General features: G+C 51.3%; 38 protein-coding genes. 29 read left to right on the top strand and 9 right to left on the bottom strand.

Annotation, left to right across the window (positions count from 1 at the left end):
- Window positions 1-177: 177 nt before the first annotated feature.
- Window positions 178-762 (top strand): OmpH family outer membrane protein, encoded by a 585-nt coding sequence (locus MRY86_RS09295; RefSeq protein ID WP_293567974.1) that lies wholly within the window; start codon window positions 178-180, stop codon window positions 760-762.
- 2 nt (window positions 763-764) lie between these two features.
- Here the strand turns inward: MRY86_RS09295 and MRY86_RS09290 are convergent, their stop codons facing one another.
- The 3 genes from MRY86_RS09290 to MRY86_RS09280 form a co-directional block, all read right to left on the bottom strand.
- On the bottom strand, window positions 765-2,150 hold the full coding sequence (locus MRY86_RS09290; RefSeq protein WP_293567976.1) for a Na+/H+ antiporter NhaC family protein: 1,386 nt from the start codon (window positions 2,148-2,150) through the stop codon (window positions 765-767).
- Between the two features lie 18 nt (window positions 2,151-2,168).
- Window positions 2,169-3,476: a Type 1 glutamine amidotransferase-like domain-containing protein gene (locus tag MRY86_RS09285; protein ID WP_293567978.1), complete on the bottom strand. Its 1,308-nt coding sequence runs from the start codon at window positions 3,474-3,476 to the stop codon at window positions 2,169-2,171.
- A 64-nt stretch (window positions 3,477-3,540) separates the two neighbouring features.
- Window positions 3,541-4,407 carry a choice-of-anchor J domain-containing protein gene (locus MRY86_RS09280; protein WP_293567980.1) on the bottom strand — a complete coding sequence of 289 codons (867 nt, stop codon included), beginning with the start codon at window positions 4,405-4,407 and terminating at the stop codon, window positions 3,541-3,543.
- A 597-nt stretch (window positions 4,408-5,004) separates the two neighbouring features.
- Between MRY86_RS09280 and MRY86_RS09275 the strand changes: the two genes are divergently transcribed.
- The 7 genes from MRY86_RS09275 (at window position 5,005) to MRY86_RS09245 (ending at window position 16,747) form a co-directional block, all read left to right on the top strand.
- A complete protein-coding gene (locus MRY86_RS09275) occupies window positions 5,005-8,157 on the top strand; it encodes a SusC/RagA family TonB-linked outer membrane protein (RefSeq protein ID WP_293567982.1) in 3,153 nt (1,050 codons plus the stop codon).
- Between the two features lie 21 nt (window positions 8,158-8,178).
- Complete coding sequence (locus MRY86_RS09270; protein WP_293567984.1) at window positions 8,179-9,528, top strand: SusD/RagB family nutrient-binding outer membrane lipoprotein; 1,350 nt, start codon at window positions 8,179-8,181, stop codon at window positions 9,526-9,528.
- Window positions 9,529-9,537: 9 nt separating this feature from the next.
- A complete protein-coding gene (locus MRY86_RS09265; RefSeq protein ID WP_293567986.1) occupies window positions 9,538-10,458 on the top strand; it encodes an isoaspartyl peptidase/L-asparaginase family protein in 921 nt (306 codons plus the stop codon).
- 310 nt (window positions 10,459-10,768) lie between these two features.
- Complete coding sequence (locus MRY86_RS09260) at window positions 10,769-11,629, top strand: DUF1641 domain-containing protein (protein ID WP_293567987.1); 861 nt, start codon at window positions 10,769-10,771, stop codon at window positions 11,627-11,629.
- Between the two features lie 85 nt (window positions 11,630-11,714).
- On the top strand, window positions 11,715-12,914 hold the full coding sequence (locus MRY86_RS09255) for an FAD/NAD(P)-binding oxidoreductase (protein WP_363325441.1): 1,200 nt from the start codon (window positions 11,715-11,717) through the stop codon (window positions 12,912-12,914).
- Window positions 12,915-13,425: 511 nt separating this feature from the next.
- On the top strand, window positions 13,426-14,550 hold the full coding sequence (locus MRY86_RS09250; RefSeq protein ID WP_293567991.1) for an FIST C-terminal domain-containing protein: 1,125 nt from the start codon (window positions 13,426-13,428) through the stop codon (window positions 14,548-14,550).
- Window positions 14,551-14,677: 127 nt separating this feature from the next.
- Window positions 14,678-16,747 (top strand): response regulator, encoded by a 2,070-nt coding sequence (locus tag MRY86_RS09245; protein WP_293571290.1) that lies wholly within the window; start codon window positions 14,678-14,680, stop codon window positions 16,745-16,747.
- Here the strand turns inward: MRY86_RS09245 and cysM are convergent.
- Window positions 16,720-17,604 (bottom strand): cysteine synthase CysM, encoded by an 885-nt coding sequence (gene cysM, locus MRY86_RS09240; protein ID WP_293565713.1) that lies wholly within the window; start codon window positions 17,602-17,604, stop codon window positions 16,720-16,722. The two genes, MRY86_RS09245 and cysM, sit on opposite strands and share 28 nt — an antisense overlap.
- 156 nt (window positions 17,605-17,760) lie before the next feature.
- On the opposite strand from cysM, the gene MRY86_RS09235 reads away from it, so the two are divergent.
- The gene (locus MRY86_RS09235; RefSeq protein ID WP_293565715.1) at window positions 17,761-18,498 is read left to right on the top strand and encodes a DUF3667 domain-containing protein; all 738 of its coding nucleotides are present in this window, start codon (window positions 17,761-17,763) and stop codon (window positions 18,496-18,498) included.
- A 7-nt stretch (window positions 18,499-18,505) separates the two neighbouring features.
- Here the strand turns inward: MRY86_RS09235 and MRY86_RS09230 are convergent, their stop codons facing one another.
- Entirely contained in the window at window positions 18,506-20,335 is a 1,830-nt protein-coding gene (locus tag MRY86_RS09230; protein WP_293565717.1) for a UbiD family decarboxylase, read from the bottom strand.
- Between the two features lie 161 nt (window positions 20,336-20,496).
- Window positions 20,497-21,159, bottom strand: coding sequence for an START domain-containing protein (locus MRY86_RS09225; protein WP_293565718.1), 663 nt, complete (start codon window positions 21,157-21,159; stop codon window positions 20,497-20,499).
- A gap of 141 nt (window positions 21,160-21,300) precedes the next feature.
- Between MRY86_RS09225 and thyA the strand changes: the two genes are divergently transcribed.
- From thyA to MRY86_RS09145, 16 genes are all read left to right on the top strand, one after another.
- Window positions 21,301-22,206, top strand: a complete 906-nt coding sequence (gene thyA / locus MRY86_RS09220) for a thymidylate synthase (protein WP_293565720.1) — start codon at window positions 21,301-21,303, stop codon at window positions 22,204-22,206.
- Window positions 22,207-22,475: 269 nt separating this feature from the next.
- Window positions 22,476-23,906, top strand: coding sequence for a c-type cytochrome (locus tag MRY86_RS09215; RefSeq protein ID WP_293565722.1), 1,431 nt, complete (start codon window positions 22,476-22,478; stop codon window positions 23,904-23,906).
- Window positions 23,907-23,942: 36 nt separating this feature from the next.
- Window positions 23,943-27,287 carry a TAT-variant-translocated molybdopterin oxidoreductase gene (locus MRY86_RS09210; RefSeq protein ID WP_293571288.1) on the top strand — a complete coding sequence of 1,115 codons (3,345 nt, stop codon included), beginning with the start codon at window positions 23,943-23,945 and terminating at the stop codon, window positions 27,285-27,287.
- A 64-nt stretch (window positions 27,288-27,351) separates the two neighbouring features.
- Window positions 27,352-28,761: an NrfD/PsrC family molybdoenzyme membrane anchor subunit gene (nrfD, locus tag MRY86_RS09205; RefSeq protein ID WP_293563491.1), complete on the top strand. Its 1,410-nt coding sequence runs from the start codon at window positions 27,352-27,354 to the stop codon at window positions 28,759-28,761.
- Between the two features lie 31 nt (window positions 28,762-28,792).
- The gene (locus MRY86_RS09200) at window positions 28,793-29,323 is read left to right on the top strand and encodes a DUF3341 domain-containing protein (RefSeq protein WP_293563492.1); all 531 of its coding nucleotides are present in this window, start codon (window positions 28,793-28,795) and stop codon (window positions 29,321-29,323) included.
- A gap of 25 nt (window positions 29,324-29,348) precedes the next feature.
- Window positions 29,349-30,281 (top strand): c-type cytochrome, encoded by a 933-nt coding sequence (locus MRY86_RS09195; protein ID WP_293563493.1) that lies wholly within the window; start codon window positions 29,349-29,351, stop codon window positions 30,279-30,281.
- Window positions 30,282-30,338: 57 nt separating this feature from the next.
- Window positions 30,339-31,667: a hypothetical protein gene (locus MRY86_RS09190; protein WP_293563494.1), complete on the top strand. Its 1,329-nt coding sequence runs from the start codon at window positions 30,339-30,341 to the stop codon at window positions 31,665-31,667.
- Between the two features lie 154 nt (window positions 31,668-31,821).
- Window positions 31,822-32,997 carry a cytochrome c oxidase subunit II gene (locus tag MRY86_RS09185; RefSeq protein ID WP_293571286.1) on the top strand — a complete coding sequence of 392 codons (1,176 nt, stop codon included), beginning with the start codon at window positions 31,822-31,824 and terminating at the stop codon, window positions 32,995-32,997.
- 79 nt (window positions 32,998-33,076) lie between these two features.
- Window positions 33,077-34,933 carry a cbb3-type cytochrome c oxidase subunit I gene (locus tag MRY86_RS09180; RefSeq protein WP_293568392.1) on the top strand — a complete coding sequence of 619 codons (1,857 nt, stop codon included), beginning with the start codon at window positions 33,077-33,079 and terminating at the stop codon, window positions 34,931-34,933.
- A gap of 95 nt (window positions 34,934-35,028) precedes the next feature.
- Window positions 35,029-35,922 carry a heme o synthase gene (gene cyoE / locus MRY86_RS09175; protein ID WP_293568390.1) on the top strand — a complete coding sequence of 298 codons (894 nt, stop codon included), beginning with the start codon at window positions 35,029-35,031 and terminating at the stop codon, window positions 35,920-35,922.
- An 8-nt stretch (window positions 35,923-35,930) separates the two neighbouring features.
- Complete coding sequence (locus MRY86_RS09170) at window positions 35,931-36,512, top strand: cytochrome c oxidase subunit 3 (protein ID WP_293568388.1); 582 nt, start codon at window positions 35,931-35,933, stop codon at window positions 36,510-36,512.
- A 39-nt stretch (window positions 36,513-36,551) separates the two neighbouring features.
- Window positions 36,552-37,493: a cytochrome c oxidase subunit 3 gene (locus tag MRY86_RS09165; RefSeq protein WP_293568386.1), complete on the top strand. Its 942-nt coding sequence runs from the start codon at window positions 36,552-36,554 to the stop codon at window positions 37,491-37,493.
- A 43-nt stretch (window positions 37,494-37,536) separates the two neighbouring features.
- The gene (locus tag MRY86_RS09160; protein ID WP_293568384.1) at window positions 37,537-37,968 is read left to right on the top strand and encodes a cytochrome C oxidase subunit IV family protein; all 432 of its coding nucleotides are present in this window, start codon (window positions 37,537-37,539) and stop codon (window positions 37,966-37,968) included.
- Window positions 37,969-38,112: 144 nt separating this feature from the next.
- Entirely contained in the window at window positions 38,113-38,760 is a 648-nt protein-coding gene (locus tag MRY86_RS09155; RefSeq protein WP_293568382.1) for a hypothetical protein, read from the top strand.
- 8 nt (window positions 38,761-38,768) lie between these two features.
- Window positions 38,769-39,344: a DUF420 domain-containing protein gene (locus MRY86_RS09150; RefSeq protein WP_293568380.1), complete on the top strand. Its 576-nt coding sequence runs from the start codon at window positions 38,769-38,771 to the stop codon at window positions 39,342-39,344.
- A gap of 59 nt (window positions 39,345-39,403) precedes the next feature.
- Window positions 39,404-39,676 (top strand): hypothetical protein, encoded by a 273-nt coding sequence (locus tag MRY86_RS09145; protein ID WP_293568378.1) that lies wholly within the window; start codon window positions 39,404-39,406, stop codon window positions 39,674-39,676.
- Window positions 39,677-39,750: 74 nt separating this feature from the next.
- On the opposite strand, the gene MRY86_RS09140 is transcribed toward MRY86_RS09145, so the two are convergent.
- Entirely contained in the window at window positions 39,751-40,362 is a 612-nt protein-coding gene (locus tag MRY86_RS09140; RefSeq protein WP_293568376.1) for a porin family protein, read from the bottom strand.
- Between the two features lie 89 nt (window positions 40,363-40,451).
- The gene (locus MRY86_RS09135) at window positions 40,452-40,874 is read right to left on the bottom strand and encodes a DUF423 domain-containing protein (RefSeq protein WP_293568374.1); all 423 of its coding nucleotides are present in this window, start codon (window positions 40,872-40,874) and stop codon (window positions 40,452-40,454) included.
- Between the two features lie 136 nt (window positions 40,875-41,010).
- Here MRY86_RS09135 and MRY86_RS09130 point away from each other — a divergent pair, with 136 nt between their 5' ends.
- A complete protein-coding gene (locus tag MRY86_RS09130; RefSeq protein WP_293568372.1) occupies window positions 41,011-43,353 on the top strand; it encodes a hypothetical protein in 2,343 nt (780 codons plus the stop codon).
- Window positions 43,354-43,500: 147 nt separating this feature from the next.
- Here the strand turns inward: MRY86_RS09130 and MRY86_RS09125 are convergent, their stop codons facing one another.
- Window positions 43,501-43,878 (bottom strand): hypothetical protein, encoded by a 378-nt coding sequence (locus tag MRY86_RS09125; RefSeq protein WP_293568370.1) that lies wholly within the window; start codon window positions 43,876-43,878, stop codon window positions 43,501-43,503.
- Between the two features lie 121 nt (window positions 43,879-43,999).
- Between MRY86_RS09125 and MRY86_RS09120 the strand changes: the two genes are divergently transcribed.
- The 3 genes from MRY86_RS09120 to MRY86_RS09110 all read left to right on the top strand — a co-directional run bounded on the left by MRY86_RS09120 (window position 44,000) and on the right by MRY86_RS09110 (window position 47,677).
- Entirely contained in the window at window positions 44,000-44,746 is a 747-nt protein-coding gene (locus MRY86_RS09120; protein ID WP_293568368.1) for a hypothetical protein, read from the top strand.
- Window positions 44,747-44,807: 61 nt separating this feature from the next.
- Complete coding sequence (locus tag MRY86_RS09115) at window positions 44,808-45,506, top strand: hypothetical protein (protein WP_293568367.1); 699 nt, start codon at window positions 44,808-44,810, stop codon at window positions 45,504-45,506.
- A 719-nt stretch (window positions 45,507-46,225) separates the two neighbouring features.
- Entirely contained in the window at window positions 46,226-47,677 is a 1,452-nt protein-coding gene (locus MRY86_RS09110; RefSeq protein WP_293568365.1) for a site-specific integrase, read from the top strand.
- The last annotated feature ends 273 nt before the right edge of the window (window positions 47,678-47,950 follow it).

Here is a 47,950-nt window from a genome sequence, read left to right as displayed (position 1 = left end):
CACGTTGATGTAGCGGGTGGTGAAAGCCACGTAGAGCGCGTCATCCTGGGCACAGCACGTCCCTAAATGACATAGGATGAACCTTTTTCCTCTATGGTAAAGGTAAATCTTCACTGCGGGCTATTCTTCTTCGGAAGGGTAGCCCGTATTTTTTTACCTTTGCGCAAAATTATTCCAATGAAAGCCAATATTTCTCTGGCACTCAATGCCATCTTGCTTATCGCAGTCATCTATTTGTTCACGCAGCAATCGGGCAACGCCACCGCCGACAGCCCTGCCACAGCCGCTGCCAGTACGGATGAGACGCTGGATATCGTTTACATTGACGCGGACAGTTTGCTCAACAACTACCAGGATTTCCGCAAAAAACAGGAGGACCTCGCTGCCCGTCAGCAAACTGCTTCCCAAGGCCTCAATCAGCGGATGCAGGCGCTGGAAAAGGAATTCCGTCAGGTGCAGGCCAAAGTTCAACAAGGGCTGCTCGCTCCTAATCAGATTGCAGCAGAGGAGCAACGCCTCGGCCAAAAACAACAGGAGTTACTCGCAGAACAGGAGCAGCTATCTGCTACCCTCGGCGCAGAGCAGCAGCAACTGGCCGCTGACTTCCAGGACAAACTCCGCAATCTTATGGATAGCCTGCAGGAAGCCCGGGGCTACGACTTCATCCTGCAGTACGGACAAGGCTCAAGCCTCCTCGGCGCTCGTGACGGATTTGACATCACCAACGAGGTGCTGAATATTCTCAACGCAAACGACAAGTAACCTTAAGCCCACTCAAAGAAAAGGACCGGCGGCAGCAACATCAGCATGCAGGCGGCACAAAGGATAAGGAACAGGGGCAGGAACCACTTCACCCACACGTTGTAGGGGATTTTGGCAATCGCCAGTACCCCCATCGTGACCCCGCTCGTGGGGATGATCAGGTTGGACAGTCCGTCCCCAAACTGAAAAGCCAGCACCGCCGTCTGCCTGCTGATGCCCAAAAGGTCACTTAGCGGTGCCATGATCGGCATCGTCAGGGCGGCCTGCCCGGACCCGGAAGGCACAAAGAAGTTGAGCAAAGTCTGAAAGATAAACATGATTTCCACTGTGACCGCCTTGGGCAGGCCTTCCGATAACCCTGCTATCGTGTGCAGAAGGGTGTCAATAATTTTCCCATCCTCCGCAATGACGATCAGCCCCTTGGCCATGGCAATCACCAATGCCGCGGTCAGCATATCTTTAGCACCGTCTTTGAAGGCAGCAACGCTCTCTTCCAGCCCCAGGTGAGAAATCATCCCGGCTACAATTCCTAATCCAATGAACAGCCCGGCAATCTCATTGATGTACCAGCCCCATTGGCCCACACCATAGACGAGCAGCAGCAGTGCCGCCGTAAGCGCCAGCAAAACATAGCGGTGTCCCTGGGTAAACTCCTGGTTCTTAGTTTTGCCCAACTGCCCGAGGTCGCGCTGCTGATCGAGCTCATACACCGGGCTTAGTGTGGGGTCTTTTTCCAGCTTCAGCACATACCGCATGATGTAAACAATACCAATCGCCGTAGTGACCGCCCAGACCACCAGCCGGTAGCCCATCCCGCTCGCCGGGGGCAGCTCGGCAATGCCCTGCGCCACCCCAATCGTAAACGGATTGATAAACGCACCGGCAAACCCCAGCCCGGCCCCAACAAAGGAAACGGCTATTCCGGTTATGGAATCATAACCCAGCGCCAGGGCCAACGGAATCGTGATCAGGACAAAGACCAGCACCTCCTCGCTCATGCCAAAGGTCGCGCCCGCCAGCGAAAACAGCGTAATCACCACCGGCAGTATCCAGTGCCGGTACTTCGGGTGCCGCTCACTGAATTGAATAATGCTCTGCAGCCCGGCATCAATCGCTCCGGTCCGCGTAATAATGCCAAACGCACCACCCACTAAAAACACAAAGGCAATGATCTGCGCCGCCGAAATAAATCCCCGGACGGGCCCCTGTAACAATGCCCCCAGCCCCTGCGGATTGGGCTCCACCCGTTCGTACGAACCGGGCACGAGCACCTCCCGCCCATTGATTACCGTCCGCTCAAATTCACCAGCGGGCACCAGCCAGGTCAGGCCGATGAATACGATCATAATTCCAAAAATGATCAGCAGGGTATCCGGGAATTTTTTCATATTTGAAGAGGGGTATTGCTATTCAATGATAATCTTTTTGACCGCCAACTGCCCTTCAATAATGGCTTCCAGGGTATAAACGCCAGCGGGCAGCCCGGAAACATCAATTGGAGAAACCGCATTGGCCCAGTGGCGCACTTCCTGACCGGTTATTGTGCGCAAAGACAACTGCCCGTAGGCAGATGCGCCGTTCCATTCCCAAAACAACTGCTCTGCAGCCGGGGTAGGAAAGACACGGAAAGCGGTATTTTCACTCCGGTCAGCCGTCGAACTTAGCACATCCGCACAGTCGCCATTGGTTTCGGGAATTCGGACCAGCTCGCCCGCTTCCACATACCAGTTTTGCCACTCGCCACCCTGCACCGTCTGCCAGTCATTCAGGTCAATGCTGCCTGAGCCATCCGTCCGGGCCGGAATAGCATACACCTTCACAGCGCTTTGCCCCCTGTTCCAGGTTAGGGGCGTGCCCGCTTCCATCACTTCCGGCAGAAACTCCTCCTGACAATTAGACTGCAGGAAAAATACAATATCTTCCTCAAATTCCGGGTATTCACCAAATGCCCGGGCGGTCCCGTTTTCATCAATACAGGCGGCCGTGTACTCATTGGCGGCAATGCCGAAAGACCGGCTTTGGGTAGCTTCCGCGATACGTGCCAGAAAGCCCACATGCCGGCCGGGCCTTTCCCGCTGTTCATAATGGGTATCGGTAATAGTATTATCCAGAAAAGGAATTTCCAGAAAATCGTTCTGCCCCAGCACTTCATAGTCCGGGTGGAAAGGGTCGGAGAGGGCTTCTTCCGCATCGAGCGAAAGGTTGGAAGGCGCATAGTACCAGTTGCTGAGAATAGCCATGCCTGCACTCGTGCCACCAACCGGTACGCCTTTTTCGTTAATCAGGTAATTGATGGCCTCCTGTACCGGTGTACCCTGCCAGTAGGAAAGGTAGTCGTACTGATCGCCACCGGCAAAGAACAGGCATTCGGCATTGCGGATTTGGGCTTCCACATAGGGGGCATTAGCAGCCGACGCATCGTCAAAGCGGATGGTTTCCACTGAATTAACGTAAACGTCCAGTTCCTCAAAAAAGTAAGGATTGTACCCATCAGAACCACTGGCCCGCAGCACGACCACGTCACCGCTGTCGGCCCGTTCCAGCATCCACTGCATGGCTTGGTCATTATCGCCCCCGCCGCCTGCCAGCACGATGCCGGGTATAGGGTCGGTTTCCACATCTGTGGTGTCGCCGGTGAAAAAACGAGTGTACCCCTGTCCGTGTAAGAAAGAAGGCAGGACGGTCAAAATCAAAAAGAGCGTTCTGGTAAGCATGGTAGATCGGATAAAAGTAAGGAAAAATCGGGCCGGGGGGATCCCGGCCCTTATAGTCAAGAGGTTATCGAACAATAAGTTTCGTAGTGCCCACTTTGTCAGCCGTGCGTACGCTCACTGCGTAAACACCTGCTGGCAAGCTGCTCGTCTCCAACTGTAGGTTGTGGCGGCCCGCACCGAGGCGGCCCTGACGCAACTCCTGCACCTGACGGCCGCTCATATCCTGAATGCTAATCGCTACATCAGCTGCCTGTTCCAGCTTGTACTGCAGCACGGTACCCGCATCCACTGCCGGGTTAGGTGCGAGGTTGAATTCAAAAGCGGCATTATCGGCTTCTGCCACGCTGCTAATCTCACCCTCGGTGATAGTGATGTCGTCAATCAACAGGGCATCACCGCTGGGAGTGACGTTACGAAAAGCAATATGTACACTCTGCCCGGCATAGTCGGCAAGGCTCACCTCCCGCATTTGTGGTGTTTCCCACTCTTCCGGATCGAAACTTGCTAAAATAGCACCATTAGCTTCAAAGCTCTCAAAAGTCGGCTCTTCCGCATTGATCAGCACTTGATAGCTATCCGGGAAATCACCGGAAGAAGTGGTGGAAATGGCCGTCCAGCTCAGCATAGAGTTCTCCGTGACCGTAATTTTCGGGAGGATCATCCAGTCATCAGCCGGGCCTGCATCATTCACATACCAGGAAATGCTCAGCGCAGCAAAGCTTTCCAGCAGCCCGCTTTCAATCACCATCCAGGCGGTATCTGCAAAACCAGCATCATCTGGCTGATTAGGTACGAGCATGTCCCGGTTGATCAGCGTAAAACTTTCGGGCATAAGGCCGTCTTCAAAATCATAAACAATAGTTTCCTGTGCAGTAGCAGGCAGGGTAGCCAGCATTACGGCTACGCAGACAAGTTGTACTAGTCTTTTCATCGCAAAAGGTTTAAATAAACAAATAGGGAAAATATGAATGCCCTGCAAATGGCATCAACAGACCAAAAGGTGCTGTCAATCGCAGTACAGGGAAAAAACTTTAAAGGAAGCTTGGTTTAGCAGTCGAAAATAGGCTGCAAGCCCATCAAGCTGAGCTGCTTGTGGGTCGGTTGAGTGGCCTGTATTTTAGGACAAAATGAGGTACTCATAAATTGGAACTGCTTAAAGTCGAAATACAAAAGTAAGAAAAAAATAATTCTGTTCCATATTTCAGATGGCATTCGTGATTTTCAACGGGTAATTTTACCACTTTAGACAGGCCAAGCGGGGCTTGATTTTGCAGTTAAGGCGCAAATCCATATTTTTGCATCCGGATACAAAAGTTAATTATGCAGATCCAGCAAGCCATTTTACCGGTCAAAACGACCCGCTTCCTGCAGGAGACGCCCAGTCTCTCCGGCTTGCAGCCCATATTTGATTGCTAGTCATACTACTCGTTTTCCAGCTTTCCATCGGTCATCAGCAGCTACTGCAATGGCCTGTTCCTTTTTTCTATCCGGCTGATGTGATTCGCTCAGCCTTCAAAATATTGTAAACATGTTCAGACCCATCCTTCTGTTGGTCGGCTTGTGCCTGTTAGGAATGTTGCCGCTCGCTGCGCAGCAAACCATAACCGGCACCGTTACGGATGATGCCGATCCGCCGCAGCCGCTTATCGGCGTGAGTGTTTTTGTGAAAGGCAGCCCGAATGTGGGCACTATTACTGATTTCAACGGGGCGTTCACCCTTGATGTAGACGAGGACGCTTCCGCCCTGATCTTTTCCTACATCGGCTACAACCGCCTGGAAGTCCCGCTCAACGGGCGGACGAAAATTGACATCCGCATGAGCGAGTCTGCCGAAGTCCTCGATGAGGTAGTCGTAACTGCGGTAGGCATTGAGCGCAGCAAAAAAGCCCTGGGCTACTCTGCTGAAGAAGTGGGGGGCGAAGAGCTGGTCAGTTCCCGGGAGACCAATCTGGTCAATGCCCTAAGCTCGAAGGTAGCGGGCGTTCAGGTCATCAGCAGCTCGGGCAACCCGGGCGCTTCCGCCAATATCGTTATCCGCGGGCGCACTTCTCTCAATGAAAACTCTCCGTTGTTCATCATTGACGGTGTGCCCATCGACAACAGCTTCGCAGGCTCCAATTTCACCGATCAGTCCAACCGGGCTATCGACATCAACCCCGATGACATCGAAACCATCAACGTCCTCAAAGGCGGTGCGGCCACGGCCCTCTACGGCGTTCGCGCCGCCAACGGTGCCGTGCTCATCACCACCAAAAAGGGCCGAAAAGGCGGGGGCATCAGCTTCTCCCAGTCCGTGACCTTCGATCAGGTAAACAAACTCCCGGAACAACAACAACTCTTCGCTCAGGGTGCCCTCTCCGGCGGCGTGCCAGTCTACGCAGGCCCGGGCGAGTCGAACCGCTCCTGGGGCCCGCGCATCGATACCCTGCGCTACGATGGAGATGAATCCTACCGCTACAGTTCCCTGGGCCGTATCGTAGGCCAAAGCGACCCTTCCGCTACTGATCGCAGGGTCGTACCTTTCAATAACCTCGACAACTTCTTCAATACCGGAGTGACGTCCAACACCTACCTCAGCGCCAGCGGTGGCGACGGGGAAACCAACTACTTCGTCTCCAGCGGCTACCTTCGCCAAACGGGTATTGTGCCCAACAGTACCTTCGAGCGCTTTACCCTCAAGGTCTCCGGCGATACCCGCATCAACGACCGCCTCAAAGTTTCCGCTTCTGCCAATTACACTAACTCCGGCGGCGACCGCACCAACCGGGGCTCCAACCTGTCCGGCGTAATGCTGGGCCTGACCCGCGCCCCTGTAACCTTCGACCTGGCTAATGGTTTTGATAATGCGGAAGACGAGCCCTTCGCCTATTCCTTCCCTGATGGCACACAGCGTACCTACTGGAGCGCCTACGACAACCCCTACTGGTCTGTCAACCGGAACCTGAGCCGCGATCGTGTCAATCGCATCATCGGCAATGCCGGCTTTGAGTATACCTTTACAGACTGGCTCAGCACTTCCTACCGGGCCGGTACGGATTACTACTTTGAGGAGCGGACTTCCTACTGGGACAACAACAGCAACGAATTCGGTACAGGCGTGATTTTCAGCGACCTGTATTCCTACCGCAGCTTCAACTCCGACTTCCTGCTGACCGCACAGGGCGCCTTGTCTCAGGACTTTGATGCCCGGCTGACCCTGGGCCATAACTATTTCAGCGAGCGGGGTTTTTCTAATGTAACGGAAGGGGAGAACTTCATCATACCGGACTTCTACGACATTTCCAACGTCTCTCAGGTCACCTTCGCAGACGACAACGTCACCCGCCGCCGCATCCTGGGTACCTTCTATGATGGCCAGCTGAGCTTCCGGGATTACCTTTACTTCAGCTTCACCGGGCGCTGGGACTGGTCCTCGACCCTGCCCACTACCGAAGTCCCTTTCTTCTACGACAGCTACAGCCTGGGCTTTGTCTTCACCGAGCCGCTGGGGCTGGCGACCAATCCAACCTTTTCCTTTGGTAAGTTGCGCTTCTCCTATGCCCGCATCGGTAAAGACGCCTTCGCCTACGCACTGGACAACTTTTTCGTGCTCGGCAGCCCGGTCAAGGGGCAAACCGCTTTCGGCCCGGCGACTTCCATCGGCAACCCCAATCTGCGCCCCGAACAAACCCGGACGCTGGAGATAGGTGCGGACCTTCGCTTTTTCCAAAACCGCCTGGGTATTGACTTCACCTGGTATGACCTGGAGAGTGTAGATCAAATCCTGGCTGTGCCCATTACCTTTTCCACTGGTTTTGCTTCAGCCATTACCAACGCAGGCCGGGTACGGAACACCGGCGTGGAAATACAGCTGCGCAGTACTCCGGTCAAAGGCCGCCACTTCAGCTGGGATGTTGACCTCAACTTCACCGCCAACGAAAACACCGTGGAAGAACTGGGCGAAGGCGTGCCCGACCTCAGTTTCGGTTCCGCAGGCGTAGCGTCAACCAACAACCGGGCGATTGAGGGGCAGCCTTTTGGCGTACTCTACGGCACCCGCTGGTCGAGAGATGACAATGGCAACCGTCTTATTGATGCCGATGGCTACCCCATATTTAACCCTCAGGAGCCCGGCATAGTGGGCGACCCCAACCCGGACTGGATTATGGGGCTGCGCAACAGCTTCACCTTCAAAGGGCTGTATGTGTCCGCCTTGCTGGACATCCGTCAGGGCGGGGATATCTACAATGGCACCGTGGGCGTCATGCAAAACCTGGGCATCCACAAGAGTACCGAAAACCGGGAGGAAGAGGTGGTCGTCGAAGGCGTATACGCCGAAGGCACCGTCATTGACGGCGAGGATGTTTCCGGTCAGCCCAATACCACGCCCGTTCGCCTGGATTCCCGTTACTACGGTCGTTATCCTTTTGCCGGGGTTTCCGAAGCTTCGGTTGAAGACGGCTCCTGGGTGCGCCTGCGCGAGCTGACCATCAGCTACCGTTTTCCGGAAACGGTTGTCGGCAAGCTGCCGGTTCGCAGTTTAGAACTGGGGCTGAGCGGCCGCAACCTGTTCCTGCTCACCGATTACAGCGGCATCGACCCGGAGACCAACCTGGCGGGCGCGAGCAACAGTTTCGGGCGGGACTATTTCAATACCCCCAACACCCGAAGCCTGGGCTTCAACCTGAAAATCGGATTTTAATCAGACTAAAAGATCAGTATTATGACACTTCGAAATATAACCTTCCTTCTCCTGGCAGTTGCCTTTCTGGCAGGCTGCGAGCTGGAGGAAACCAATATCAACCCCAACGATCCCACCGACGTGCCGGTAACCGTCCTCCTGCCTACTGCAATGGAGGAAACAGCCGAAAACCTGTCTGAAGAAGCGGCTGTCATTGCCGGTATTTTCAGTCAGTACTTTACCGGAGTGGACAACCGGGCGCTCACCGTGGAAAGCTACCTGCTTGATGAGGCCTTTAATATGAACCCGCTGTGGCAGGATTTCTATAACGGCCCCCTCAATATCCTCAACATCATCATCGATAAATCGGAAGCCGATGGATCCGCCCATTACGCTGGCGTCGCCAAAGTGCTAATGGCGCTCAATCTGGGCACTGCGGCTTCCCTTTGGGGCGATATCCCCTACACGCAGGCCTTTCAGGGCGGCGCCAACTTCAGCCCTTCCTATGATCCGCAGGAAACCATTTACATGAAAGTGCAAGCCTTGCTGGACGAAGCCATTCAGGACCTGCAGGCCGAAAGCACGGTCTCGCCCGGTGATGATGATGTCATCTATCAGGGAGACCTGGACCGCTGGGCCAAAGCGGCTCATGCCCTCAAAGCCCGCTATTACATGCACACTATCAAGCGGGATGCAGCGGCTCCTGCCAAAGCGCTGGATGCCATCGCCAATGCTTTTCAATCACCATCCGAAAGCCTGGTATATACCTTTGGTTTTACCGAAGCCGAACAAAATCCATGGTTTATCTATTTCAAAAACACACCTTACGTAGAAATCGACCCGTTTTTCTCAGATTTGCTCAGTGAGCTGGAAGACCCCAGGGAAAGCAGGCTCATCCGCCGGTCCTTTGGGCTGGAGCGCGTAGGCGATTTCTATGCTGCGGAGGATGCTTCCGTGCCCATTATCACTTACGCTGAGCTGAAAATGCTGGAAGCAGAGGCTCGGCTGATAACAGGGGAGGGCGGTGCTGAAGCCGCCCTGCAGGAAGGCGTGCGCACCCACATCGAGGAAGTCACCGGCGGCATTCCGGGTGAGGAAATGGATGCCTATTTGGATGCCCACGCCACCTTGTCGGGCGATACGGAAGATAACCTGCGCACCGTACTGCAACAGCTCTACATCGCCCACTTCACGCAAGTGGAAGGCTGGACCGATTACCGCCGTACGGGCTTCCCGGAACTTTCCCCCAATCCAAATGGTGAAAACCCCCAAAATCCTGGTGGCGATATCCCCCGCCGGTTCATTTATCCTCAAAACGAACGCCTATTCAATAACAGCTTCCCCGCTGAGAACCCCAACCTTCAGGGCCGGTTCTGGTGGGATGCCGAGTAAAACCAATTTATGTCAACTTATTCTCTAGCGATACACGGTGGTGCCGGCACTATCCTCCGTTCTGAAATGACCGAAGAACAGGAAGCGTCCCACCGCCGCGCCTTACAGCAAGCCCTCGCAGCCGGCGAGCAGGTTCTTGCCGCCGGGGGCAGCGCCCTAACTGCGGTGGAGACTGCTGTCAAAAGCCTCGAAGACTGTGAGTATTTTAACGCTGGGCGTGGCTCTGTCTTTACACACGATGGCCGCAATGAAATGGATGCTTCCATCATGTGCGGGGCCACTCTAAATGCAGGTGCCGTAGCCATGGTGGAAGGCGTGAAAAACCCCATCTCCCTTTCCCGTCTCGTGATGGAGCGCAGCGACCATGTATTCCTATGCGGCTCCGGTGCTCAGGAATTTGCCCGCGACCTGGAAGTGCCTATTCTCGAAGCCGATTATTTCTTCTCAGATTTCCGCTATCAGCAACTGGAGGAAGCCCGCGCCAAAAACCGCGTGCAGCTCGACCACAGCGATAAATTTGGGACCGTTGGTGCCGTAGCCTTTGACTTACGGGGGAATTTGGCAGCAGCCACTTCCACCGGTGGCCTGACCAACAAACGCTACGGCAGGGTAGGGGACAGCTCTGTCATCGGGTCGGGCACCTATGCCAATAATGCCACCTGCGCTGTATCCTGTACCGGTTACGGTGAATACTTTCTGCGTGGCGTGGTCGCTTACGATGTTTCCTGTTTAATGGAGTATCAAGGGCTTTCCCTTGCCGAAGCCGCAGACCGCGTCATCAACCACAAGCAAGCTGCTATGGGCGGTGATGGCGGCCTTATAGCCGTAGATCACAAGGGAGAGGTTGCTCTGCCCTTCAACTCGGAGGGAATGTACCGGGGCTGGGTCCGGAAGGGTGAAAAGGCTGTTGTTGCGATTTACCGATCGTGAGCTTGCCTTTGAAAGAAGAGTTTTAAAAAGCGGCGCTGCCTGATGTAACAGGTAGCGCCGCTTTTTTAGGGGTTGTTGTTTCTGTCCAACTGATAGTCGCTATAGCCCTATCCCGGGGAGTTATGGTACTTTTTACTGATCTGGCTGACTGTTACTGGCATTTATGTTCATGCTTTCATATATTTGAAAGTGCAGTCAATATCTAATCAGGCAACCGGAGGTTTTTGGTCCGGGGCACGGTATGATTAGGTTTGAGCGTAAGGCTTCAAAGCATTGGCTGCGACCTTCTGAAAGCAAAACAAAGAACATTATGGGAGCTAATGGAACCGCAACCTGGACCGATACAGAAGCCGGGTACCAACTACAGGAGCGGCTGAATAGTGAAAAAACACTAAAGGCGCTGGACCACCTTCTTGCACGCATCGAAACCATGGAGACAGCCGTAGACCGGCTGGCCACTGCTTTGGAGCAGGGGCCGGGCCTGATCAGCATGGCTGCTGACATCACCGACGATGCCATACAGCAAGCCCGCAGCCGTGGCGTGGATCCCGCTGAGCGCTTGGAAAACGCCCTTCATATTGCAGAAAAGCTCACTGCTCCGGAAATGGTAGAGAAACTAGACAAGGTGATTGCCATGACGGATCAGATCCCCGGACTGATGAGCATGATGGGCGATATGGTAGACGATGGCTGCTGTCAGGCTGCCGATAATGGCATTGATATCCCAGCCCGCCTAAGTGCTGTAGCTGAACTGGTAGAGAAAGTGACCCGCCCGGAGACCATCAGCAAAATCAATCAACTCATTGAGTTGTCCGAAAAATTGCCTGGCTTTGCCTCCATGGGCATAGATATGTTCGACGAGGGGTATCAGAGGGCCGCTGCCCGTGGTGTAGACTGGACGACACTCAACGAGCATGGCCTGGAAATGCTCACTGCCCTGACCAAACTGCTGACTTCTGAAGAGTTCAAGGCGCTCATGCAGAGTGGTGTCCTTGACCCTTGTACGATCAAGGTGGTCGCCAAGGCAGGGGAAGCAATGGTGGACAGTAACCGCGAGCCGGTTAAGCCAGCTGGAATCTGGGCTATGCTTACCGGCATGGCGGACAAGGACCGTCAGCGGGCAATGGGCTTCCTGTTGTCCTTCTCCAAACATTTTGGCAAGCGGTTCTAATCCACTGCAACGTTGCCTGAGTAGGCGCTGTGGCACAGGCTTGTTAAAGCGCTTACCTGCCTTATCCTTTCCAAATTAAAAGTGAATGAACATGCCACATTATCAAGTCGTCGTTGTTGGGGCAGGCTCTGCTGGCCTTACCGTTGCCTCGCAGCTTATGAATACATCTAATCCGCCTCAGGTTGCTATTATCGACCCGGCTGAGAAACACTACTATCAACCTTTGTGGACGCTTGTCGGCGCCGGCATTTTCCCAAAAGAGGAGTCCGAACGAGATCAGGCTGACTTTATTCCCTACGGCGCCACCTGGATAAAGGAATACGTCGATAGCTTCCAGCCAAAAAAGAACGTACTGACCCTCAAGAACGGGGAAAGTATTTCCTACGATGTGCTGGTCGTCGCTGCCGGTATTCAGATCGACTGGGATAAAATCCCGGGCCTGAAGGAAAGCGTAGGCAAGCCGGGCACTGGCGTCGTGAGCAACTACGCTTACGAAACGGTGGACGCCACCTGGGAGGCAATCCGAAGCCTGAAAAGCGGCAACGCTATCTTTACACATCCTTCCACGCCTATCAAATGCGGGGGCGCTCCGCTAAAGATTTGCTTTCTGGCTGAAGAGCACTGGGCGAAAGCCGGCGTGCGCAAGAACGTCAACGTCAAGTTTGTCAAAGCCGGCCCTGGCATCTTCGCAGTGAAAAAGTATGCCGATGCCCTGACTAAAGTGGCCGATCGCAAGCACATAGAGCGCGTATGGCAAACCGAGCTGGTTGCCCTGCGCCCGGACCAGAAAAAAGCGGTGTTCAAAAACCTCGAAACCGATGAAGAAACGGTGATGCCTTACGAGATGATCCATGTGACCCCGCCGATGAGCGCACCGGCCTTTATTGCCAACAGCCCGCTTGCCGCCGAAACCGGCTGGGTGGAAGTCAATAAGGAAACCACACAGCATACTCGATTCGATAATGTCTTTGCTCTGGGCGATTGCAGCAACCTTCCAACCTCCAAGACAGGTGCAGCCATCCGCAAGCAGGGCCCGGTGACGGTTGCAAACGTTCGGGCTTATCTTGAAGGCAAAGAGATGAGCAAAAAATATGACGGTTATACCTCTTGCCCGTTAGTCACAGGCTATGGCAGCCTGATTCTGGCTGAGTTTGATTACGACAAGCAGCCCATGGAGTCCTTCCCCTTCGATCAGTCGAAGGAAAGGTACAGCATGTATGCCTTAAAAGCCTACGGCCTGCCGCGTATGTACTGGCATGGGATGCTTAAAGGGCGGGAGTTCTAGCCGATGTAGCACTTACCATTAGCTTTAGTGCCCGGGTGCTGTTTGTTTAGCGTCCGGGCATTTGTCTTCTTTCCTAAGTCCGGTGAAATAGAGTTATCAGCCATTAGGAAATCAGTGCTGGGCTACAAATTTTTAGCACGCATTAGCGAAAAAAAATTTTGAATGCGGTTAAGTTTTTATACCTTTACTGAACATACACTATTTACCATCTGTTAGTCCCCTTAAGAAACGCTAAAGAACAGCAACAGTCCCCCGTCTTAACCTCGTTTACCTTCCTTTATCACATTGAATTGCTTCAACGCTACTGACACTAAGTATAGTGCAGCTTTCTAAGGGCATTATATTCTGCGTTGAAAAGTCGGAATAGTACGTCTAAGTTTTCCAATCCATTGATTTAACTACGCTGCTATGCGCGTCAGCATTGCAGGTCTATGCACTTAGCTTATCCTTACGAAACCTTTGTTTCATTCGCACTGTGCCTATTGGTGCAATGCCAAAGCTAAATTGAATAATGTACATTCAGTCTGACGACTACAACGTAATAGCAGATACTATTCTGAGGCAGGAAATCCGGCCCCACGACTTGATGGTATTGCTGGTTGCAGAATCAGACGCGCTGGATGCGGAGGCCTTAATAGAGCGCCTGAATAAAGCGGAGGTGCCTTTTATCGGAGGCGTTTTCCCCGGTGTCATTCACAACAGCAAGTTGTACAAACAGGGCGTGGTAGCTAAAAAATTACAAGCGATAGCCCCTCCGGTTATCATGTCTGGGTTAAATACCCCCGGCTACAATTGGCCGGACCTGAAAACGGTTTTATCGGGCCCTGCAAAGCCTGTAACCGCCTGGATCATGATTGATGGCCTGATGTCGAATATTGCTCACTTCCTCTCCGGGCTGTATGACCGGCTCGGAGATCAAGTCAATTTCATCGGTGGTGGGGCGGGTTCCCTTTCGCTCAAACAGCAACCCTGTCTGCTTACCCCGGATGGATTGTTTCAGGATGCCGCTGTGATTGCCTTTTTGGATTACGACACCCACCTTGGTGTCAAGCATGGCTGGAAACGCCTGGCAGGCCCGATTGTTGCGACCCGGACTTCCCAAAATGTGATTTATGAACTCAACTGGGAAGAAGCATTCAGTGTGTACAAAAACTACATCGAAAAGGATTGTGGTTGCTCTATAACTAAGGACAATTTCTTCGAGGTGGCCAAAGGTTATCCTTTTGGGATCTACAAGTCGAATGCAGAAGAGGTGGTCCGCGACCCCATTGCCGTCAATAATGAGGGCGGTCTGGTCTGCGTAGGAGAAGTACCGGAAAATACGGTGTTGAATATCATGAAAGGCACCGCAGACAACCTTATTACATCAGCTGCCGAAGCGGTTGAAGAAACGCTGTCCCGTTCCCAAACTACCCAGGCTATGGTCAGGCACACTATGGTGGTGGATTGTGTGTCAAGAGCCCTTTTCCTGGAAGACCGGCACGAAGAAGAACTTGAACAAATTAACAAGCGCATCAAAGCGGTGCGCTCCGAAGTCAGCCCGCAGGGCATGCTTAGCTTAGGCGAAATATCCTCCTACGGAGAAGGCTATCTGGAATTTTTCAACAAAACGATCGTTATAGGGTCACTTTACTGAATTCGTTAGCCTTATTGAAAACACCCGAAAACCCAACAGACAAACACAAACACTAAACAGCACGCTGAACACAAACCAATACCTTTGGTCTGTGAACAGGTGCTTTGAACAACAACACTTCACTGACATGGATAAGATCGTTCGCGAAATATCCGATCTGTACGAATTGTCGCTGACCATTGGAGCGGGGCTTGATGCCTATTCCAATTGCGAGCAATTCCTCTCGGTCTTGTTAGCCCGCCGCAACCTGGCTTACGGTGCGGTATGGGTGGCGGAGCAGGGGCTTCAAAGACAGCCTAATGCTTATCAACTGCTGTGCGCCCGCCCGGCCTGCAAAGCGGCTCAGGTCAAGCTATCCGCTTTAGATCCAATTATAGCAGCCTTAGACCAGGATACCATACAGGTCTGGGCCGCTGAAGAAGCTCCATTCTCTGGCTTTCTAAAAGCCAATCAAATCAACAAGGGCTACGTTGCCCTGCTGCTATTAGGGCCCGGTGCATTCATGCTTCTTCAGGGCGCTTCGGAGGCTGCGCTGTCAGACCGGTCCCTTCGGCAACTGAGGCCTGTGCTCAAGAAGTTTGCCGTTGCCATTGAAGGTTGTATGGCACACGAGCGGTTGCGGGAGGAAACGCGTCAGCGCAAAGTCGCTCAGGAAGAGGCAGAAGTGGCCCGCCGTGCGCAGCAGCAATTCCTGGCCAACGTCAGCCACGAGATTCGCACGCCTATGAATGCCATGTTGGGTATGGTCCACCTGCTGCGCGACACCAACCTCGACAGCCACCAACAGGAGTACCTCAACGTCATGCGGTTTGCTTCCGACAACCTCATGGACCTCATCAACAACATCCTGGATGCTTCCAAAATCGAAGCTGGAGAAGTGGTGCTGGACCCGAAGCCATTCGATCTGCATGGCTTGTTCAGCGGGCTGCATCAGTCCTGGCAATTGCGTATAAAAGATAAACCGGTACAGGTGCGATATGAGCACGATTTGCCAGAGAGCACTTCCTTTATTGGCGACTCTATGCGTTTGCAACAGATCATGAACAACCTGCTCAACAACGCCAGCAAGTTCACCGAATCCGGCACCATCAGCTTGTCTGTTTGCATGCTCAGCCAGCGTGGAGACAAAGCCGACCTGCAAATAAAAGTAGGCGATACCGGGCAAGGGATCGAGGAAGAGCACCTCCCTCATATTTTTGATCAGTTTAAGCAAGGCCGGAAAGCAGTAGGGCAGGGGCATGCCGGCACAGGGCTGGGCTTGTCCATTGTACGTGAATTGCTGGCCCTAATGGATGGCGTAATATCCGTCGAAAGCGAGCCGGGTGCAGGATCGGTATTCACCATTGACCTGACCCTGCCGGTTCAAAAACAAGTAGCCAAAGCACCGGTTGCTCCCGTGCCAGCTGGTCAAAATCAACTGTCGGGCATCAATGTACTGGTGGCCGAGGACAACCGGATGAACCAGAAACTGGTGGAGCGGATTCTTGAAAAATTTGGCTGCGAAGCAGAAATCGTACCCGATGGGCTGGAGGCCATACGCCGCTGTTCGCATAAGAAGTACGACATCATTCTGATGGACATTCATATGCCAAAAATGGATGGACTGGAGGCATCGAAGCGCATCCGGGTATCAGGCCGGAATAAAAAGACACCAATTGTAGCCCTCACCGCAGCCGCCCTCCTGGAAGAACGCAACCACGGCCTGGCTTCCGGAATGAATGACTTTGTCACGAAGCCCTTTGCCCCGGATCTCCTGAAGCGGGTGATGATCAAATGGCTGGAAGATACTGCTCCGCAGGGCGAAGAAGATCATGCACCGAAGGCAGAAGAGTCTCCGGCGGAACAAATTGACCTTTCCTACCTGCACGCCATGAGTGGTGGAGATGAGGCCTTTATCCAGGATATGATTCAGACTTTCCTGAAAGAAATTCCGGAGATGATCCAACAGGTGGAAGCAAACCTGCAGGGCCGGCGGCCAGAAGCGCTCTATAGCGTGGTCCACAAATTCAAGCCCAGCTTGTCTATGCTCGGCTTAAAACAACAGGAAAAAGCCTGTGCCAAAATAGAGCGTATGACCAAAGAAAGCCCTCCGGATTGGAGCGCCCTGCAATCGGCCTGCCACAAGCTTTTAAGCGTTATTGGTAAAGCTCAGCACGACCTGCAGCACCATTATTCAAAAATACCGGAAGAAAGGTAACGGTCGCCCCGGTCGCAAATGATGCAGACGATAAGACCCTCATCGAGGGTTTCCGCGAGCCGTGAAGCCGCAGTAACTGCCCCTCCGCTGCTCATGCCGGAAAAGATGGCTTCTTCCTGCGCCAGGCGGCGCATCATAGCCTGCGCATCGTCCTGAGAGACATCAATGATCTGGTCTACCCGTTCCGGGTCGTAAATTTTGGGCAAAAATTCGGGCGACCAGCGCCGGATACCGGGTATGCTAGAGCCATCGGTTGGCTGGACGCCTACGATCTGAATTTCCGGGTTTTGCTCCTTCAAAAAGCGGGAGGTGCCCATGATGGTGCCAGTCGTGCCCATGCTGGAAACGAAGTGGGTGACCTGTTCTTTGGTATCTCTCCAGATTTCCGGCCCGGTGGTGTGGTAGTGGGCGCCCCAGTTGTCAGGATTAGCAAACTGATTGAGCATAAAATAGCCGCCCTCAGCCACCATCTCTTCCGCCACCTGCCTGGAATACTCAATCCCGCCTTTCTCGCCCGGCGTAAGAATGACCTCTGCCCCGTAAGCCCGCATGGCTTGTGCCCGCTCTGCCGTAGCCGTATCTGGCATGAGCAGCGTGATTTCAATGCCAAAGCTCCGGGCAATCATCGCCAGGGCAATACCTGTATTCCCACTTGTGGCTTCTACCAGCTTCATGCCGGGCTTCAGGTCTCCGCGGTCCATAGCCCCTTTAATCATGCCATAAGCCGCCCGGTCTTTCACACTGCCGCCCGGATTTTGCCCTTCGAGCTTCCCAAAGACGCGTACGCCTGGTTTGCTAATGATATTCTTGATTTCTACCAGAGGCGTATTGCCAACGAGCTGTAGGATAGAGGACATGGATTTAAGTTTTATCTTGGGTTTACTTATATTTTAAGATAACGATCCTTTTAAGATTTGGGTTGGATTTGCAGCAGCTAAACTTTTACCATCAAAATAGTCAAAAATGGATCCCACGCCCAAAAAAGCCCTAACTTCATAGCTCAAAGCTGGAATATGTCTACTTTAAACACCTGCACCATCTGCCAAACCGAACTACAGGGAGATTACTGTTCCTCCTGCGGTCAGCGCTACCTTGGCAGGCGCGTCAATACCTGGGATGTGATTGGTGGCTGGCTGTCAGGCCTGCTGCTGCCGGAGCGCTCCCTGTTGGGCACTTTCCGGCAATTATTGACGAATCCCCGCTACATCGTCAACAACTACTGGTCGGGATTCCGTGGGTACTACCTGTCGCCCAGCCAGCTGGTGGTGTACATGCTCTTCATTTTCGGCCTTCACCTGGCTTTGGTCAACCAGGAAATCCTGGGCATCACGGTGAATGTGAGTGGGGTTTCAGATTCCCTAAAGGCGTTCCTTTCGCCTCAGCTATTCCTGTTCCTTTTGATGATCCCGATGCTGGCCCTTTCTACAGCCGCTGTTTACTACCCGCATAAGCATAGTTTCCCGGAGCACTTCACTGCCGCTATCTATCTCTTTGCACTTTGGGCCATCCTGTTCACTCTGCTTTACGATACGCTCTACCTCCTCTTAGGCATCGAGCTGGGCTCATTGCCTTTTTGGTTCTTTGGTGTCGTATTCCTCTGGAGTGCACGTGTGTTTAGCCCCGAAGGCAGCGCCTGGTACCGGGTATTGTTAAATGCAGTCCTTTCTATCCTTATGCTTGCCCTTATTTTCGCTATCCTGCTCGGCATTGCCTACTTGCTGGACCCGGAAGGGGTAATAGAGCAGGGGTAGTTGCATATCACCCCCACTTTTCCAGTAATCCACCTTTTTTGAAGAAACGGTCGGCCTTCGCTTCCGCGTCCTTATCCGTAATCAAAGGCGGAGCATGGTGCGGCTTAATCCGCGCATCGATAATCACCGGGCCCCGGCAGCCCCAATGCTTGTGCTCCACAAAGGCATCCACGCCGTGAATGTCGTGAGAGGGATTGGCCCGGGTAAAAGCCGCCCAAAGGAAATTGTTGACCGGTCCGCTGAGGAAGTCGCTGTCATCGCAGAGGACAATCATCGGGATGCCCGACCAGTCAAAGGGGCGAAGGTGATGAGCCAGGGTTTCCGCTTCTTTATAGGAAGCTTCACCGGTAAATCCAGGCCCCTGTACCGCCAAGATACCCGGCTGGACAAACTTCGGATTGCCAAATCCGCCGGGCAGGCTGAGATCAACCGGGAGTTCGGCGCTCAACTCGCGGCGCTTATCCCCGCAGCAGGCCACAATGACCTTAGACCCGGCATTCCATCCAGTGCCGGAGTAGTCGAGGGTGTCAATGGTCGTTTTGGTCTGAAAGTGCAAATCCCGGGTCAGGTCAATGCGCTCCAGCACATGGCGGAAAAAGCCGGGGATATCATGCGTGCTCAAATTCGGCGCATCTCCATCGGCAGCGATAAACAGGAACTTGGCCAGGGAAGTCTGCCCGGAGCCAATGATGCGGTTCGCCTGCGTGAGGATTTCTTCCGGCTTGCGCTCCCGGAATGGCATATACCGTTCACTGCCAATCGCCAGTAAAAGCGGGTGCACACCTGCCGCATCCACTGCATTAATTTCTTTAATCCCCGGAAACTCCTGAGGTGTCAGCAGCTTGACCAGCTGATGGATGAGGTAGCCAAAGCTTGAGTCTTCCTGCGGTGGCCGGCCCACCACGGTAAAGTGCCAGACGGCATCCCTGCGGTGGTACACCTTCTCCACCTCCATCACCGGGAAGTCGTGCTCCAGGCTGTAGTAGCCCAGGTGGTCACCAAATGGCCCTTCCGGCTTTTTCTCTCCCTTGCGGATGATGCCCGTGATAACAAAGTCGGCATCGGCGGATAGGACATGCCCGTTCTGCCGCACATAGCGGAAACGCCGCCCGCCCAGCATCCCGGCGAAGGTCAGCTCCGAAAGCCCTTCCGGCAACGGCATGATAGCCGAAAACGCATGGGAAGGTGGCCCACCCACAAAAATAGACGCCCGGAAGGGTTCGTCGCTTTTGTTGTACTGCGTATGGTGTACCCCGATGCCCCGGTGAATCTGATAGTGCATGCCGACTTCCTTGTCCGGCACATATTCGTTCCCCGACAACTGAATGCGGTACATGCCCAGGTTGGACTGCATGATGCTCTTTTCACCGGGAGGCAGGGTGAACACCTGGGGCAGGGTGACAAAAGCCCCGCCATCCATCGGCCACGATTTTATTTGCGGCAGCTGGCTGACCGTAGTGGTACCATGCAAGATAGGCGCGCCCATCCGTTTCTGCATCGGCAAAGCCGAAACAGCCGTAAAGGGTGCCGACAGGTAACGCATAGGGTTTTTGAGCAGATTGGCTGGGTCCGCCTTGAGCTCAATGACTTTTTGCACCTTGTCTATAGTATGGCGGAACAGAAACTCTGTCCGCTCGAAAGTCCCGTAAATATTAGACAGGGCAGGGAAGGGGCTGCCTTTTACGTTTTCAAAAAAAAGCGCGGGCCCCTCCGCATCATAAATACGGCGGTGGATGCTGGCGATTTCCAGATTGGGGTCAACTTCTTCTTTGATGCGGACAAGTTTGCCGTGGCGTTCCAGGTCGCGCACTGCTTCCATCATACTGCGGTAAGCCATAATTCCAGTGGATTGAGTCGTGAATGCCTGACTATTTAAAGTGCAACATGAACAGCGGCTTCATGAGCGAAAAAACCAGTAAGTCATTAAAACCCGTTGCACTGGTATAGTCATTTTCCGGGAAAGTCAACACCGGCGGTGCAGGAAAGTTGGGCGAAGTCTTACTTCAAAAACGCGAACTTCGCATTCTGATATTTCTCTGACTTTAGCATCTCCCGCATGCCCTTTACCGTATTCACCGGCCCATTGTCCACCACCATATTGACGAGCCAGGTGGGAATGGCGCCTCCTGGGTCCGAATGCAGGCGGTAGCTCATTTTGGTTTTTTTGTCCGACACCGGCGTCAGCTCATAGTGGATGTCGAGGCTGCGGATGCGGACGACGTCCTCCATTTCCTCCTTTTGATCGGGCTTGCCTTTTACATCAATATAGACCTTTCGGGTTTCCGGGTCTTGCCGTAGCCGGCTTTGTGCGATAAAGTCCCGGTCACTCATGGGCCACGGGAAGTCTACCTTGCAGTAATAAAGGCTGGCTTTGTCCTCCGCAGGCTTTAACCGGTAGGCCTCCTGGCACTTGTAGATCCACTCCTCGTAAACGGGGACATCCTTAAGCACGGCGACTACTGCATGCAGGGAAGCATCAAGCATGGTTTCAATTTTAATCTCTTTGACATCCGAGTTGGCGGCGTCCCGGACGTATACAGTTAGTCCGTCAGATTGGCGCTTGAGTGCCCACCCATCGTTGTTTTGTGCAGTGGAATGGCCATAGAAAAGACATAAAAAGCTGAAAACAAGAAGCTTAAGCGCGGAAGTTCGGTTTGTCATCGAAAAATTATTTTTATTTTTAACGCCTGAGTACTGTGCTGGTTGTCGGACGTTTTTATTTTTGTCCAACATTTTTACCACCCGGCGCATAGTCCCATCAAGCCAAAGCCACAAAATTGGCACAAACAAAAAGCATTCAGCATGCAGGCGTACCACGAGCTATTGCAGCATATTTTGGACAATGGAGTCCGCAAAGAGGACCGTACCGGTGTAGGTACGATCAGTGTCTTTGGGTACCAAATGCATATTGACCTGGCTGAAGGCTTCCCGCTGCTTACCACCAAGAAAGTCCATTATAAGTCCATTCTCCATGAGCTGCTGTGGTTCCTTCAAGGGGATACCAATATCCGTTACCTCGTCCAAAACGGCGTTCGCATTTGGAACGAGTGGCCTTTTCAGTATTACCTCAAAGCGAATGGCTTGGAAGGCCGCTATCCCAAGTACAGCCCGGAGTGGAAAGAGGAACTGAAAGCGTTCGAGGAAAAAATTAAGGAAGGCGCCGCTTTTGCAGAAAAGTGGGGAGAACTGGGCCCGGTATACGGCCGGCAGTGGCGCAATTTCGGTGGTGTGGACCAAATTGCCGATGTCGTAGCGCAAATCAAACGCAACCCGGACTCCCGCCGCCATATCGTCACCGCCTGGAACCCGCAGGATATCCCGGCCATGGCTCAATCGGGCCTACCGCCCTGCCATGTGCTGTTCCAGTTTTATGTAGCGGAGGGCAGGCTGTCCTGTCAGCTGTATCAGCGTTCAGCCGATGTGTTCCTGGGCGTGCCCTTCAACATCGCCTCCTATGCACTTTTAACGATGATGGTGGCACAGGTATGCGAACTGAAACCCGGCACATTTGTCCATACATTCGGAGACGTACACTTGTACAGTAACCACATAGACCAAGCCCGGCTGCAACTTACGAGAACACCGCGCAAGTTGCCAATGATGAAGATCAACCCTGAGGTAAAAGACCTCTTCGGGTTCACCTTTTCAGACTTTGAACTGATGGGGTACGACCCTCATCCTGCTATACGTGCGCAAGTGGCAGTTTGAGCGTTAGCATTATCCCCGGACGGTATATATTAATTTAATTTTGTTCATATATTAGGTGAGCAAACAATATTGCGCAAAACGAGGGTTTTGAAGCCTTCCTCAAGTCAAGTTTTCCGGGCGGTTAACGCCTTGTTTAGATAAGATCTAAATAGTGGAAGGTTTCGGACTTTTATTGTTAAATGAGTGCAGTGCATTCTATATTTGCGCTGACAATAGAATGACAGAACAAGCAATTGTCGATTTACCATAAAACTACAAGCATCATAAAGATGACATATAAGCAGTTGATTAGCCGAGTCCTTTTCCTCTTGGCGATGGCAGTTTTTGCGCTGCCGACAATGGCTCAGGAAGAAGGTGATGGTGGAGGTGCCGTAAATATTGACGAGGGCAAAACGCTCTTCCGCAACTATTGCGCGACCTGCCACAACAAGAACATGAAGGATGACCTGACTGGCCCTGCACTGGGCGGCGTTGAAGAACGCTGGGCGGATTATCCGCAGGAAGATCTCTATAAGTGGATCCGTCAGTCTCAGGCCATGATTAACGAAGGGCACCCCCGTGCCGTCGAGCTTTGGGACGAGTGGAAGCCAACCGTGATGAACAACTTCCTGAACCTTAGCGATTCGGAAATTGATAACATCCTTGCCTACATAGATGCCGTTTACACTGGCGCGGACAAGAAGAAAGATATAGCCGGTGGTGAAGCGGTAGCCGTTGTGGAAGAAAAGCCGAACAACACACCTTTATTCATCGCACTTGCTGTCATCCTGGCTATCCTTGCAGTCGTACTGGCCCGCATCGTTTCCAACCTTAACTACATGCTTCAGGTGCGCGAGGGCAACTCCGACGCCCGCCGTACTTCCCTGGTTGAGCTTCTGACGAGCAAAGGGCTGATCGCATTTGTCATTTTCGCGCTGGTTGTACTGGGCGGTTACACTACGGTCAACAACGCTATCATGCTCGGCCGTCAGCAGGGCTATGCTCCGGAGCAGCCGATCAAATTCTCGCATCAGACACACGCTGGTCTTCAAAAGATCGATTGCCAGTATTGCCACGATGGCGCCCGCCGCTCCAAGCACTCCGTCATTCCTGCAGCGAACACCTGTATGAACTGCCACCGTGCCATCAAGGTAGGCTCGCAGTACGGTACTGCCGAGCTGACTAAAATATATGCTTCTATCGGTTACGATCCTTCTTCTGATACCTACCTCGACGACTACGAGGAGATGAATCAGGACGACATCGAGAAAGTCTATAAGAAATGGATCGCCGATACTTACGTCAAAGAGAATGGCTCTATTGACAGCAAAGGTGAAGAGCTCATCGAAGAGCAGTGGGAGGGCATCGTCTCCTCACTGACCAATCCACATAAAAAGAAGATTCAGGGACCTATTGAGTGGGTGCGCATCCACAACCTGCCGGACCACGTGTACTTCAACCACGCACAGCACGTGACGGTTGGTCAGCTGGAATGTCAGACCTGCCACGGGCCAATAGAGGAATGGGAAGTTGCCAAGCAGCATTCTCCGCTTTCTATGGGCTGGTGCATCAACTGCCACCGTCAGACGGAGGTACAGTTTGATGACAACGAGTACTACAAGTCTTATACCCGCTACCACGAGGAAATCGCCAGCGGCGAGCGTGAAAAGGTGACGGTTGAAGACATTGGCGGTCTTGAGTGCCAGAAGTGCCACTATTAAACCTCATTAGCTGAATTGAATCTGAAAAAAGTAGCAATGAAGAATAAAAACAATGGTGTTTGGATCGGTGTGGACCAACTGCAAAACGATCCCAGCTACCTGGAAACAAACAAAAACGAATTCACAGAACTGCCTGTCGTTGACACCCTGTCTAAGCAGGGCGCGATGGATACGGAAGCTTCCCGCCGGGACTTCCTGAAATACCTCGGATTTGGTCTTGGTGCTGCCACGTTGGCTGCCAGTTGCGAAATCCCTGTGAAGCGCGCGGTACCTTATGTGGTCAAGCCGGATGAAATTGTACCGGGCGTCGCTACTTACTATGCTTCTTCCTTTGTGCAGGGCGGAGATTACTGCCCCGTGCTGGTGAAGACTCGTGAGGGTCGTCCCATCAAGATTGAGGGCAACACCCTTTCCAATATTACAAAAGGCGGTACGAGCGCCCGTGCGCAGGCCAGCGTGCTCAGCCTTTACGATACCAACCGTCTCGATGGTCCTTACCGGGTGAAAGAGGGCAAGATTCAGCGTTCTGCTGACCGCAATGAGCGGGGCCCGTCCTGGGAAGAAATCGACGGTGAAATTATGGGCAAGCTGACTGCTGGTTCCAGCATTCGGATCGTGGCGAACACCATCATGAGCCCAACGACTAAGAAAGCCATTGAAGATTTCAAAGCGGCTTACCCCAATACAGAAGTGGTCATGTACGACCCGGTTTCAAGCTCCGCCATCCTGGAAGCAAACGAAGCTTCCTTCGGTCAGGCGGTGATCCCGGCTTACCACTTCGATAAAGCTGATGTGATTGTCAGCTTCGATGCTGATTTCCTCGGCACCTGGATTTCTCCAACTGAGTTTGCCAACCAATACGCGACCAACCGCCGTATTAATAAGGTGAAAGGCGCGAAGATGTCCCGCCACATTCAGGTGGAAAGCCACATGAGCCTCACCGGTTCCAACGCGGACAACCGCATCATGGTGAAGCCTTCTGAGCAGGGCGCAGCTATTGTTGCATTGTACAACGCCGTTGCTGCCAAGACAGGTGGTGCCCGTGTAAGCGGACCAAACCTGGAAGGTGCCACGGCTGGCAAGATTCAAAAAGTAGCAGACGAGCTGGTCAGCAACCGCGGCAAGTCCCTGGTGGTTTCCGGCTCCAACAATAAAGGCGAGCAGATCCTGATCAATGCGATCAACAATATGCTCGGCAACTATGGCAGTACCCTGGACTTCAACGCCGCTTCTATGCAGCGTCAGGGTATGGACAAGCCGGTGCAGGACTTGGTGAAGGCGATGGGCGCCGGCCGGGTGGATGCTCTGTTCGTAATGGACGGTGCCAACCCTGCATTTGACCTGCCTAATGCAGCACAGTTCCGCGAGGCGGCCTCAAAGGTAGGGCTGAAGGTTTCCTTCTCCATGGTGCCTAACGAGACCGTAACCCTGTGCGACTACATCACACCTACCCACCACTACCTGGAAAGCTGGGGCGATGTGGAGCCTAAGCGCGGCCACTACAGCCTGATTCAGCCCACCATCGCACCGATCTTCAATACGGTAGGCCGCCCCGGCAGCCGTCAAACCGAAGAGAGCCTGCTCCGCTGGGCGAAGTACGATATGATGAGCGTGATGGGCGGTAGCAGTGCGGATAGCCTCGCAATCACCGAGAAGTCCAACCCCTACTACGAAAAGTCTAAGGAAGACGTTGGTGCTTTCATCTTCAACTACATGAAGAAGCACTGGCAGGAAAACCTGTTCCCTAAGCAGAATGGTTTCGCGACCTTTAAGATGTTTTGGGACAGCGTACTGCACGATGGCGTCTTTGTAGCTGAAGATACTGCTGAGGCACCTGCTTTTGCCGGCGATGTAAACGCTGCAGCAGGCATGGTGCGAAAGCCTTCCAATGCCGAACTCGAAATTTCCCTTTACGAAACCGTCAATATGGGCGGTGGCGCCTACAGCAATAACCCATGGCTTCTTGAGATGCCGGACCCGGTTAACCGCTGTACCTGGGGCAACTATCTCGCCATTCCAGTTGGCTGGGACGGTGGCAACGAGTTCACTTCTTTTATGGGGCTGAACCCGGACGAAAGCAAGGGTAAAGCTGATATTGTAGATGTTACGGTAAACGGAGCAGCACAACGTTGTACTGTGGTGCGGCAGTTTGGGCAGATGCAGGGCACACTAGCCATTGCACTGGGCTACGGCCGTACCGAAACCGGCATGCTGGGCCGTGCCATCGGCAATAATGTAGGTGTAGACGTTTACCCGTGGACTTCCTACGACGAAAACGGCAACGTACAGTACTATGCCACCGTAGATAGCGTATCTGAGAAAGTAGCTGAAGAAGACCGCTTCGCCTGCGTACAGTACCACCATTCAATGGGGCTGACCGGTGAAGATCCTGAAACCGGAGAGGAAATCAACGTCGATGAAAAGACGGTCATGACTATCGGAGAAGGTTTCCAGGGTGGTTTGGTTAACCGTTCGATCATCTACCAGGGAAGCTTGTCTGAGCTGGAAGACCTTTCTCACCACATCGAAGAAAAGCGGGCTGAGGCACAAAAGCTGAACAGCCACACCCTATATCCTTACGATGAGTACAAGGAGCAGGTGTATGATCAGGGCCACCACTGGTCCATGCACATCGACCTGAATGCGTGCATCGGCTGCGGTGCCTGTCAGGTAGCTTGTATTGCAGAAAACAACGTACCGGTAGTTGGCAAAACCGAGGTGGCACGCCACCACGAGATGACCTGGCTGCGGATTGACCGCTACTTCTACGGCGACTATGAGAACCCGAATGTGGTTTACCAGCCGATGATGTGCCAGCACTGCGACAACGCGCCTTGTGAGAACGTTTGCCCGGTAGCTGCAACCAACCACAGCTCAGAAGGTCTGAACCAGATGACCTACAACCGCTGTATCGGTACGCGTTACTGTGCGAACAACTGCCCTTACAAAGTACGTCGTTTCAACTGGCTCGACTACACCACAGCTGACCTGTTCGGTGCCAATGAGTACGACCTGAACGGCGAAGAAGCCATCCCATTTGGTGCAGACAACCTGACCCGTATGGTCCTCAACCCTGACGTGACGGTTCGTTCACGCGGTGTGATTGAGAAGTGCAGCTTCTGCGTACAGCGCATTCAGGAAGGCAAGCTGACTGCTAAGCGCGAGCAGCGTAAACTTCGCGATCAGGACGTGAAGACCGCTTGTCAGACGGCATGTCCAACCGGCGCTATCGTCTTTGGTGACGACAACGATAAGGAAGGCATCCTGGCAGAGCGTCTGGAAAACCCACTGAACTATCTGGTGCTGGAAGAAATCAACACCCAGTCAGCAGTGCGTTACCAGGCACGTGTCAACAACAAGAACGAAGAACTCGATGCATAAAGCTAGTGGGGAGCTTGCTCCCCACCGCTTCAATAATTAAATAACATTTAACGACTCGATTATAATGAGTGCAGTAGTATCTCCAATTCGTGAACCCTTAGTAACCGGTGGTAAGACCTACCATCAGATTACTGAAGATATTTGCTCGCCAACGGAGCGTACGCCGAGCGCTGCCTGGGTGCTGGCTTTCATTGTAGCGGTGACCGGCCTGGCGCTGTTCGTCTTTGGTGTAGCCTGGACGATCTGGCAGGGCATTGGTACCTGGGATCTCAACCGGACCATCGGTTGGAGTTGGGACATTACCAACTTCGTATGGTGGGTAGGTATTGGTCATGCCGGTACACTTATCTCAGCCATCCTTCTGCTATTCCGTCAACGCTGGCGGACTGGTGTAAACCGGGCTGCGGAGGCGATGACCATTTTTGCCGTTATCTGCGCAGGTCAGTTCCCCCTCATCCACATGGGGCGTATCTGGCTGGCGTTTTTCATTTTCCCTTACCCGAATACACGCGGTCCGCTGTGGGTGAACTTCAACTCACCGCTGCTTTGGGACGTATTTGCGATCTCGACTTACTTTACGGTATCGCTGCTGTTCTGGTATACTGGTCTGGTACCTGACTTTGCAACGGTACGTGACCGTGCGAAAGGTATCCGCCGCAAGCTTTACAACTTCCTGTCCTTCGGCTGGACGGGCAGCGCCAAGCACTGGCAGCGTTGGGAAGCACTCTCCCTGGTACTGGCAGGCCTGGCGACACCACTGGTACTTTCGGTGCACACTATCGTATCCTTTGACTTCGCCACTTCCGTGATCCCCGGCTGGCATACCACGATTTTCCCGCCCTACTTTGTTGCGGGTGCGATCTTCTCCGGTTTTGCTATGGTGCAGACCCTGATGATCATGACGCGGAAAATCCTCAAACTGGAAGACTACATTACACTCGAGCATATAGAGAGCATGAATAAGGTAATCCTGGCCACCGGCACTATTGTTGGAGTGGCTTACCTGACGGAGCTCTTCATCGCCTGGTACTCCGGGTATATTTACGAGCAATTTGCTTTCTATAACCGTGTACTTGGGCCGTATTACTGGTCCTACATCGGTATGATGTCCTGCAATGTACTTTCACCGCAGATTTTCTGGTGGAAGAGCCTGCGCCGGAACGTCTTCGTTACCTTTGTGATGTCCATCTTCGTGAATATCGGTATGTGGTTTGAGCGCTTTGTGATTATTGCGACCACACTGGCACGGGATTACCTCCCATCAAGCTGGAGCTACTACGTGCCAACCTGGGTGGAAATCATTATTTTCATTGGTTCTCTGGGGCTGTTCTTTACGCTTTACCTCATCTTCGTGCGCGTCGCTCCAGTGGTTGCGGTAGCGGAGATTAAGAGTATCTTAAAGGCGGGAGGTGATCAGTACATTGGCCCGAATGCCAATAAAACGCACCAAGGCAGCAAGGAAGCCGCCCATTAATCCAATTTGAAGAATCTGTAACGCTAGAATAATGAGCAATCAAAATAAAGATATTCTGTACGGATTGTACAACGACGAGGAGTACCTGCTCAAGGCGGTAGACCATGCCAATGCCGAAGGGCTGGAAATAACGGAGGTGTTTACGCCCTTCCCGGTCCATGGGCTTGATCCTAAGCTGGGCTTTGCGGAAAGCCGCCTGCACATTACTGGTTTTGTATACGGTATGCTCGGCACACTGACGGCTTTTCTCTTTATGACATGGGTTTTTACCCGCGACTGGCCGATCATTTTTGGAGGTAAGCCATATTTCTCTGCGCCGGCCTTCATCCCGATTACCTTCGAGCTCACAGTATTGTTTGCAGCAGTAGGTATGGTGGTTACCTTTTACATCATCTGTGGCCTCGGCCCGGGCGTCACTATCCCGACATTAGACGACCGCATTACGGATGATAAGTTCTGCATCGCATTTGATGTGACGAATGCGGAAGCATCCTTCACAGATAAGCTGAAAGGTTTCTTTTCTCAGACAGGTGCGGAAGAGGTGAATACCAAGAACATTTAAGAAAGAACTATAAACAAGAGATGTGATGAAAAACATCAAGCATATACTTTGGGCATTCGTTGCAGTAGTGGTTTTGCACTCCTGTGCGCCTGCCGATGGCAACCATCCGGGCAGTGAATACATGCCTGACATGGGGCACTCCATTGCTCAGGAAGCGAATGTCTTTACCGATTATTACTACAATACCTGGGACAGTGCCAGTGTGGTGAAGCTCAAAGAGCTGCCCATTGCCGGCCTTCCTGCCAAAGGTGCTGTGCCTCGTGGTTACGCTGGTACTTACCTGGCTGCGAATCAGGAAGGCGGTGCTTCTGCAGATGCCGTAATGGCCTATATGAATGGCAAAGATCAGATTCAAGGTATCGCGGTGCCCGTCAATGGATCTGTACCTTATTATTATGAGGACACTGAACCTGAGCGTGAGCGCGCTATAGCAGAGATTATAGATAACCCTTTCCCAATTACCGCCGAAGGGCTGGCAAAAGGAGAAGACCTTTACAATAAGTTCTGCGGCATTTGCCACGGTGAGAAAGGTGATGGTGTTGGTTACCTGGTTTCCGATGAAAACCCCAATGCAGTCTACCCGGCTGCACCTGCCAACTTCCTGCTTGATCAGTTTCTCGAAGCTTCCAATGGCCGTTATTACCATGCTATCATGTATGGTAAGAACGTGATGGGCGGTTACGCTGACAAAATTTCCTACGAAGAGCGCTGGCAGGTGATCCACTGGATTCGTGCCCTGCAAGCCAAGGAAAAGAAACTCGAGTACAACGCTGAAACCAATACCCTTAATCCGGAATTCGGTATGCCTGCAAGCCAGGCACCTTCACTGGCACAGAAAATGACTGATGAAGCAGAAATGCCGGCTGAAGCTGGAGACCACAGCGAAAGCGATCACAGTGAAGAAGGTGATCACGGCGATGATCATAGCCACGGTGACGGCGGTCACGGTAAGAAGTAATCCTGTGAAAAGGGTATAAAGAAAGCAATCGAAAAAACTATTCAAACAAAATAACTAATGGACCAATTCACGATTACTGGCAATCAGCGGAACGTCCTTTTTGGGTTCATGGGGCTGGGATTGTTGTGCATGATCATTACTTTTTTCGGTGATGATATGTTCCACACCCGTTTCTGGACGAACTACCTGCACAATTCCGTCTTCTTTACGGGAATTGCATTGATGTCGCTTTTTATCCTCTCTGCCTTTACAACCGCATTGGCTGGCTGGCATACACTGATTAAGCGTATTTGGGAAGCCTATTCCATGTTCTTGATACCTGGCTTAATTTTGATGGCCGTTGTAGTCATTGCCACAGTAGGCCACATGCACCACCTGTATCACTGGACTGATGCATCTGAAGTCGCCAATGACCCTATCCTGAATGGTAAGTCTGGCTTTTTGAACCTCACTTGGTTCTCTGCCGGTACGATCATTATCATGGGTATCTGGATCTTTTTTGCCTGGAAAATGCGGCAGCTGTCTCTTGATGAAGACAAGAATGGTGACGCCTCCTTTGAGCACCACCGTAAAATCCGGATTTATTCAGCGGCATTCCTTCCTATTGCAGGATTCTCCAGTGCAGCGGTAATCTGGCTTTGGATCATGTCTATTGATGCTCACTGGTACTCTACGCTGTTTGCGTGGTACACCGGGGCAAGCTGGTTCGTTGCAGCCATGGCTTCTACTATCATACTGATTGCCTACCTGAAGGGCAAAGGCTATCTGCAGAACGTTACGCAGGAGCACCTGCATGACCTCGGCAAGTACCTGTTTGCGTTCAGTATCTTTTGGACCTACCTGTGGTTCTCTCAGTACATGCTGATTTGGTACGGCAACGTCGGTGAGGAAACTGTATACTTTCAAGAGCGTCAGGAGAACTACCCTGTGCTTTTCTACGGTAACCTGCTACTGAACTTCATTGCGCCTTTCTTCGTACTGATGCGCAATGACACCAAACGTAAGTACGGTACTATGGTTTTTGCATCTGTTGTGGTTTTCTTTGGCCATTGGTGGGATTTCTTCCAGATGATTAAGCCAGGTGCACGGCTAACTGCCATGCACGCAATGGAGCATCACGGAGGTGAAGGTGCGCACCATGGTGCGGAGCATGCTGCCACGGAGTTGCCAGGACATACCGAAGCAGCTATGCACGCTATGCCATTCGAGATGGGCTTCACGATCCCTGGCCTGCTTGAACTGGGAACGATGCTGGGCTTTTTGGCACTGTTTATATACGTAATTCTAAATCAGCTGTCTAAAGCGCCGCTGACACCGAAAAACGATCCTTATCTTGAGGAGTCTATGCACCACCACGTAGAGTTGCATGGGGAAGAAGCGCACTAAATTAGCAGTTCAAAGGGGGCTGCAAAACCCAGCTTATTTAGACTGATTCTAAACAAAATTAGTCTGAAATCAAGAACGGGTGTAAAGCTGTTGAATGAGTGTATTTTAGCAACAGTAAAGAGAATTGATTACACATAAAATCAGATAAAGAATAATGACTGCTTTATTCGTACTACTTTGCGTTATCCTCATTGGCATTATTGTCGTTCAGATCGGCAAGGTGACAGAGCTGGCGGGTAAAATCCGCGGTGAAGAGGAAGCACAGGAGCGGACCAACCGTACACAGGCGGGCTACTCCATGATTTTCATGATTGTGTTCCTTCTGGCTTGTACCGTGTCTGCTATCTATTACAAGGATAGCATGCTTTGGTACGGCCCTAACGAATCTGCTTCTGCTCATGGTGGCAGTATCGACTACATATTCAACATTACGTTGTTCTTTACGGGCATCGTATTTTTCATCACTCAGATTCTGCTGTTCTACTTCGCGTACAAATACCGTGCGCGCCGTGGTTCCAAGGCAGAGTACATTTCGCACAACAACCGCCTTGAGGTCATCTGGACCGCTATCCCTGCGGTAGTAATGACCTTCCTCGTAGTGGGCGGCCTTGATGCCTGGAATGATGTGATGGCGGACGTGGAAGAAGGTGAAGACTTCATTGAAATTGAAGCTACGGGCTATCAGTTTGCCTGGCACCTGCGCTATCCTGGTCCTGACGGAAAACTCGGTGCCCGGGATTACAAGATGATTTCCGCAACCAACCCGCTTGGTCAGGTATGGTCAGACGAGAAAAACCTCGACGACTTCCACCCAAGTGAAATTGTTTTGCCAGTAGGTAAAAAGGTGCGTGTGCGGATTACATCCCGCGACGTTTTACATAACTTTTACCTGCCTCATTTTCGGGTAAAAATGGACGCTGTACCTGGTATGCCTACCTACTTCGTTTTCACTCCTACGACTACAACAGAAGAGTACCGTGCGAAACTTGGTGCCCTGGACGATCGTGGAGAACCGAAGTACCCGGAATGGCACGCACCATTAGATCCCGAGGATCCCGAAGGTCCAACGAAGTTTGAAGACTTCAACTTTGAGCTGGCTTGTGCGGAGCTTTGTGGCAAAGGTCACTACGCGATGCGCCGTGCAGTTCGTATTGTTTCAGAAGCTGAGTACAATAACTGGCTTTCTGAGCAGCAGTCTTATTATGAGTCTACCATTAAAGGTACAGAGGACGATCCTTTCGCTTCAGAAGCAGTGGAAGAAGAGCCCGAACTTACAGATGCCAGTCCAATTGGAGAGGAAACTCCTGAGGAAGAAGGTTCTGCCGAATAATCTCGGAACAAGAATCATGCATTTGTGTTAAAGCAGTACAACAACGATTAGAACGGATAACAATAAAATTTTTCAGCAGATGGCTAATGTTGCAGATAAGCCGCTAGTACACGAAGACGATCTTTTGATCGAAGAGTACGGTTATGATGATCACTTTCATGATCATCACCACGGCGATAAATTTCAATCAAATTTTGTAACGACTTACTTTTTCAGTCAGGATCATAAGATGATCGCAAAACAGTTCCTGATTACAGGTATGTTTTGGGCGATTGTTGGTGGTCTGATGTCCCTTGTTTTCCGCCTTCAGCTGGGTTTCCCAGAGGAAAACATGGCATGGCTGAAGCCGGTACTGGGCAAATGGATTACCGTAAATGACGCGGGCATTGGCTCACTGGCACCTGAATTCTACTACGCACTGGTGACGATGCACGGTACCATACTGGTATTCTTTGTACTGACAGCCGGTCTGAGTGGTACTTTCTCCAACCTGCTTATTCCATTGCAGATAGGTGCACGGGATATGGCTTCCCCATTCATGAACATGCTTTCCTACTGGTTCTTTTTCCTGGCAGGTGTGGTTATGTTCTTCTCCCTTTTCCTGAATACGGGGCCGTTTGCGGGCGGTTGGACGGCTTATCCGCCGTTGAGTGCCCTGCCTCAAGCTTCCAGTGGTTCAGGAGCTGGTATGACCCTATGGATTGTAAGCCTTGTCTTCTTTGTAGTTTCTGTACTGCTTGGTGGTATCAACTACATCACCACCGTTCTTAATATGCGTACCAAGGGTATGAGCATGTGGCGTATGCCACTGACCATCTGGGCGTTTTTCATCACCGCCATCATTGGTCTGCTTTCGTTCCCCGTTCTGGTATCTGCATTCCTGCTGGTTACTTTTGACCGCAGCCTTGGAACGAGCTTCTTCCTTAGCGAAATATTTATTGGTGGTCAGGCCCTCGATCATGTAGGTGGTAGCCCGATTTTGTACCAGCACTTGTTCTGGTTCCTGGGTCACCCTGAGGTATACATCATCATCCTGCCGGCAATGGGTATCGTATCGGAAGTACTTTCTGTACACTCCCGTAAGCCGATTTTCGGTTACAAGGCGATGGTTTACTCTATTCTGGCGATTGCCTTCCTGTCCTTCATCGTATGGGCACACCACATGTTTATGTCAGGTGTAAATCCATTCATCTCGAATTTCTTCGTGATTTTCACCCTGATTATTGCAGTGCCATCAGCAGTAAAGGTGTTCAACTGGATTGCAACCCTCTATGGCGGTAATGTCCGCTTTAACTCTGCCAGCTTATTTGCTATTGGTTTCGTATCCATGTTTATTTCTGGTGGCTTGACGGGTATCTTTCTGGGTAACTCTGCCATTGATATTCAGCTGCACGATACCTACTTCGTCGTAGCCCACTTCCACATTGTGATGGGTGTGGCGGCATTCTTTGGTATGTTCGCGGGTATCTACAACTGGTTCCCGAAAATGTACGGCCGTTTCATGAATGAGACCCTTGGCAAGTTGCACTTCTGGGGCACGATAGTGGGTGCTTACGCTGTATTCTGGCCCATGCACTACCTGGGTATGGCAGGTGTGCCACGTCGTTACTACCGTTTCGACAGCTTTGCAGCCTTTGGTTCCTTCGACTTGATGAACCAGTTCATCACTGTAGCAGCGATCATTACCTTCGGCTTCCAGCTGTTGTTTGTAGTGAACTTCTTCTACAGCATCTGGAAAGGTAAGAAGATGACCGACCGCAACCCATGGAAAGCTTCCACACTGGAGTGGACGACTCCGATCGAAGGCATCCACGGTAACTGGCCTGGTAAGATTCCGACAGTTCAGCGTTGGGCATACGACTACGGTAAGGATGGTAAGGATTTCATTCCCCAAATCCAGCCAGTCGGTGCTGATGAATCAAGGGATGAGCATTAAACTCAGCCAGCGATTAAGCTGAAATTATAAATTCACTTTGCAGGAGGTAACCTTCAAGTATGGGGTCTACCTCCTGTAATACAATAGGTGCAGACGTGTCTACAAAAGCAGAACAGTTAAGTTGGGGCAGCTTAGTGCTGCGTAGGGTAAAGGACTACCACATGCTGGTAAAGTTCCGCCTGACCCTTACTGTTGTATTTTCATCCGTAGTGGCTTTCGCTATTGCAGCGGATGTTTTGCACTGGGGGGCTGTTGCCATTCTTGCGGCAGGAGGCTTTTTGGTGACAGGTGCTGCCAATACGCTGAATCAGGTTTTAGAAAAGGATTACGACCGTTTGATGAAGCGGACTGCTGACCGTCCTCTGGCGGCAGGACGAATGACGGTTTCCGAGGCGGTTATGTTTGCCGGTTTGCAAAGTCTTTTTGGCATTACATTCCTGGCGATGTTCAATCCCTGGGCAGCATTTTTCGGTACCTTTTCGCTGGTGCTGTACGCTTTTTTGTACACGCCCCTCAAGCGCATTTCGCCGGTAGCGGTATTTGTGGGCGCGATCCCCGGAGCTTTGCCAACGCTGATAGGATGCGTTGCCGCGCAGGGCACACTTACACCTTTAGCCCTCATCCTCTTTACGCTGCAATTTCTGTGGCAGTTTCCGCACTTTTGGTCAATTGGCTGGCTGGGCTTTGAGGATTATCGTAAAGCAGGCTATCAGCTGGTACCTGCAAAAGAGGGAAAACCGGACCGTTCCATTGCTCTGCAGTCTTTTGTATTTGCGCTGTGCCTGGTACCGGTGGGGCTGTTCCCCTATTGGATGGGGGTGACAGGTGCGATATCTGCTGGGATTGTCGTTGTTTTATCTCTGGCTTATGCAGGGTTTAGCTGGAATTTTTACCGGAAGACTGACCGGAAGTCAGCATTGATGCTGATGTTCTTTTCCTTCCTGTACATTCCTGTATCTCTGTTGGCCTTTTTTGCAGATAAAATTTAGTTATAATTATGAATGCAACTGTGGCAACTGAATATACAAGAAGTAAAATCCATCCGAAGAAGTTTGCATTAGGTGTCGCCTGTGCAAGTATCTTAATGATGTTCGCGGCCTTCACGAGCGCCTATATTGTGCGTCAGGCAGCGGGCAACTGGCTGGAGTTCCGTTTACCGGATATCTTCTACATCAATACGTTGGTTATTCTGCTGAGCAGTGCAACGGTACATGGCTCTTACCTGGCATTTAAGCGGGGCAAGACCCAAGCTTACCGAGTATTGCTCGTGTTTACTTTAATTTTGGGGCTGGCTTTCTTAGCTTTGCAGTATCAGGGCTGGCAGGCGCTCACATCAATCGGTGTAGAGTTGACTACCAATCCTTCTGGGTCCTTTGTGTATGTGATTTCCGGCGTTCATGCCGCGCACATACTAGGAGGCATAGCAGCTTTAATTGTGGCAATCATTCATGCTTTTGCTTTAACGCATAAGGTGACGCCGGCCCGGAAGCTGCGTTTTGAAATGACATTAATCTATTGGCACTTTGTAGATTTTCTGTGGGTATACCTGTTGGTATTTTTTACCCTGCAGCAGTCTTAAACTCAACTACAACTGAAACAAACAAAATAGATAAGACCGATGGCGACAACAGATTCCGTAATGGAAAAACAGGACTTGGACAATCAGGGCGGTTCCTCCTGGGATGGAGGTGAAGCGCCATTCAAAGCGAGCTATGGCAAGCTGATGATGTGGTATTTCCTGCTTTCTGATGCTTTTACGTTTGCAGGTTTTCTTATTGCTTACGGTGCGCTGCGTTTCAGCAGCCCGACCTGGCCCGTTCCTGACTTCGTTTTTTCAACAGCGCCATTCGGCGTGCACGATGCTCCGCTGATTTTCGTAACAATTATGTCATTCCTACTGATCATTAGCTCCGTGACGATGGTTCGTGGCGTACAGGAAGGGCACCGTGAAAATAAAAACGGGGTTGTTTTCTGGATGCTCCTGACGATTATCGGGGGTATTGGCTTCCTTAGCTGTCAGGCATGGGAATGGACTAACCTTATTGCTACAGAGCACATGACGGTCAATGTCAACCCATTCGGCACACATGTGGAGTCTGGTGTATATCTGGATGCAGATGGCAAAGAAACCGATGAGGTATTTGAAGCCGGAGATAGCTATCTAATTCATAAGGCGGGTGCTGGTCATGGCGAGGATCATGGCGAAGGCGACCACGCCGATCATGACTACTCGCAGGGTGACCACGCAGGCTATTTTGTCAATTCTGACAATTTCCTGCAGCGTAAGTACCTGGTAACGGACGGTCCGGATGCAGGCGAAGTAAAGATGCAGCAATTCGGTCCTAAAGCATTCGGCGCGTTGTTCTTCTTCATTACCGGCTTTCACGGCTTCCACGTATTTTCGGGTGTGGTTTTCCTGATCATCATAATGGTCAATGCAGGCAGCGGCTTGTACATGGCTCGTAAGAATGGTCACGAAATGGTAGAGAAGATCGGTCTGTACTGGCACTTTGTAGACTTGGTGTGGGTATTCGTATTCCTGGTATTCTACCTGCTTTAATTCTACCCACTTTGTTGTTCACCCAAAAAAATAGCTATCAATAATGGGACACTTATCCTACGAAGATTCAAAGAAATTGGTTTATAAAGGCCTCGTACTTTTGGCTGTAGTAACTTTGGTAGAGGTATTCTTTTCGCTCCTTGGCAAAGGTCATGTCATTGGCGGGCTGGAAGATATTAGCTGGCTGGGTTACCTGGTTGGGCTTATCCTCATCGGACTGTCGCTCTACAAAGCCTACTACATTATTTACGAATTCATGCACATGCGGTACGAAGTGAAGGGCCTGGCGCTGAGTGTGCTTTTGCCTACAGTGCTGCTGGTTTGGGCACTGATCGCTTTCTTTCAGGAAGGAACAGCTTGGAAGCAGCGCCGTCAGCAAATTGAGGAGAAAGACAAAGAGAAGGTAGAAGAAGTGAAGAAAGATGAACTTCAAGGCTTCCGGTACGATTCCGCTATCATCGAATTCAAAGGTTAAGCTTTTACGTTCTAATACGCCTGCACAACAGGCATCTGCTGAAGGGTGAGAAAATTAGTTTTCTCACCCTTTTGTTATAGGAAGAAACCTTCAACAATCCCCCGGTTACGGTGTTTTTCCAGAAAACTATAGCACAACAAGCATATGGCGAAGAATAAGATGAATTTGATACAAATCGGCGGTTTATTGTTACTGTTGGTGGTCCTGCCCCTGGGCTCTTGGTACTATCTGCAAACAGGCTTGAACTACCGAATTCAGGCGATCAATGAGCTGGAAGATATTGCGCCTCTCGCTGATTTTGAGCTCGTCAACTACAACGACTCACTGGTTAAGGCAGCACGTTTTGCCGATCAGTTGGTTATTGGCCATTTCTATACGGGTGCGCATCAGGAAGCCTATTTTGAACTGCTTCAGCGCATGAAGGAGCAGTTTGATGAGCGCAAAGATGTATACTTCCTGACCTTCCGTGCAGGTACCGATATTGCTACTATGGCGGAATCAGCGCAGCTGCTCCTCGACAGTGGGGTAGAGGACCCCGAGCAGTTCTTCTTTTTACATGGGGAAGCCGCTCAGGTAGCTAACCTTGCGGAAGCGATGAAGCTGGAAGGCACGGTACAATCGGGCAGCCTGGTGGACAATGCCCGGTTATTTTTTGCAGACAGCGCGATGGTCCGCAGCACCTATGACATGAACAACGCAGAAGACTTAAAATTACTCATTAAACACATTACGCTGAACTTGCACCCTGTCGAAGAGCCGGATATTATCTTTGAGCGGGAGACCGAAAAATAAGCACAGAAATGGCAGATTTACAACTCGAGAAAAAACTAAACATTGGCGCCTGGATAGTCACAGGAGCCGTGTTGATTCTGGTAGGCGTTATGCGCCGTGTGAAAATTCCTTTGCCAGAAGGAGTCGACCTGGGCTTTCTGGCCCCTTTTCACGCAGGCGTGAATGCTTTAACAGCGGTCACCCTGGTCATTGCACTCTATTTTATCAAGCAGAAGCAAGTAGAAGCACACCGGAAGACCATGATGGTGGCACTAGGCCTGTCAGTTTTGTTTTTGCTTTCCTATGTTGCATACCACTTTACCACCCCAGAGACCATATTCGGGGACCTGGACCGAAATGGCACGCTGAGCGCTGAGGAGCTGGCTGCTGTGGGGAGCACGCGGACCCTTTACCTGGTCATTTTGCTTAGCCACATTGTGTTGGCTGCGGTTAGCCTGCCCTTTATTCTATTTACCTTTATCCGGGCGTACACCGGGCAATTTGACCGCCACCGGAAAATGGCTCGTTGGGTATGGCCAATTTGGTTTTATGTAGCGGTGACAGGGCCGGTGGCTTATCTCATGCTAATGCCATATTATCCGTAAAGCGGAAACGTAAATGGCACGGGAAACGTTATCTTTGTGTGACTTAACCGGAAGTAATTATGAAAAACAAGATCATCAAGCTATTTAGTATCCTCGCGCTAGCCATGACCTTAAGTGTGGCTACTGCACCTGATGCATCGGCACAGTGCCCGATGTGCCGGATGTCTGCCGAAAGCAACCTCAAGAATGGCGGCACGGATGGAAAGGGTCTGAATAACGGCATTTTGTATATGCTGGCAACGCCCTATATGCTTATTGGCGTTATTGGCTTCATTTGGTGGCGTAACCGCCGCAAAGAAGATGAAGAAGAGCCGGAACTGGCAGGCGAATAGCTTTAAAAAATAAAAAAGCGGCTTGTTGCACGGATGCAGCAAGCCGCTTTATAGTTCCAGTCCGGTTGGTTAGCTTACAAAGGAAGCATTAGTCCGGCAGAAATAGCATAAGACCGGTTTCTGACTTCTATGTCTTCATTCTCATTGACATCAGTCAAACCTAGCAGGTATCGCACATCAACAAAAAGATAGCTTTCACCAAGCGGCAGCTGAACCCCCGCAGCAAAGTTAGCCGTCCAGTCTCCGCGTTCAAAGGTATCCTCCTCGTCAAAATCGATTTCTAGATCTCCGACTTCTCCACTCAGCAAATAGCTGTAGGAAGGTCCTGCACCAAGGTAGGCACTAAGTTGGTCACTGCTACCCGTTTTCAATTTGAAGATTCCGCCAATATCCAGATAGTTTAAGGTGAGGGATGGGGCGAGGTCAAGAATACCATCATCGCCGCCGTCGAATCCCCGCTGAATATAGCTCACCTCAGGTTGTATAGCGAAGTAGTCGCCCAGCCCCAGCTCCAGCGAACCACCAAAGAGGACAGAAGTACGGTTGTCAAAATCCGGTTCATTGTCGCCATCTACTTTAGCGTTGGCAAAAGTCGCACCAATACGTGGACCGAGATAAACGCCCTGCGCATTCAGGAATTGAATACAAAGCCCTAAGACGGCTACCGTTGCAAATAACTTTTTCATTAGAGATTGTTTTTTGGTTCGGTAATGCAACGGGAGGCATCCTTCGTTTGTGCGAAAGGAGATGTTAAGGTTCGGATTTGCATTGGGGATCACCCTTCTTCACTGCCTTTGCGCCGGTAAGACTTTTCATTTTTCTGGAAAGTAGCCAGTATGAAGCACGCCCATCCGGCTATGAAAGCCACGCCGCCGATAGGGGTGATGGGGCCAAGGGCAGAAGTATTCAAGTTGAACAGCTCACTCATAGCCAGTAGGTATAGGGAGCCTGAAAATAAAAGGATGCCAGTGAAAAAAAGCCATCCGGCAGCTGTGAGGAGTTTATTTTTGCGCCAGTACAGCAGCAACCCTACCGCGAGCAGGGCAAAAGCGTGATAAAACTGGTATCGTACACCGATTTCAAAAGTATTTATACCAGCGGCATCTACAGCGCTCTTCAGGCCATGGGAACCGAAGGCACCGAGAGCGACTGCCAGCAATGCCATCAAACCACCGAGTCTTAGAAATGGTTTTCTCATAGGGATTACAATTAATTCAATAAAAAGCATGCAATAAGTGACCGGTCAATCAGAACGATCTCATTTAAAATGGGTCGGTGTTGTAGGAGTATGTTGTGGAATTGCCCTGGCAATTTATCGCTTAGCGATTTACCCAATGGAAGTTGAGGATGCGGTGCCGCCTGCAACTGCCGTGGTCATCTATTCGATGCAAGACGAAGATAAGGATTTTTCGATAATTGGCAGGTCGGCGGGTGAAATCGCGGTGTTAACGCAGTTGGATCGGGATCAGTCTGCGATTCTAAGCATTGATTCCACCTGGAAAGACGGGTTGTGGATGCTGCAACAGGTAGGTACTGCCTCCTACGGCTGGTCAGTGGTTAGGAAGGGCAAAATGTCGGCGCTCGCCCAGCGCGTTTCTGCGCAAGTCCCTGCTTCAACCTACCGGGGTATACCCATCTTTGCTCTTCCGGAAGGCGTTTGGGTGGCCCGCTACCGAAATTTATGGCTTGCCGGTACACAGTCACGCTTGACAGAAGCCATGATTGCAGCGCTAAAGGACCGGCAACGCAGGTGGCAGGCACCTGCAACTACAGGAGCAACGGTAGAGTTGGACAACCTGTCTGCCTTCTTCAGTGGAATGGCAGCGGGCGGGTTTGCAGCCTGGCTTCAGGAGCTCGAAACATCTGAGCTTCAGCTGCACCTGACCGCTTTGGGCCGGGACCGGTTGCAGGTTCGGGGCCGGCTGTACCCATGGGATTGGCGGGATACTGTGCCTGGCATATCATACATCGCTCCGTACCTGCCCGCACAATTAGCCTGGTGTACGACTACCCCGAACGAGCCTTTACCAGAAGAAGACCCTTTGGCTCCTTATTTAAGTCCGTGGCTGGGCACCCACAAAGTGATTATGCAATTGGCCCTGCCTGGTACTTCTACAAACAACCGAGTGGTCCTTTTGCCTGTCCGTGCCGGCACCGATCCTTCTGGCAACATCTCGAAACTGGGCTCAGAGCTGGGTCTGCTGTCGGAATTCCCCTACCAAATGTTTGTAGTCCGGCAACTGCTGGGTGATGGCTTGTTCAGTTCCTTTGTTAGTGAAGGGTTTCAAAACCCCTATGTTGTAATACTTGGAGATTACGTAGCCCTTAGTGCCTCACGGTCGGGAATAGAACAGGTGATGAATACGAGGGCATTGGGGCTTTCCCTATTACAGGATGCTACTTTCAATGACCGGATCGTGCTGGATTCCACCAAAGTGCCCGCCGCCTGGTGGTACAGCAATCATGGGCGGTCGGCCAGGCTGGCCGGGCAACTACTGGGCGCAACAGGAGCAAGGATTGATACTTTATGGTCTGCCTGGGCTTCCTCCACAGCCGCCATTTACCAGGACGGCTCCATTAGTGTGGCCGGCCGGCCTCGTAGCAACCGTTCCCAACGGTCCTCTGCACTGGTCTGGCAATTGCCGCTTGAGGAAGATCTCATTACTGGCCCTTTCATTTACCGGCATAGGATTCTAACGCAGGAAGCTGGCCGAGGACTGGTCTGTCGGAGCCTGGAAGGGAAGATTTACTGGTCGTATCCGCTTCAGGACAGCATTTCAGGAACTCCCCAGCCCTTGTCTCTAGATGGTGGGCAGCGCGGTGCGTTTGCCTTTTCAGCAGGAGACCAGGTGTATGTCCTGGATTGGCAGGGAAAGGCACATCCGCCGTTTCCGCTGGTCATTCCCGGAGGCATAGCGGCACCACTCCGGGTAAGCCTTTTAGAGGACCCGGTTGTTTATGCCTTTTGGGTGAGTAGCCGGGATCAGCGCATATACGGTTATAATCAGGAGAGCCGTTTCCTGACTGGCTGGGGCCCAAATACTGTTGTTGACACCCTGGTCCGCTTTCCGGTTGCGCATGTACAGTATGAGGGAAAGGATTACATAGCCGCTCTTTCAGAATCAGGCCATCTATACCTCTTTGACCGTTTGGGGCGTTTGAGGCTGGATACGTTGCCGCTGCGGGCACAAGCCATTTCACCATCGTATCTTATGGCGGATCAGGTGCAGCAACGCATTGCTATCGGGCAGTCAGATGGATATGTGCAAGTTTTTAATCTGGAAGGGCAGACCTTCCGCCTGTCGCTCATGCCTAATCACAAGGGAAACGTGCAGTTTCAGTTTGAGGATATAGCCGGGGATACCCGGGGCGACTATTTAATGTGGGATACCACCGTTCTGCGCCTATTTGGTTATGAGGGTAATGATTTCCTGGAAATACAAAGTTGGTCGGTTGGAGCGCCTCTGCACAGCGTACATACCGGGAAGCTGGAGGATGAAACTGTACTCTTTGGCTTTAGTAAAGTGTCCCGTCGGATTTGGGCATTCTCCATGAATGGGGAAGTGCTAACGGGCTATCCTGTTGCTGCTGACACCCCGCCGGCACTATGGTTAGAGGACGACCGGCTACTTATGTTGTGTTATTATGAAGGGAGCCTGTATCAGTACGAGCTTTGATAAATTAGAAATTTTGTCGTCCCGTGTTGCAAAAGATTACAAAAAGGCTTAGATTAACAATGTAAGCGAAGACGCGCTGTCTGGTGATCGCAAAAATACTCTTGGAAGGAGAAAAGGCTTTGCGACTTATGGTCGGCGAAGCCATTATTAAGTTCCTCGTTTTACGATAAGAATTTCCTGGTTTGAGAATTCCATCCAGCTGAAGTCATAAACATGATGATAAGTTTTGCCCCGGGAATTGACAGAATAGCCAGTGATATATTTGTAGTTGAATTTCTTCTTATCCAGTTCTGAGCGGTTGACTTTTCGCTGAGTGACATTTCCATCCATAACTTCAATTAGAATAGACCGGTTACGGTGGAGAATTTTATCGGTCTGCTGCACCGCTTCGGATGTAGCTTTGCGTAAGCCCACGTGGTAGGCATTCTTGCAGGTAGAAGAGCAAAAGACCTTATCGGCTCGGCCTTTGATAGGCAGTCTGCAAATTTTGCAGGTACGCTTTTCGGTGGAGGGCGGCGTTTTCATAGGTATTGGTTAAATTATTGCCTTGTTAAGGTAAGTGGTTTTGGAGAGAAAACCGCAATAAAATCAGGTAAAGCAGGTTTTAAATTTGATGTCAATCCTTCAAATTTAACAACCATCTGCCATGAAAAACCTCAGTTTTTCCCTCTTTGGGATCGTTATTTTCCTTGTTTCATGCGTTGCAAGCGAATTGCGCGCGCAGTTCGGCCGTTCGGGATGGCGGCAGCAGGATGCTTTCGACGTTGTGGTAGGTGGCGACTTCGGTTTCCACCTGATCAGCGGCAATACCGCCGATGAAGCTGCCGCAGCGCTGATCAGCAACCGGCGGGGATATGAGAACAACAAATTGAATTACCGTCTCGGGTTTAACTATTATTTGGGGCTCAGCCCCACTTTATCCATCAAGGCAGGCGCACGCTATGCGAATCCCGGCTTTACCACAAGTCCGGTCGAATCCTTTGACCCGGCGCAAGATATTAATACGGTCATAAAGGACTTCGAGCCCTTTGGATCGGAATACCGGTATGAATATCAGATGTTTGAGTTTCCTTTGGGCGTGAAGTATACGCTGATCAATTCCATCTGCGAGCCCTACTTCGAAGCAGGTGTTTCCCCTGCCATTTACTGGCGTACTTTGGTACAGCAGCGCTCCTACGAAGGCGGCACTTCGGTTACTGAGGTTCAGGAGTCCATGAACCGGCTCAATTTTATTGGTTTTTTATCGGTAGGCGGCAATCTCAACCTGACGCAGTCGCTTTCCGGCTTCACTCAACTCATTGGCCGGTATCAGTTGAACAGCCTACGTAAGGGACCTGTACAGGAAAGGGTGCTCGGGTTGGGGCTGGAGATGGGGCTACGGTATTATTTGTAAGAGGATGCCGGATGAATTACAGACTTTCGGTAGTCAAAATCAAATATTTCAGCTTTAAATTATGTTCGGTAAATCACGGTTTTTTCTTCTAGCCCTGCTCCTGTTTGTGGTTGACCTATCCGCTCAAAGCTGGACTTACGGACTCGAGAGTGGAGTAGGCATGGATGAGTACAAGGACGAAGTGTTTCACTCTCGTGCTACTACCAAGTTTGAATCTTCACGAATACCTGTATTTTCCGCAGGAGGCTTTCTCCGGTACAAAAAAAGCCAGCATTGGTTCTTTGAATCAGGGTTGTCGTTAAGCCGGGTACACCGGAAGTACCGGTATGCTTTCGACAGTGATTTCACCTACGGATTAGCCCGGGTAGTGGAGAACAGAAATAGCAAAGCTTACACGCTGACCATGCCCCTTTCCATAGGGTTTGAGTATAGCTTTTTGAGGGTAAACTTCGGTTGGCGCTTTTCCAGGATATTATGGCGCAATGAAAGCAAGTCAGAGCTATCTCTGAGTTATTACGGTGAAGATAAAGTGGAGAAAGGCAAATTGTATGTTCCGGGCCAGCGTACGACCTTTTCAGAGCCCTTTCTGAAATGCAGTGCAGCAATAAAGCCGGGTCTTGAAGTATACGGCATGTTCTTTCGTTATCGCTGGAATTATAGTTATGAAGCTATTTTCGGACGTTGGCGGTTTGCAGTGGGCGCATTATACACGCTTGGTGCATTTGATTTAGGGGGGACCGCTACGGAAGTGCAGGACTAAGACTGAGTTGGTATTTCACCCTTTGGGCTGCATTTGCCAAATTTTATCCTGCAATTCGTTGCTCTCCCGCCTGCACATTCTCCGGAAGCCAAAGCCTACAGGCGACGAGACACGGGCAGGTCAGTCGCTTAGCTTTATCCTGGATAAGCTGGAGCAGAGCGAGAAGCTCTACCCCAGCAGCCATAACGCTTAAATGCAGAGGGTTGCCCCCGGTATTGATGGCTAGTGGTCACTTCGTATGGGGTATATAATCTACGGCATCACTTTCTGTTTTGTGCAGTTTGTTATGAACACGTCGTACAGGGAGGGCTCAGTCGGAAACGCTTCCGCTTCGTGAAATCGATTATATGCCTTTTCACACCGAGCCATTTGTAAAGGCAAGCTATGCGTTCACTAATGCCTGGGAAGCCTACGGTGCTATATTTCGGCACAACAGTAATCCCGATTTTGAAAGTATACATGCCCGGTGGCGGTATGTTGTGGGTGCGGTGTACTATTTGGACAGAAAGAAAAGCTGAGTATTTATGCTGGTAAGGTTACGGTAAGCTTTACTTAACTACGACAAGCTGAACCTTATATCCGTTTTTAACGGTTAATAACAGCTGTTAACGGTTAAAGACGGATAGTGTCTGTTCAAAAATGTAAATTGCTTGCTATCAGTGAATTATAAGGTTATGTTTGAAGGTGTAATTTGATTGTCAACCTTCAAATCTGGTAAAATGAGTAATCTTTCAGCAAGCAAGGAAGCAAATATTCAGGTCCGTTTTTTCCATCACCGGGGCGGGAAGTATCTGCGCATTGATTTTAAGCAGTATGACAGTAATGCAAAGTACCGTTGCAAGCAGATAGAAGGGTACCGTTACAGTGCGACGCATGGTTGCTGGTATTTTCCCTGCACAACCGGTACCGTCACGGCCCTGCGGTCGGCTTTCCCGGGGTTGTCCATTGACCAGGCTGTTCTGGAGGATATGAAACTGGAGGTCGAAGAAAGCCCTTCGGCCCCTGTTGTCAGGGAAGAAAAGATGGCAGTGTGGGTTTCCCGGGCTGCATCGGGAAAGTTCAAGATAGAAATGCCCGAGGTAAGGAGTGACTGGGCATCCAAATTAGAAATCATTCCCGGTTGGCACTTTGACACAGCCGGTCAGTTCTGGCTGTTACCCGATAACAAAGAGAGCATTCGGTTATTATTTTCGCTATTCGGTCAGCATTTGGAACTCACGCCCGAAGTTCAGGCCGATTTTGCGCCCCGTCCACGTGGGCGAGAATCCGATAGCATTAGTTTACCAAGGCCGCAGCAGGTTCGTTGGCGCCCCAGCACCACTCTGCCCCCCATGCATGAAAAAGCCCTACTAGCCTTCGAAGAACAGTTGCTGATAGAGCGGATGAGTTATGCGACGATCAAGAGTTACCTCAATCATTTTGCCCGGTTCCTGTCGCATTTCCCACAACGCGAGGCCAAAGAAATCAGTCCGGATCAGATACGGGACTACGTTGTACACATTGTAAAAGCAAAGGATTACTCTGCATCTACGCAGAATCAAATCATCAATGCCATCAAGGCTTACTACGAAAAAGTCCTCAAATATCAGCGTCAGCTTTACAAAGTCAGCCGTCCCAAGAAGCCCCTGAGATTACCCTCCATTTTAACCCGTGAGGAAGTGCGTCAGCTCTTTGACGCCACGCCTAATCTCAAGCACCGCTGCATATTAATGTTGATCTATTCTGCCGGTCTCCGCATTAGTGAAGCTGTCAATTTGCGAGTTCGGGACATCAAGAAAAGCCGAAAGTGCATATTCATTCGAGATGGCAAGGGCAGTAAAGACCGGTATACCGTTCTTGCGAATAACGTCATGCCTGTATTAGATCAGTATTTGAAGCAATACCATCCGAAGCTATATCTGTTCGAAGGGCAGTCAGGCGGAGCCTACAGCAAGCGCAGCATTCAAGCCTTTTTCTGTCGCGCACGCGACCGGGCTGGCATCAATCCTGATGTGACAGTCCACTCTTTGCGCCACAGTTTTGCCACGCACAGTCTGGATGCTGGTCAGAACCTCCGTTACATACAAGAAGCCCTAGGCCACAACGATATCAAGACGACGGAGCGTTACCTTCACGTCTCATCTGATGCCTTAAGAAGCCTTAGCAGCCCTTTGGATGACCTGGATTTGTAATATCTGGCTTTGGGGGTGTCTTTAGTATATTACACCCCCGCAATTTAACACATTAAGTCTAAGTGTATATGGTTGGTGTTTTTTCTTTCGATGGGTTGGTTTTGTTGGGTTCTTTGGTGTACCTTTTGGGGGTAAACCGGGAGTTTTTTTACACGCAATACTTCGTATTGCGCTGAGTTCACAGACAATCGCGCAACTAATAATAGGTATCTGTAAAGATTTGAAATAAAACTTGTCCCCGCCTAAAACTGGTAAATGCCCGAGTAAGAATTT

It is taken from the genome of Phaeodactylibacter sp. (assembly GCF_022763345.1).
Classification (GTDB): Bacteria; Bacteroidota; Bacteroidia; order Chitinophagales; family Saprospiraceae; genus Phaeodactylibacter.
This window is presented reverse-complemented; position numbering and strand designations above follow the sequence as displayed.

Bases quoted from the DNA above. Each gene is read 5' to 3' on its own strand.
- MRY86_RS09290 (WP_293567976.1), bottom strand. From the start codon at position 2,150: ATGAAAAAATTCCCGGATACCCTGCTGATCATTTTTGGAATTATGATC.
- MRY86_RS09155 (WP_293568382.1), top strand. From the start codon at position 38,113: ATGGCGAAGAATAAGATGAATTTGATACAAATCGGCGGTTTATTGTTA.
- MRY86_RS09190 (WP_293563494.1), top strand. From the start codon at position 30,339: ATGGACCAATTCACGATTACTGGCAATCAGCGGAACGTCCTTTTTGGG.
- MRY86_RS09270 (WP_293567984.1), top strand. From the start codon at position 8,179: ATGACACTTCGAAATATAACCTTCCTTCTCCTGGCAGTTGCCTTTCTG.
- MRY86_RS09165 (WP_293568386.1), top strand. From the start codon at position 36,552: ATGGCGACAACAGATTCCGTAATGGAAAAACAGGACTTGGACAATCAG.
- MRY86_RS09115 (WP_293568367.1), top strand. From the start codon at position 44,808: ATGTTCGGTAAATCACGGTTTTTTCTTCTAGCCCTGCTCCTGTTTGTG.
- MRY86_RS09295 (WP_293567974.1), top strand. From the start codon at position 178: ATGAAAGCCAATATTTCTCTGGCACTCAATGCCATCTTGCTTATCGCA.
- MRY86_RS09285 (WP_293567978.1), bottom strand. From the start codon at position 3,476: ATGCTTACCAGAACGCTCTTTTTGATTTTGACCGTCCTGCCTTCTTTC.
- MRY86_RS09260 (WP_293567987.1), top strand. From the start codon at position 10,769: ATGGGAGCTAATGGAACCGCAACCTGGACCGATACAGAAGCCGGGTAC.
- nrfD (WP_293563491.1), top strand. From the start codon at position 27,352: ATGAGTGCAGTAGTATCTCCAATTCGTGAACCCTTAGTAACCGGTGGT.
- MRY86_RS09120 (WP_293568368.1), top strand. From the start codon at position 44,000: ATGAAAAACCTCAGTTTTTCCCTCTTTGGGATCGTTATTTTCCTTGTT.
- MRY86_RS09135 (WP_293568374.1), bottom strand. From the start codon at position 40,874: ATGAGAAAACCATTTCTAAGACTCGGTGGTTTGATGGCATTGCTGGCA.
- MRY86_RS09245 (WP_293571290.1), top strand. From the start codon at position 14,678: ATGGATAAGATCGTTCGCGAAATATCCGATCTGTACGAATTGTCGCTG.
- MRY86_RS09185 (WP_293571286.1), top strand. From the start codon at position 31,822: ATGACTGCTTTATTCGTACTACTTTGCGTTATCCTCATTGGCATTATT.
- MRY86_RS09200 (WP_293563492.1), top strand. From the start codon at position 28,793: ATGAGCAATCAAAATAAAGATATTCTGTACGGATTGTACAACGACGAG.
- MRY86_RS09280 (WP_293567980.1), bottom strand. From the start codon at position 4,407: ATGAAAAGACTAGTACAACTTGTCTGCGTAGCCGTAATGCTGGCTACC.
- thyA (WP_293565720.1), top strand. From the start codon at position 21,301: ATGCAGGCGTACCACGAGCTATTGCAGCATATTTTGGACAATGGAGTC.
- MRY86_RS09275 (WP_293567982.1), top strand. From the start codon at position 5,005: ATGTTCAGACCCATCCTTCTGTTGGTCGGCTTGTGCCTGTTAGGAATG.
- MRY86_RS09230 (WP_293565717.1), bottom strand. From the start codon at position 20,335: ATGGCTTACCGCAGTATGATGGAAGCAGTGCGCGACCTGGAACGCCAC.
- MRY86_RS09130 (WP_293568372.1), top strand. From the start codon at position 41,011: ATGGAAGTTGAGGATGCGGTGCCGCCTGCAACTGCCGTGGTCATCTAT.
- MRY86_RS09180 (WP_293568392.1), top strand. From the start codon at position 33,077: ATGGCTAATGTTGCAGATAAGCCGCTAGTACACGAAGACGATCTTTTG.
- MRY86_RS09250 (WP_293567991.1), top strand. From the start codon at position 13,426: ATGTACATTCAGTCTGACGACTACAACGTAATAGCAGATACTATTCTG.
- cysM (WP_293565713.1), bottom strand. From the start codon at position 17,604: ATGTCCTCTATCCTACAGCTCGTTGGCAATACGCCTCTGGTAGAAATC.
- MRY86_RS09160 (WP_293568384.1), top strand. From the start codon at position 37,537: ATGGGACACTTATCCTACGAAGATTCAAAGAAATTGGTTTATAAAGGC.
- MRY86_RS09125 (WP_293568370.1), bottom strand. From the start codon at position 43,878: ATGAAAACGCCGCCCTCCACCGAAAAGCGTACCTGCAAAATTTGCAGA.
- MRY86_RS09265 (WP_293567986.1), top strand. From the start codon at position 9,538: ATGTCAACTTATTCTCTAGCGATACACGGTGGTGCCGGCACTATCCTC.
- MRY86_RS09110 (WP_293568365.1), top strand. From the start codon at position 46,226: ATGAGTAATCTTTCAGCAAGCAAGGAAGCAAATATTCAGGTCCGTTTT.
- MRY86_RS09235 (WP_293565715.1), top strand. From the start codon at position 17,761: ATGTCTACTTTAAACACCTGCACCATCTGCCAAACCGAACTACAGGGA.
- MRY86_RS09145 (WP_293568378.1), top strand. From the start codon at position 39,404: ATGAAAAACAAGATCATCAAGCTATTTAGTATCCTCGCGCTAGCCATG.
- MRY86_RS09140 (WP_293568376.1), bottom strand. From the start codon at position 40,362: ATGAAAAAGTTATTTGCAACGGTAGCCGTCTTAGGGCTTTGTATTCAA.
- MRY86_RS09255 (WP_363325441.1), top strand. From the start codon at position 11,715: ATGAACATGCCACATTATCAAGTCGTCGTTGTTGGGGCAGGCTCTGCT.
- MRY86_RS09215 (WP_293565722.1), top strand. From the start codon at position 22,476: ATGACATATAAGCAGTTGATTAGCCGAGTCCTTTTCCTCTTGGCGATG.
- MRY86_RS09170 (WP_293568388.1), top strand. From the start codon at position 35,931: ATGAATGCAACTGTGGCAACTGAATATACAAGAAGTAAAATCCATCCG.
- MRY86_RS09210 (WP_293571288.1), top strand. From the start codon at position 23,943: ATGAAGAATAAAAACAATGGTGTTTGGATCGGTGTGGACCAACTGCAA.
- MRY86_RS09225 (WP_293565718.1), bottom strand. From the start codon at position 21,159: ATGACAAACCGAACTTCCGCGCTTAAGCTTCTTGTTTTCAGCTTTTTA.
- MRY86_RS09195 (WP_293563493.1), top strand. From the start codon at position 29,349: ATGAAAAACATCAAGCATATACTTTGGGCATTCGTTGCAGTAGTGGTT.
- MRY86_RS09150 (WP_293568380.1), top strand. From the start codon at position 38,769: ATGGCAGATTTACAACTCGAGAAAAAACTAAACATTGGCGCCTGGATA.